Consider the following 57,671-nt stretch of genomic DNA (forward strand, 5'->3'; position numbering starts at 1 on the left):
CGGCTGTGCGCCGGACGGCGACCAGTAGCTCGTTGTAGCTGATTTCGGTATCCGCGGTGACCACCGCTGGGTGCCCTGCGCTCGCACGGCGGCCTCGCTCCAACACTGCGATGATGCTCATCCGTCCGATACTCCTTTCGCGATGACCTCAGCGACACGACGCTGCTCCTCGGCGCGTCCCACCGGGGTGTTTCCCGCGGTCAGGCCGCCATCGACGACGAGGTCCTGGCCGGTGATGTAGGTGCTGTCGTCGCTTGCGAGGAAGACCACAGCCTTGGCGATGTCGGTAGGCGTCCCGCAGCGGCCGCTAGGATTGATGCTCGCCAGTGCTTCGGCGATCAGCGCCATCGCTTGTTCGCCGGGCAGGGCGTTCAGGCCGAAGGTTTCCTGAAATATCGGGGTCACGATCGCGCCGGGTGAGATGGTGTTGACGCGGATGCGATCTCCCGACAGCTCCAGGGCGAGGCACCGGCTCAGATGCGAGACAGCGGCTTTGAGACTGCTGTAGATCGGTGGCGAGGAGTTGGCCCGGCGCCCGGCGGTGCTGCCGATGTTGACGATCGATCCACCGCCGGTCGACCGCATCGTCGTAGCAACCGCCTTCGTCATCAGCACGACACTGCCGAAGACCGACCACATGCAGGTATCGAGCAGTTCGGGGGTCATCTCGTGCAATGGACTCGTCTCGGCGGCTGCCGCGTTGTTGACCAGGCAATCGATGGGACCGTCGGTGAGCACCGTTTCGATGAGGCGGTCGACGTCACTGGGCACCGTGACGTCGGCTTCGACGAACCGGACATTTCCATTCCCGTTGGCGGCCAGGGCATTTCCCCGCTCGACGGAGCGGCCGCAGAATGTCACCACAGCCCCTTCGGCCACGAAAGCCTCGACGACGGCGCGGCCTATTCCACTGGTCCCGCCGGTGATGAGGGCACGTTTGCCGTGCAATCGCATGTCGTGACACCTCACTTGTAGAGTGACGGGCGTCCGGCGCCCGGAACGTCGACTCGGGCTTCGTAGAGGACTCCGGTCCGGCTGGCGTGCAGGACCGTGCGATCGATCGATGCCGCTGCCGTGACCAACAAGGTCCTGCCGTCGGCGCCGCCGAGAGCGCATGCGGTGACGTGACCTTCGTCGAGGACGATCTCGTCGGTGATCTCACCGCCCTCACGGACCCGGATGACGTGATTGTTCGACGCGATCCACAGGGCGCCTTCGGCATCGAGACAGATTCCGTCCGGCGATTCGTCACCGAATTCAGCCCATACCGTCTGTTCACCGAGCGTGCCGTCCGGATCCATCGACCATGAGCTGATGCGCTGTTCGTAGGTGTCGGCCATGAGAACCCGGTCCCCACTGGGCGGGATGACGATCCCGTTCGGGAAGGTGACCTGTCCGGAGACATCCTCGACCCGCCCATCGGGCCAGACGCGCACGAACGTGCCCGGCCGCAACGGCAGCGTCGGGTCCTTGAAGCGTTCGAGCGCGTCGAAATTGAACCCGCCGACGTACAGCTCCCCGCGGAATCCTCGGGTCATGTCGTTCATTCCGGCGGCGAACCGGTCGGAGAGATCGACGAACTCGGTGGATTTCCCCTCGCGGTCGAGCACACCAGTGAGGTGGAGAATCTTCCGCTTCAGCCCGGATACGACGAAGAATCCGTCGGTGTCGTCGAAGCTCATACCTGAGACGAAATCATCGACGGCGTATAGCTTCCGGGCGGTGCGGTCTTTCAGTTCGAAGAGCTCACCCTCGTCGATATCGACAAAATAGAATGCCTGCCGGGTAGAGTGCCATCGGGGTGTTTCTGGGAAGGTGAAGCCGGTGGCGACAATTCGAGCCTCGTAGCTCATGATCGGAAATCCTGTTCTAATGTAGGTCTTATTCGGCGGTGAGGATCGTGACGACCGCGGCGGCCTCTTCGACGCCCAGGAAGGCGCCGCCGTTTTCTTGGATGGCGACGCGGGCGCGATCCACCTGCCGTGCTCCGGCCTCGCCGCGAAGTTGGGTGGTCAGTTCGTGGATCTGCGCCAGTCCGGTCGCGCCGATCGGGTGGCCGCGCGATACCAATCCGCCGGAAGGGTTGATCGGGATCGATCCGCCGATGCTCGTCGCCCCGGACTCGGCCAGGCGTCCGCCTTCGCCGATCGGGCAGAAGCCCAGCAGTTCACTGGCGAACAGCTCACCGAACGCCGCTGCGTCGTGCACCTCGGCGACGTCGACATCGCCCGGGCCCACGCCGGCGGCCTCGTACGCGGCGTAGGCGGCACGGCGGATCACGTGCCGGTCGAACTCGTCCCACGCGCGGTCGGTAGCCGACCGCAATTCACAGGCGCGCACTCGCACCGCCCGGCGCTGCGTCTCCAGCGACAACCGTCGCAGCCCTTGGCGATTGGTGACGATCGCCGCCGCAGCACCATCACTCAACGGAGAACACATCGGCACGGTCAGCGGGTAAGCCAACGGCCGACCTGCCAGGATCTCCTCGGCGGTCATGGGCTTGTTGTAGTGGCACTTGTCGTTCATCGACGCGTATGTGTGATTCTTCGACGCGATCGCTGCCAATTGCTCGCGCGTAGTCCCGAAACGAGCCATGTGCGCTCGACACAATCCCGCGTAGACATCCATCATCATCGTGCGATGCCCATCGCCGAAGTCACCGGCAATGTCGGCGCCGAGTGACCGCAACGAAGCAACGGTCTCGGTGGCCCGTTCCCGATCGAGCCCGCCGGCGAACGCTTCCATGACCAGAGCCCGGCGGTCCGGGTCGCGGAAGGCCATTTTCTCGGCACCGATCGCCAGCGCGTAATCAGCAGCGCCGGAACGAACCTGAGCCGCCGCCAACCACAATGCGCTCGAACCCGACGCGCAACCGTTTTCCACATTGACCACAGGCAATCCCGCCAGCCCGGCACTGTGTAGCGCGAATTGACCCGGAGTGGAGGTCTGCCCCTCGATGACATCCTGGGATGCGTTCGAGAAGAACGCGACCTGCAATCGATCGAGGGATATTCCGGCATCGGCCACGACGTCGGTTACAGCGGTTGCCGTCAGCGACTTCACCGATTCGTCGGGAAACGGCCCGAAACGTGTCATGGACGTGCCGACAACGAATACATCACTCATGAACCACCTCTTCGCCGAGCTGAGAAACAGCTCTAGATCCGTTCCCAGGAGGCGCATGGAATCCGCGCGGTTTTGCGCGGCCACGCCTGGGTCACACCATCGACGTCGAGCGCACATGCACCGAGTGCCTGACGAAGGCAGCGAGGTCTCGCAGCCAGTCTCGGCCGACATGCAGCGAGGTGTGATATTTCAGAATGTAGTTCTGAAATATCACGTCGTCAAGTGTTGCCCTTCGAACGCTGGCGGCGGCGTTCGGCGCTCCGGGAGGGGCGGAAAGGTCTCGAGCGGACCTACCTCGACGGGAAAGGGACTACTTCGGAGTTGATCACCGACGGCCAACGCGCGAGTGTGCGCAGTACGCGGTCGTGTGACAGCTCGATGTCCTGACGTGCGATCTCGGCCACCGCGTCGGCGTCTCGTCGCGCCAACGCATCGACGGCATCCTCGAGTACAGTGGCCCTCCGGCCGGTCTCGGGCATCTTCGAGCCCAGCACCAGCGTCCAGATGCGCAGGACCTCGCCGCTGAGCCGATGATGAACGGCCTGCATGTACTCGTTATCCGCCGCTTCGGCCAGGATGTCGAACAGGTGACCTGCGAGCTCGACTCCGCGCAGCGTGGTGGTCCCCGTGGCGGTGCCGCTATCGGTGATCGCGGCGAGTTCCCGCAGCGTGACGACCGCTTCGGCAAGTTGCTCGTCACTGGCGGCGATCGCACCGCGCCGCGCCAACTCCGGCCCGATCAACGCCCAGAACTCGAACAATGCGTCCACCGACTTGATCGTCAAGGGTGTGACTTGATACCCCTTGCGCGGAATCGTCCGCACCAATCCTTCATGATCCAGCCTGGTCAGCGCGTCACGCACCGGCGACACCCCCAACCCCAGCTCAGCTGCCAGACCACGTTCGGTCAACCGCTGTCCCGGAGCGAGCCGGCACGCAACGATATCGGCACGAATCCGATGGTAGGCAAGCTCACCGAGTGGCACATCATCGATCTCAACTCCGGTCACGACCATCCCCTTCTGCACGTCGAGTCGCGCCATTCTATCCAGTGACACCTTCGATCATGTCCAGTGAAACATCACCGATCGTCTTCGTGTGCAGTCTGCGGCGGCCGGATCAAGGGGATCGCTCCTCGGCTGCTGTCCGGCGCGGATCCGGCTGGGGCTCTGTCCGGCGTGCCGGCGGAACCATCGCGAGAAGGCGCTGAGTTCGGAGAAGCCGAGTTCGGCGGCGATGTCACTGAGGGTGCGGTCGTGGCGGGTGAGACAGCGGTGGGCCAGGTCGAGGCGTGTCGCGTTGAGGAGGGTCGTGAAGGTCTCCCCACTACGTGCCAGGCGTCTGTGCAGGGTGCGGCGGTCCATGCCGAGGCGGGCGGCGACGGTGGCGGCCGAGCACTGTTGGGTGGGAAGCAAGGTTTCGATAATGGCGCGTGCTTGCTCGGCAACGGATTCACCAGAAGGCGCGAGAGAGCGCAAGTACTCACGGGCGTAGGGGCGCAGCAGCGGGTCGGCAAAGGGGTTCGAGGCCTCGAGGTCGTGGCTGTAGCAAAAGATCCCGTCGAAGCTCTGCTCGAATTCGACTGCGGAACCGAGAATTTGGCATCCGCTGCCCCGCTGCGACGGCTCGTTGTGGCGGAAGGAGACCGACAGCGGATCCCAGCCGGGGCCGCGCAACTCCCGCAGTATCCGACACATGACGCCGACGGTGAGCTCGATCGATTGTCGGCCGAGCGGGGTGGCGGGGGCGGCTTGGATGTGGATGGTGGTCAGGGCGCCTATCTGGATCATTCGGGTGCGCAGCGCCTCGTTGTGCAGGGAGATGTACCGCAGTACGACGTTCACCGCGCTGCGCACGTCGGGTTCTTCGCGGGCAACGAGCGCGACCGGCCCGAGATTGGTCAGCCCGCGTCGCGAAGCCAACCTCAGTCCGAAATCTTCGCAGTTCGTTTCGTGCGCAGTCCGCTCCAGTAACCGATCCACACGGGCGGCGGGCAGCCAAGCATCGGTGGCGGTGAGCGTGGCCGTGGCGATGCCGACCGACCGCAACAGCAGCATCGGATCCACATCGAGCGACAGCGTGAGATCGATATAGCCGGCCAGCGCGGCGCTGCGGACCATCGGAGTCACTGAAATCCCCTCGTTGTGTCCCAGATTGTCAAAGTATGTGTCTTATTCAGACAAGCAGGATGTCACACGCCTCCGTATCGTGACGGCCATCACGTTTTAAGCCACGCAGCGGCCTCCGGTGACCACCGAGCCCCGAACCCCCACATCCGTAGTCGATTCCATACGCAGGCACTGCGCATGAAATTTGTTGTGGGACAAGCTGTACCGCTGTGATCCGAAATTCACGTCCATCGTTCGCCGCTGGTCCGGTGTGTCGTACCGGGCCTTCGTCATCAAAGCTGGGCGCTCACCCGGATCGGCGTGACCGCAGGCAGCCCCCGGCCCGTTGAACTGGCCTCGCCCACAAGGCATTCCACCTCCACCACCGATGAATCAAGGAATCAACCGATGAGGAAATCCACCACCGCCGTGCTCGCCGCGACCGCGCTCGCGCTCGCCGCCGCGACTGCCAATGCCACCCCACAACCCAGCCACGACAACACCGCGGTGCGCTACGAGGTCACCCGGCAAGGCGACGCCGCTGTCGTGACCATCAGCGGTGGCGAACTTCGGCTGGCCACAGATCAACTCGTTCTCATCGACCGCGACCAGCAACCCGTGGCCGCCATTCCACTCACTTACCGCATCGACAACACCGCCTATCCCATCGCCGTACGGATCGACGGCGCCACAGCCACACTCATCCCGGACAAGGCAGGCGGACAGCCCGTTCAGGCCGTCACGAGAGACCAGATCATCACCACCGATCAAGCCGCCACCCAGATAGCAGAATCCTTCACCCCACGCGACGCCCAAGCCTTGGGCGTCTTCGCCCAACGCGCAGCCATCGCCGCCGCCGTCAGCGCCGTACTAGGCGCCGTCCTCGGAGCCGGAGTCGGCTGCCTCGTCGGAGCAGCCGCCGGTGCCGCGATCAGCAGCCCCGTCCTGGCCCTCCTCGTGCCCTTCGTCGGCGCGACCATCGCAGGCTGTGTACTCGGCGCGGCCACCCTCGGCGCCGTCGGCTCCATGATCGGACTCGTCGTCGCGGGCGGCCCGATCACCCTGTTCTCCGCGATCCAGTACTTCTCGACGATCCTGGCCCCCTGCCCGCCCGACACCGCCTACTGCAAAGACCCCGCCCAAGCCGCAACCCCGAGCAGGTGACACGTGGCGACCACCGAAGTCAGGGCTCGCTCGGCGCGTTTGCGGCACTGGAGCACCCAAGCCGGAAAATACGAGCCCGACAGTGAACCTCTTTCACCCCAAACTGTTTGGTTCGCTATCTGCCCTCGACCGAACACAAGGCCGGCGCCCAGCTACGTACTCGAGGCGAGGCTGCCTGTGAGACCGCCCGTCGGCTCGGTCGTAGCCCGTCGACGAACTCGCGGGAGTTGCATCGCAACGCCTCGACCCGCTCGTACCGGCTGGACCCACCATAAGAGCTCGAGCGCAGTGGCATGCCGAACATCGTGCCGAGCGCCCCAAGACCGCCAAGCTTGTCAACAACGATCAGCTACTTGAATATGAGCGGAACGGAGCTGCTGGGTGGTTGACGACCAGGATTGTGATCGATGGGGCCACACCCCAGCGATCGCAATCCCAACCATCCCATCCGGTTTCAACAAGGCCGTCGGTAACCACGGGTTCTACCGTGTAACGCCCGAAACCCCAGCGGACGCGGAATCACAACGTTTTTCGTGATGCCAAATCCACTGCCAAGAACCTCGGCAAAAGTTGAGGGCGGCCCTGAACCTGCTGGTCAGGACCGCCCTCGTAGTAGCGGGGACAGGATTTGAACCTGCGACCTCTGGGTTATGAGCCCAGCGAGCTACCGAGCTGCTCCACCCCGCGTCGGGTAGGGACAACCCTACGCAACCGCACGGGAAACACCAAAACGGCTGGTGACAGAGGTCGGAGACTACGCGTGAGCCGCTTCAGCGGCCTGCCCACTTGCGAAACAGCCGACGCGACGAGCCGTCCTGGGCGGATGCCGGATGGCCAGCGCACCATTGGTCGGCCGGAACGGCGGCCCGGACCCGAGCGACGTGCCGACCGCAACCGGACCACGTCGTCTTGCCGCACACCCTGCATCGAACGGGACTACACATACCGAGGACCTTTTCCGTTCGTGATCACGCCGGGCCGTCGCCGGCATCGACGGCATCGGCGAACTCGCAGAACGCTTCATAGGCGCGAGCACCGTAGATCGTTGCCGGGCCGCCGTGCATGAGGAAGGTAACGCCGATGGCCTCCGCGGCCTCCTGACGCGTGGCCCCGGCGCGCGCGGCGGCTTGCCCGTGCGAGGCGATGCAACCGTCACAGCCCTCGACCACGCCGATGGCGAGCGCGATCAGTTCCTTCGTCTTGCGATCGATGGCTCCCGGCGCGAACGCGGCTTTGCTGAGTTCGCCGAAACCCTTGTACACCTCGGGGATCGCGTGACGTAGCGCGCGATGCTGCGGCGAGAGCTCTTGGAGCACGGCGGCGCCGTGGCGGGACGGGCGCTCACTGAGTACGGACATCCGGCATTCCTTTCATCAGCTGTGGTCTGTCGCGGGTGGGGCGGGGAGAACCACGTACGGGCTATCCCCCCGGGGGGATATGGGACAACCATAGCATCCCCCCGGGGGGATATGATTCCTGGGTACGGTCCGCGACGGGCCGGACGAGACGCTGGAGGAACAGATGCAATTCGAACCGGACGAGGTGAAGGCCGTGATCACTCGCATGAAGCGCGCACACGGCCACCTGGCGACCGTCATCCGCATGATGGAAGACGGCGCGGAGTGCGAGGATGTGCTCACTCAGCTCGCTGCGGTCAACAAAGCGCTGAGCCGCAGCGGTTACGCCCTGGTGGCGACCGGTCTCCAGCACTGCCTGACCAACGGCAGCGCGGACGGCGCCGACATGAAGAAGATGGAGAAGCTGTTCCTCTCGCTGGCGTGACGTCACGGCACCTCCCAGGCGAATCCGTTGCGAGCGCGGCGAATTCGGAGGCGACGCAGTCGGTGTAGGCTTTCGGCCCGTGGGTAATAGCTGGCTGCGTCGTCTGTCCCCCGCTCCGGAGAACGGAGCGCATACGGTGGTCTGCTTTCCTCATGCCGGCGGATCCGCCATCTCGTACGGGCCGCTGGCCAAATAGCGAATCGAGGCGCGACCAGGCCCCCGGCGGCATGACAGAAACAAAAAAGGTCCCGGAACCTTCTGGTTCCGGGACCTTTTCACTAGTAGCGGGGACAGGATTTGAACCTGCGACCTCTGGGTTATGAGCCCAGCGAGCTACCGAGCTGCTCCACCCCGCGTCGGTGAACACAACATTACACACGAGTCGACAGGCGTAGCAAATCCTGTGGTCAGAGCGGTTTTCGAGAAGCGCAGACGCGATTTCGGCGCCGACCGCCGCGACCTCCATGAGCGGGTTCCACATCGCGGAATACGGTCGGCGACCCGGCTCTCACGGATCACGGGGGACCATCGACCCGCCGAACAACGCGGGATCGCCACACGGATACGCCGAACCATTCGAACCGGCGACTCGATGCGGAAGCATCGCTTCACCCCGAATGACGGAGAACGTCTTGGGAAACGCGCGCGTTTCCAAAAAGCAGCCCGAAAAAACGTGACCCAGCCCACTATTTGCGCGTGATTCATCGCACATAACGACCACATAACGAACGACCGGATTGTCCGACCACTGCATAGCCAACCTGCATCAACGCTGGAATCCGGTTATTCGCTTCATGCAATTGTGTCTGTTATCAAGACGTGATCTGTCGAGATCTCTTCGTTATGGTCGGACGCGGCCCGGAGCGAACCCGTGATGGGCATCCAGACCCGAACCGTTGCACACCGGCAACCCTGCCCCGCGGTTCGGGGATCCCCGACCTCCTGGGGGCAGGGACGCGGCGGACCATCGCCGAGCCGGCGGGCGCAGGGAGGGACACCACCATGAACAAGAACCGGAAGATCAGCAGTCGCGCCCTCGGCTTCGCCGCCGTCGCCGGCGCCCTTGTTGCCGTCCCGTTCGCAGCTTCCACCACTGCTTCGGCTGCGCCCGCCCACGACTGGGACGGTGTCGCGCAGTGCGAGAGCGGCGGCAACTGGAATATCAACACCGGCAACGGCTACTACGGCGGCCTGCAGTTCACGCAGTCCACCTGGAGCGCCAACGGTGGCAGCGGCTCGCCGCAGAACGCGAGCAAGGAAGAGCAGATCCGCGTCGCGGAGAACGTGCTGCAGACCCAGGGCTCCGGCGCCTGGCCGGTGTGCGGCCAGTACCTGCGCTACGCGCCCGCCGAGGAGACCCGGCCGGCCCCGCAGCCCGAGCCGACCGCTCCGGTCCAGCTACCTGACGATCGCCAGGACCTGATCAACAAGGCCACCGACGCCGGCAAGCAGGCCGCGCAGCAGTTCGGTGTGGGCGAGCAGTTCCGGCAGATCCTCGACCAGAACAGCGGTCTGATCGACTCTCTCGGCCGCTGAGCCCGAGCGCGGTAGTACCGCGCACGCTTCTCATGCATTCGGCGCCGCCATCCGTGCGATGGCGGCGCCGAATGCCGTTTGTGGGGCAGGCCCGTCGTCGAGGCCGCCCGGCCAGGCACGGGCGCAGAACGCGAACGGCGCCCCGGGTGATCCCGGGGCGCCGTTGTCGTCGATCACCGGCCGGCCGTTAACCGCCGGCCTTGTTGTAATCGTCGATGGCCTTCTGGAGCCCTTCCAGCGCCTTGCCCAGCTGGCCGAGGTCACCCGACTTCTGGGCGTCCTCGACCCCCTTCAGGGCGTCGTTGAGCTCCTTCACCGCCGCGTCCTTCCCGGCCGACCCGGTGGTCGGCGGCGGCGCTGTCGTGGACGGCGGTGGCGTGTTCTGATTCGACGGCGGTGGTGAGGTACTGCCCTGCTGGCCGGGCGGGTTGATCGCCGCCTGCCCCGGCTGCTGGGTGGTCGCGGCGCCCAGCCCGTCTTGCACGTCGTTGAGCGCATCACCCAGCGTGGACTGGTAGCCGACCTTGTCCCCATAGGAGGCGAGCACCTTCACCAGCTGTGGGAAGGACGCCGTGGTCGGTCCACTGTTGCGTTCCAGGTACCACGGTTCGACGTAGAGGATGCCGCCTTCGCCGATCGGCAGGGTGAGCAGGTTGCCGTATTTGATCTTGTTGGTGTTACCACCGGTCAGCAATGTCCGATCGTTCGAGACGCGGGCATCGGTGGTCATCGACGTCTGGACCTGTTGCGGCCCCGGCGTCTGCGAATCCGTCGGCAACTTGAGCACCGTGAACTTGCCGTAGTTCTCCGGATCGGAGGCGACCTGGATGTACGCCGCGAGGAACTGGCGTTTGAAGCCGACCATCGCACTGGTCAGATTGAACTGCGGCCGACCGGTTTTCGGATCACCGATGAGCACGTAGTACGGCGGCTGATGGGCGTTGGTCGGGGTGTCGGAGGTCGGATCGTTGGGCACCGACCAGAACGCGTTGTTGGTGAAGAACTCGCGCGGATCGTTGACGTGGTAGCGCGCCAGCATCTCGCGCTGCACCTTGAACAGATCCTCCGGATACCGGAAGTGGGCACGCAGCTCCGGCGAGATCTCGCTCTGCGGCTTCACCGAGTTCGGGAACACCCCGCGCCACGCGTTGAGCACCGGATCGGTGGGATCCACGTCGTAGAGGTTGACCGTGCCGTCGTAGGCGTCGACCGTGGCCTTGACGGAGTTGCGGATGTAGCTGACTTCCTTGCGCGGCAGCGTGCGACCGGTGTTCTGATCGATGCTGTCCTCGGTGACTCCCTCCAGCGAGGTCCGCTGCGCGTACGGGAAGTTGTCGAGCGTGGTGTAGGCGTCGACGATCCAGAGGATGCGTCCGTTCACCACGGCTGGGTACATATCGCCGTCGGTGGTCAGCCACGGCGCCACCTGCTGTACGCGGCTGCGCGGATCACGGTTGTAGATGATCTTCGAATCCGAGCCGATGGCGCCGGAGAACAGGATGTTGCGTTCGGCGTACTTGGCGGCGAAGGCGAGCCGGTTGAACCAGTTGCCGATCGGGACACCGCCCTGGCCGGTGTAGGTGTACTGCTCGGTGCCGGTGTCGTATTCGCGCGGCGGCTGGTTGTTCCCGCCCACGATGGCGTAGTCGGCATCCGATTTCGAGATCATCTCGCCGTAGTAGATGCGCGGCTGATCGACCGGGATGGCCTGCCTGTCCTTCGGTGTGAACAGATCGCTGACCGTCGACTTGTCGCCGACGTTGAAGACCGGATATCCGTACCCGCCGCTGGAGCTGCTGGTGCCGGCGCCGGTGGCCGCCTGCTGGGTTTCCTTGGGCGGGGCCACGTTCACCCGGTTGGCCGGAGAGGCGACGAAGCCGTCACCGTGGGTGTAGACGGTGTGCTTGTTGATCCAGTCGGTCTGGTTACCCGACAGGTTCTGCGGCACCAGTTCGCGAGCCGCGACGATGTAGTCCTGCTTCTCGCCGTTGATGGTGTAGCGGTCGATGTCCAGCGGGTCCGGGAAGCCGTAGAAGTTCTGCAGCTGCTGGCGCTGGATGAAGGTCTGGGTCAGCAGATTCGGATCCAGCAGCCGGATGTTGCCGATGGTCTGCTGATCGGCCGGAATCGAACCCGGGTCCTTCGTCTGCGAACCCTTGTAGTCGACGTAGGAGACCTTGTCGTCGGTGAGCCCGTAGGCCTGCCGCGTCGCCGTGATGTTGCGTTCGATGTACGTCGCTTCCTTGGTCGCGGCGTTCGGGCGTACCTCGAACTGCTCGACCACCAGCGGCCACACCGCGCCGACCAGGATCGACGACAGCAACAGCAGGGCGGCCGCCATCGCGGGCACGCGCAAATCGCGCAGCACCACGCCGGCGAAGAACGCGACGGCGCAGATGATCGCGATCGACATCAGGATCAGCTTGGCCGGCAGGACGGCGTTGATATCGGTGTAGGAACCGCCGGTGAAGGTGGGTTCCTTGCGGGTGCTCGACAGCAGCGAATACCGGTCGAACCAGTAGGCGACCGCCTTCAGCACCACGAACGTGCCCGCGATCAGCGCCAGCTGGATGCGCGCCGGGCGGGTCAGCGTGCCCTCCCGCCCGGACAGCCGCAGCCCGCCGAAGATGTAGTGGGTGACGAGGTTGGCGAAGAACGCGATCACCACCGCCACGAACAGCCAGTTCAGCAGCAGCTTGTAGAACGGCAGATCGAAGGCGTAGAAACCGACGTCGATGTTGAACTGCGGATCCTTGATCCCGAACGAGCCGCCGTGCAGGAACAGCTGCACCGTGACCCAGCTCGACTGTGCGACCAGCCCCGACAGCAGGCCGACCAGGACCGGGATGCCGATGCCGAACAGCCGCAACCGGCCCATCACGGTGGTGCGGTAGCGGGCGATCGGATCGCTGGGACCGGACACCGGGACGAAGACCGGGCGCGTTCGATAGGCGGCCAGCAACGCCAGCCAGACCAGGGCCCCGACCACGATCGCGACGATGAGGAACAACAGGAGCCGGGTGACGAGCACCGTGGTGAACACCTGGCGGAAGCCGACCTCGCCGAACCACAACCAGTTGGTGTACGCGTCGGTCAACCGGGGGCCGACCAGCAGTAACGCCGCAATCACGAGCGCGGTGATCAGCAATATCCGGCTGCGGCGAGACAGCGAAGGTAAGCCTGTCGGGGGGCGCATGCCCACGATGCCACTCTCCCAGGTCCGGCGGCGTACCGAAGCGATTGTCGCCGATACACCGCAGTCCGATGATGCGTATGGTCCCTGCGGACCGTCTCTCGCGCCCCACTCTACGTAAAACGGGTCGGCTTGGATCGGGATGGCTCCGGTATGCCGTGGCGGGGACGCGGGCGCTCGCGCTGGACGTACAGTGTCGGCCGTGACTGTGGACAATCCCTCCTCCGCCCTGTACCGCTGCATCCGGGACGTGGCCGAGTTCGCCGACACCGAGGGCTGGGATCAGCCGCCGCAGTTGTTCGCGCTGGTGCCGACCGCCGACCTGGTGGCCGCCGAGCCGACGCTCGAGGATCAGCTCGACGACGGGGCCGCGTTGACTCCCATCGCCCAGGAACCGCTTCCGGACGATCTGAGCGGCGATTCGATGGCGCTCGACGAATTCCTCGCCACCACCAGCTGGCCGCCCGCCGTCGAGGGGGTGGTGCTGGTGCAGCAGATCGTGGTGCTGCCGCCGACCGCCGAACGCACGCTCGACGAGGCCATCGCACCGCTGCTGGCCGACCGCGACGCCGCCGACGCCGCCGGCCGCGACGCCGCGCAGACGCATCCCGAACGCCGCGACGCCCGGCTCTACGCGGGCGTGCTCCGCGACGGAGTCTCGTTGTGCCTGTTGCAGTTACGCCCCGAGGAGGACGAGGCCTTCCCCGAGCTGGATCTGCGCACCGCGCCGAACCTGGCCCCCAACCTGGTCGACGCGCTGCGCCACACGCTCGAGAACGAGCCGGATTAACCGCAGCTGGGGGCCGGGCGTCCGGCGTTGATGTCGTCCAGCGACTGCACCGCGGCGGTCAACGTGTCGACCTTCACGAGCTTCAGGCCCTCCGGGGTGCGCTGGCGGGCCTCGTTGCAATTGTCGGCGGGGACCAGGAAGGTCTCCGCGCCGGCGTCGCGGGCCGCGATCATCTTGTACTGGATACCGCCGATCGGGCCGACCTTGCCCTGCGGATCGATGGTCCCGGTGCCGGCGACGAAGCGTCCGCCGTTGAGTTCACCGAGGCTGAGCTTGTCGACCAGGGCCAGGCTGAACATCAGGCCGGCCGAGGGGCCGCCGATATCGGCGAGGTTGAAATCGACCTGCAGCGGACCGGCCGGCACCTGCTGCGGAGTGACGCCGAGGTAGGCCTTGTTCGAATCGTCCGGGCGCGCACCGAGTTTCACCTCGACCGTCTGTTCGGCGCCGCCGCGGCGGATCACCATCGGGATCGTCGTCCCCGGGGCGGCGCCCTGCACCGCGTCGATCACGTCCTTGGAGGTCGCGATCGGTTTCCCGTTCACGCTCACAAGTTCGTCGCCCTTCTGCAGCACCGCTTTGGCAGGGCCGTCGTCGGCCACCACGCGCACCTGAACCTTGGTCGGATACTTCAGAAAGTTCAGCGCCGCCAGTTCGGCGTTGTCCTCGGACTCCTTGAAATCGGCCTGGTTGGACTTGTCCACCTGGTCGCGGGGAACGCCGGGCGGGTAGACCTCGGCGCGCGGCACCAAGCCGTAGCGGCCGTCCACCCACAAGCCCATCGCCTCGAATATATTCAGCCCGTCGCGAACGGAGACCGTCGTCATGTTCAGGTGTCCCGAGGTCGGATCCACCGCGGCGCCCTGCACCGCGACGACCTGCTTGCCCTCCACCTCGCCGAGGGTATTGAAGGTGGGACCAGGGCCGAGAGCGACGAACGGCACCGTCACCGCACTGCCCACCACACCGAGGACGAGCACGGGCACCAGAGCCGCTATCAAGGTGATGATCCGACGATTCACCCGGCCCACAGTAGCGGCTCCACGATCACCATCCGCGTAGCCTTGGGGGCATGAGCGACGTGCCCTTCGGATTCTCGAACCGCGACGACGATCCCGACCGCGACAAGCGTGACGATCAGGCCGGTTCCGGAGCGAACAACCCCTTCGCCTTCGGCATGGGGTCTTCGGGCGCGGCCGGATTCGATCCCGCGGCCTTCGGGCAGATGCTGACCTCGCTCGGGCAGATGTTCTCCACCATGAGCCAGCCGGGCGGCCAGGCGAGTCCGGTCAACTACGACGTCGCCAAGCGGCTGGCTCGCCAGCAACTCGGATCGACGGTCGCGCCGATCACCGACGGTGCGCAGCGCGCCGTCAGCGATGCCGCGCATCTGGCCGAACTGTGGTTGGACGCGGCGACCACCCTGCCCGCCGGGGCCACCAGGACGGTCGCGTGGTCGCCCAACGATTGGATCGAGCAGACACTGCCGACCTGGAAGCGGCTGTGCGATCCGGTCGCCGAGCAGGTCTCGGGTATGTGGAGTTCGACACTGCCGGAGGAGGCCAAGCAGTTCGCCGGGCCGATGCTCGGCATGCTCGGGCAGATGGGTGGTCTGGCCTTCGGCTCGCAGCTGGGGCAGGCGCTGGGACAGCTCGCCCAGGAGGTGCTGACCTCCACAGATATCGGGCTGCCGCTGGGTCCGGCCGGAACCGCGGCGCTGTTGCCCAGCGCGATCAGCGAATTCAGCAAGGGCCTGGAACGTCCCGAAAGCGAGATCCTGGTCTATCTGGCCGCCCGCGAGGCCGCTCACCAGCGGCTGTTCGCCCATGTGCCGTGGCTGCGGCAGCAGGTGCTGGGCGCGGTCGCGGATTACGCGCGGGGCATCCGCATGGACTTCTCCGCGATCGAGGAGGCCGCGCAGAACATCGATCCGATGTCGCTGACCGATCCGTCGAAACTCGAGGAACTGCTGTCGCAGGGCACCTTCGAACCGCAGACCACCCCGGAGCAGAAGGCCGCGCTGGAGCGGCTGGAAACGCTGCTGGCACTGATCGAGGGCTGGGTTCAGGTCGTGGTGGCCGAGGCGGTCGGCGACCGGCTGCCCGGTGCGGGTGCGCTGGCCGAGACGCTGCGCCGCCGCCGCGCCACCGGCGGTCCGGCCGAGCAGACCTTCGCCACGCTGGTCGGCTTGGAGTTGCGTCCGCGCAAGCTGCGGGAGGCGGCCACGCTGTGGCAGCGGCTGACCACCGACGCGGGAATGTCGGCGCGCGACGCGGTGTGGGCGCATCCGGATCTGCTGCCCAGCTCCGAGGATCTCGACAAGCCGAGCGGCTTCATCGACGGTGTGATCGGCGGCGGCGCCGATGTTTTCGACGATCCGCTGGCGCAGCTGGCCGAGACCGAGGCCCGCGAACGCCGCGAAGGCGCTGCGGCGCAACAGGAGCGGCCGAACGAGAACGCGGCAGGCGACAAGAGCCCGGAAGGCACTGCCGCCCAGGACGATTCCGGTTCGGGCACGAATCCGCCGGACGCCGGTGACGAGCGCGGCGAGAACGAGGATCGCTGACCGGCGGCGTCACCGAGGCCGGTCGGCCCGGCCTCAGCCCAGTCGAGCTTCGGCGGTCGCGTAGCCGAACAGCTTGCGCCCCTTGGACAATGCGTCGACCACGACGGTCACCATCCGGCGGCGCGAACTGAGCCAGCCGACCTGTCCGCCGAACAGGATCGACGCCGGAGCATCGGAGTCGACGGGCAGATAGTGCATCTTGGGCGCGTACTGCACCCGCAGTTTCGTCAGCGCGGTCGGATCGCCGAGCCAGCGACCGAGATATCCCGCGACCAGGCCGAACGTCAGCATGCCGGGCACCGTTCCCGTCGTGGTGCCGCAACGGTGCGGATCGACGACACCGGCGTGCCGCACCACATCGTCGGCCGCGACCGTGACGGTGTCGGCGGGCAGATCCGCGCCCACCGCCAGCGGGCCGAGATCCACGAGAGGGCGCGGCAGCGACGGTTGGATCCGGTCGCGCTGCGGCGTGCGCAGGCGCCGTTGCGCCGAAACCGGTTCGAGATCGTGCGGCCGGCCGGACGTCCCCGTTCGCGCACAGGTTCCGGGCTGGGTGTGCACCAGCAGCGTAGAGGAGCCGCTGGTCACGACCTGGCCGTCGTCGTCGCGCAGCAGGGTGGTCACCGAGACCACGTCGTAGTCGCGGTAGTGGCGGAAGGATTCGAATCCGATTTCACAGCTGATGCGGTCGCCGGCCAGCAGTGGGCGCACGATTTCCAGCGTGCGGTCGGCGTGCACGACGCGCCCGTTGTGGAAGCCCGGCACGAGTGCCTCGAGCGTGCTTTCCTCGGCGCGCATCCATACGGTGGTGGCGAAGGTCGGCGGGGCCACCAGGGCATCGAATCCCCGAGCGGCGGCGGCACGTTCGTCGCAGTGGATGGGGTCGGTGGCGCCTATCGCCCGGGCGTACTCGCGAATCGCGTCCGCCGCGATCGGACGATCGCCGCGGGTCCGAAACCGATGTTCGCCGTGCAGCGATGCCACCGGTGGCACGTCGAGGGATGCGCTGACCATGTTGCTCCTTTAACCGACCCGAATCGACCCGATTGTCGGCCGCCGGTGGCCGGGCGTTAGCACTCTCGGCGCCGGTCTGGAAAATTCACGGCGAGTCGTCGGCGAGTTTTGTGAAACGGTGCGTTCGGAGCGGGGCCGCGACTCGAGTCGAAGCACCCTGTGGACAACGTCGAACCTGTGGATAACCAGGGGTTTTCCACCCGCTGCGAGCAGGGCCGGCGACAATACTGAGGCCCATGACGTTGTCACACACACGTGGACCGATGTTGCATCCGCGGGTGGCGGTTCTGCGCCGGCCCTCGGGCGCGGTGCAATTGGGATGGGATCCCGAACGCGCGGTACTCCTGCACCCGCCCGCCGTCGAGACCGATGCGGTCGTCGCCTTCGTCCGGCTGCTCGACGGTCTGCACAGCCATCCTCAGCTTCTGTGGGAGGCCAGGCAACTCGGTCTCGGTGGCGTGGCCCTGGAGCTGTTACGCGATATCGACGCGGCCGGACTGCTGGTGTGGCCGCGGGCGCGCCGCACTCGCGTGCGGACCGTGCACGTACACGGCCGCGGGCCCCTGGCGGATTCGCTACACGACGGTATTCGGCGACTGGGCATCACTCCGACGCGTTCGAGCGAGTACCGCGGCGGTACTTCGGATTTCCTACTGTCCACCGATCTGGTGATACTCACAGATGCGCTGGTGCCGGTGCCGGAACTGGTCAGCATGCTGCTGGTGCGCCGGATCCCGCACCTGCAGGTTCGCATCCGCGACGGGCACGGTGTGATCGGGCCGCTGGTGCTGCCCGGCGGTACCAGCTGTCTGCGCTGCGCCGACCTGACCCGCACCGAATTCGACGCCGAATGGCCGCATCTGGCGGCGCAACTGCTCGGCCGGACCGGCTACGCCTCCCCCGCGACCATTGCCGCCACCGCCGCCCTGACACTGCGCGAGATCGAATCGATCATCGAGGATGCCGCCGACGACCCGCCCCGAACCCTGGACACCACACTGGAGTTCGATCCACACACCCGGCGCGTCGCCCGGCGCCGCTGGACCCCGCACGCGGACTGCGCCTGCCGCCGAATCGCAGCCACGGTAACCGAAGCGGCGGCCGACGATCGCGCGGCATCCGTCGCCGGAGGATCGGTATGAGCGCGACGAAGGTGGCCCGCGCCGCAGCTCGGGCGGTGACAGAGTCTCGCCTCAGGGCCGCCGTGATCTCGATCGCGAGGTGGGCGGGTTCGGTCGGATCAGTGCTCGCTGGTGGCCGAGTCGGTGAAGGACCAGACGGCCGCAGGCCGTCCGGTGGCCTTGGTTCGCATTCGTTCCCCGGTGCGGGTGAGACCGGGGATCGCGGCCAGGGTGCGGTTGAGGTTGCCGGGGTCGGGGCGAGTGCCGGCCAGCGCCGTCGCAAGGGCAACCGCGCGCGTGGCCGGGAAGTGTTCGCCGATCAGGGGACGGGTGAAAGTGAGGTCCTTCCAAAGCATCTCGGCGAGCCGTTCCCGGGCGACCTCGACGATCATGTTGTGGTCGAAGGCCAGCGGCGGGACCGCATCGAACGAAACCCATCGAGCACCGGTGGGTGTTGCGGGGCCCCCGAGTACCGCCCACATCGCGATCGAGAGCGTCGGCCCGCGCGGATCGCGGTGCGGTTCGTCGAACGTGACCAGCTGACCGACGGCGAGAATCGCATCCTCGGGCACGCCCAGTTTGCTGTGTACCGCGCGGCGGGCCGCCGTCACGAGTCGCTCACCGCGACCGAGCAGCACACCGGGCAGCGCGAGTTCGCCCGCGAACGGCTCCCACTGCCTCGGCGCCACCCCGAAGGTGACGGCCGGGTCGTCGGCGCCGAATCGCAGGGCGAGGACATCGAGCGATACGGCGGATTGCTGCTCCACGGCCAACCATCATGCCGCAGCCGCGACCCGGGCCACGCGATCGGCGCGATCGGGGCCGTGCCCGGTCAGCACCACCGGCGCGCCGAGCCGGCGTGCCAGGAATTCCGGAACGTCCGCCGGCAGCGGAACGAGATCCGGGGTGCTCTGCGCGAGGAGACCTGTCAGCCACCGCTGATGACCCAGATCCCGCCAGGCGCCACAATCGATCCGGTTCCGATATCCGTCCGGGGCGAAATATCCTGCGGCAGTGCGGAAGTCGTCACGACCGGCCACGAGATCCAGGTGGTTGACGGCGAGGGCGTCGACTCCCCCGCACGCCTCCACGGCATAGCGCAGCAGGACCGGATCCAGATGGCCGACGCGAAAGACGCCCTGATACGGACCGGTGGCATTGTGCGGCTCCGGGACCGCCAATGCCGTGTCCTCGGTCGGAAAGGGGCCCGCGCCGTGGCGAGTCTGGTACGCACGTGTCACTCCCAGCACCGTGCCCGGTGCGCCGATGCGTGCCAGCATGGCGCGGGCATGGCGGGGTTCCACCGTCGACCAGGTGGTGTAGGGGTGCAGGCCCCGCCATTCGTCGAGCAGCACGCCCTGGGCGCCCTCGAAGACCAGCCGGCCCGCGGCGGCGAAGACCGCGAGCTGCTCGCCCGGCACCAGTGCGACCGTCCGCGCGAATTCCGTATACACCTCGACGAGGGCGTCGATCGGCTCCCAGCCGTGCCGCCCGCGCGCCAGCAGCGGCGCGTAGTGCCGCTCCAGCGCGATCAGCTTGCGGCGCAGGACATCCGGGCTCCGGCAGTCCCGGACCCGAGGCGCATCGTGCTCGAGTGCGTAGCGCACGGTCTCCCCGATGCCCATACCGCAGGAACCGTGCCGTGCGGCACCGCGCGCATCCTCACGGCAGCGGTTGGCGGCTCCGTGGATCGGAGTGGTCAGCAGTGCGCGCTCGTCGACGACGATCGATCCCAGCGGATCCGCGACCCCCAACGCGGCCAACGCTTCGGCCTCGGCCGCCAGAGCGATCGGATCCACCAGCACATGCCGCGACAGCACCGTCGGCACGCCCGACAGCGTGCCCGATCCGAACTGCCGGAAGGTGTGGCGCCGGCCGTCGACGATCACGGTGTGCGCGGCCTGCGCGCCGCCGTTGAAGCGCACGACGGCCGCCACCTCCAAGCCGGCCTGTGGCGAGCACAGCCAATCCACGGTGGCGCCCTTCCCGGCGTCGCCGAATCCCAGATCGACCACGATCACATGCCGGTCGCCGAACATGATGTGTTCCCTTCGCTTGTCGGATCGGGCTCGCGATCAGAACCGGACGTCGTCGTCGCCCGGGGTCGCCGTCGGCAGTGCGCCCGCACCGCGGGAGCGGACGGGAGTACCGATCGGGGCCAGCGCCTTACCGACGACCTCGGCGGCGTCGGATCCGATGTCCCGCAGATCGGCCAGGCCGGCACCCAGATCGACGCGGTCCTCCCCGATCCCGATGGTCAGCGCGATGAGTTCGCACACTGCCGCCGGATCGTCCAACCGCAGCACCCGCTCTCCGAGCACTCCCCGCCAGTGCTCGAGAATCTCCGGGTCGGTGTAGTAATGGGACTGATTCGGCAGGATGTAGTACACATGCCACCGATCGGCCAGCTCGCGGTAGATCGAGGGAACCGAAATGTCCTGTGGCACATCGTCGCCGATCACCCGGCGTACATGCGCCGCCGCGAGTCGCGACTTGTTCAGCTCGTCACCCACGATGAACAGATAGCCCTTGCGTCCGCGCCTGTCCCACGCGTCCGTCGCCGTGTGCCGGGCCATGAAATACGCTGCGAGTTCGTAACTTTCGGATTTCTGTCCGCCACCGCCCCCCTCGAGCAGAATCAGGCGCAGCTGTTCGTCCATCCGATTGTCGGACTCGAACTGCCCGATCTGCAGCGGCACCCGATCACAGTCCGCATCGCCGATTCCGCCGAACAGAATCTGCGGATCCTCCGCATATCCCTTGCGCTGCAACAGCCCGTGCAGGGTGGCCAGCTTCTCCTGCATGATGCGCGGGACCCGCCCCATCGACCCGGTGACGTCGAACAGCACCGCGATCGGCAGCGAGGCCCCGTGCTCGTCGGAATCGCGGGATTCGCGCACCCCGACGCCGAAGGGGTCGAGCAGCGGATGCGCGACCCACTCCGGATAGGGCTTGGCCCGCATGTCGGCGGTATAGCCGAAGTCGTCGAGTCCGCGGGCGGCGCGGAAGGTGCGCGCGGCGTCGTAGGCACTGTCGTCCCACTGCCCGTATCCCATCGTGATCACTGTCCTTTCGGTAGTTCGAACGGCCGGAATCGGCGGGCGCCGTACAGCCGGTCGAGCAGGTCGTCGAATTCGTCGAGCAGGGTGCGAGCGTCGGGCCGCAGCCGGGGCGCGGATTGCAGGCAGCCCTCGGCGAAGGCGCGCATCGGTGCGGGCGCGCGGTCGCCGAGCATGGTGAGCAGCAGCCGGTGGGCCAAATACACATCGGTGCGGGGGCAGACCCCGCTGCCCGTTTCGGGCGGATAGTCGATCGAGGCCGGCGTGGCCGTCGGCACCCGCCCGGGCCGGGTCGCGAACGACCAGCCGACCAGCACCACCCCGTGCAGACGGGGATGGATGAGCACGTTCTCCGCGGATACCGCGGTGTGCACCCAGTGCGCGGTCGCGGCACCGGCGAGGCAGCGCAGCAGCCGGCGGTGCATCCAGGCGTAGTCGCGTGGGTCGAGTCCGCGCGGATACGCGGCGCGAACTCGAGCCAGCGTCACGAACCCGTCGGTCAGCGCGTCGAGCACGTTGATCGCGCGCACCTCGCCGGATTCGGTATCGGTGTGGTCGACGGTGTCGATCAGGCGCGGGTAGTACGGCGTCAGCCATTCGTGCTCGCCGGTGAGCGCGGCGATATCCGTCAGCGCGTTTCGCTCGTTCGCCAGCAGCGAATTCGCGGCCTGCCGCCGTGCGATCTTCACCACGGCGGCCGCCGAGTCGGTGCGGTACAGGTCCGCGACGGAACCGGCGGCGTGCAATGCGCCGAGGCGATACCGCCCCCGCATGCCACACACCTCGAAGGTCTGCTCGGCCGCCAGCCAGCTCCGATACAACTCGCCGAGGCGGACGAATGCCGCGGTGGCCCGCTCGGCGTCGGCCGCGGCCACCCGGTCCGGATGCAGCGCGGCGGCCAGCCGCAGATACGTCCGATGCGCGATGCGGCGAGCGGTGGAATCCGTTGTCGCCACGCCGAACAGGTCTTCCGGACGCCGCACCTTCCGGAGGGTCGCCGCGGCTGCTCGCAGTGTCGTCATAGTTTTAGTCTAACCGACTAAAACACTCGGACACAGAGATTTGCGCCAACTTTTTGTCGTTGTGACCAAAACAGGCGACGAACACCCGCCGACCACCACCGATAAGCCGTTTCTCAGGGATTCGCACACGCAGACCACGGCCCCGACCGGCCCGACTGTGACCGATGACACGTCTCGCTCCAGGGGTGGAGTTCACGCAATTCACATGGCACGCGACATGGTGGGTCAGCCATGATGGGGGTGTGTCTGAGATTGTGCGCCGTAGCTCATCCCGCAACGCCAAGTTGGCGAAGATTCCACTCGGTATCGCGGGACGGGCCGCTGTGGGGTTCGGCCGCAAACTCGCCGGCGGCGACAAGGGCGAGATCAATGCCGAGTTGAATCAGAAGGCCGCCGAGCAGATCTTCTCCGTTCTCGGCGAGCTCAAGGGCGGCGCAATGAAATTCGGCCAGGCGCTGTCGGTGATGGAGGCCGCCGTACCTGAGGAGTTCGGCGAGCACTATCGCGAGGCGCTGACCAAGCTGCAGGCCGCCGCGCCGCCGCTGCCGGCCGCCGCGGTGCACCGGGTGCTGGACCAGCAACTGGGCACGGCCTGGCGCAAGCGCTTCCGTTCCTTCGACGACGCCCCTACCGCCTCGGCCAGTATCGGACAGGTACACAAGGCCGAGTGGTCCGACGGCCGCACGGTGGCGGTGAAGGTCCAGTACCCCGGCGCCGACGAGGCGCTGCGCGCTGACCTCAAGACACTCAATCGGATGGCCGGCATGATCGCCGCCGTCGTCCCCGGCGCCGACGTCAAACCCATCCTCGCCGAGATCACCGAGCGCACCGAGGAAGAGCTCGACTACCGCACCGAGGCCGCCAACCAGCGCCGCTTCGCCAAAGCCTTCGACGGGCACCCGAGGTTCCTGGTACCCAAGGTGGTGGCCGGGGCACCGAAGGTGATCGTCACCGAGTGGCTCGACGGCACCCCGGTCTCCCAAATCATCAAGCGCGGCCACCAGGATCCGGCGGGCACGGTCGAGCTGCGCAACCGCGTCGCAACCCTGATGGGTGAATTCCACTTCTCCTCCCCCGCCCTGGCCGGCCTGCTGCACGCCGATCCACACCCCGGCAATTTCATGATGCTCGACGACGGCCGGTTGGCGGTGCTCGATTTCGGCGCCTGCGCCCCGCTGCCCGACGGCTTCCCGCCCGTGCTGGGCCAGATGGTGGCGATGGCGGTCGAGGATCGGTTCGAGGAACTGACCGAGCTGATGTACAGCAACGGCTGGGTGATTCCCGGCCGCACCGTCACGCACGCCGAGATCGCCGACTATCTGCGCCCGTTCACCGATCCCATCCGCGAGGATTCGTTCCACTTCACCCGCAAGTGGATGCAGCGCGTGGCGGGCAAGGCGACCGACGTGAGCCGCCCGGAGATGAAAACGGGTATGTCGCTGCAACTTCCGGCCGAACACATCATGGTGTTCCGGGTGCTGATGGGTTCGATCGGCATCTGCGCGCAGCTCGACGCCGAGGTTCCGTTCATGAAGCTGATGCACGACTGGGTACCCGGCTACGCCGAATACCGAAGCGCCAGCTGATCGTTCACCTACCCCGAATATGGGACGAGCCCCGCATCCGACAAAGATGCGGGGCTCGTTCGTGCTCCCAGAGGTGGCCGAGGCGGATCCGCGCTCGGCCCGAACCGGCGCCGATCACGCCAGTGCGACCTTACGCGGGCGGCCGCGCGGCCGCTTGCGGGCGATCACGACGCCCTGTTCGAAGATCTCGCCGCCCCAGACACCCCAGGGCTCGGCGCGATCCAGGGCAGCCGCGAGGCACCCCTTGCGGATCGGGCAGGAAGCGCACAGTGCCTTGGCCTCTTCCAGCTGGGTCGGGCTTTCGGCGAACCACAGGTCCGGGTCACCGACTCGGCAGGGCAGGGTCAGCGCGACACCGCGGGTGCGGGCCGGCCTCGAGGCCTGGGTCGATCGGCATGTCGCGCGAGTAACGGTCGCGGTGGACACGTCTTGCTCCTTCAGCTCGTGCAGCGGTGGTTTCGTTGTCTTCCGCGAAACCGGTGCCGGTGGCTGGAGGCCGAAAAGAACTATGGCCACGGTTTCGCTTCGGGCGATCCGTGGCCAGGAGGCTGTGGTAGTGGGTTCTACCTGAACCGACTTCGGTGTCGGTTACTGATCACGGTCGCTGGGTGTGCGTTGCGGAGGCGGGCTGCCTGCAGATTCGCCGTCATACGATCGGCTTCGACTGCGAAGGCGTGGGCTGCGTCGGTGTGGAAACCGACGTGTGCCGGGTGCCAACCCCACTCGGACTTGTCTGCGGCAATTGCATATGCGGGCGCTTGCGGTCGAGCACCGATAATGCTTGCGACAGACAGACCGGTCCCCTGCAAGGCGAGGACCCCCCGGGAGGCGGACACGACAGAAACCACCGGTGCCACAACGCTTCTCGAAGCGAGAGTCACGATGTTGTTCATTTTGTCTACCTCCCTCCTACTCGTTATCCGACTGATCACTGTGCGCGCCGGAATGCCCTCCCAGCGCGTGATCACCACCCTACGGGTGTGATACACAACCGCACAACCTATTTTTCACCTGCGGTTTTGTCACTCGCGCAGCGCTCACCGAATCACCGGTTGCGCACCCGGGATCGCACGATCGCCAGCAGCTCCGGGCCGAACTGCTGCGACTTCTGCTGTCCGATACCCGGAATCGCGGCGAGCGCGTCCTCGTCCATCGGCACCTGTTCGGCGATCGCGGTCAGCGTTTTGACGCTCACCACCGCGAACGGTTTGATCTGCAACTCCTCGGCCCGCTGCCGTCGCCACTCCTGCAGCGCGCCGAGCAGTTCGGTATCCACCTCGGCCGGGCAGCCCGAGCAGCGGCCGAGCAGCGTGTCGGTCGAATTGAGCAGGGAACGCCCGCAGACCCGGCAGACCGGCAGCCGGCGGCCGCGACCACCCCGCGCACCGGCCTGCTGGGCGACCATCGACGCCGGAGAATCCTCCGGCACCAGCCCGGTGAGGAATCGGCTGCGCCGCCGGTTGCGGCGCCGGCCGTCGGCACGCGCCAGCGCCCACGACAACCGCAGATGTTCGCGCGCCCGGGTCACGCCCACGTAGAGCAACCGCCGTTCCTCCTCCAGCGCGGCCTCGTCGGTCACCGCGCCGCCCTCGCCCAGAACGTGGGCGATGGGCAGGGTGCCGTCGGTGAGCCCGACCAGGAAGACCGCATCCCATTCCAGCCCCTTCGCCGCGTGCAGCGAGGCCAGCGTCACACCCTGCACGGTCGGTGGGTGGCGCGCCTCGGCGCGGGCGGCCAGTTCCCGCAGCAGTCCGGCGAATTCGAGGCCGGGATCGTGGGCGGCGAGCTCCTCGGTGAGCTGTACCAGCGCGACCAGCGACGACCAGCGCTCGCGGGCCTGCGCACCGGCCGGCTCCTCGGCCGTGAGCCCGAGCCGGGCCAGGACCGCGCGCACGAGCGTCACCACCTCGGGGCCACGCGCCGCGGGCAGGTCGTCGCGGGCTCCGGCCTGCCGCAGCGCCTGCACCGCCTGCCGGACCTCGGCCCGCTGGAAGAATCCCTCACCGCCGCGGACCTGGTACGGGATGCCCGCCTCGGTCAGCGCCTGCTCGTACACCTCGGACTGGGCGTTGATGCGATACAGCACGGCGATCTCGGCGGCCGGGACACCACGCCCGAGCAGACCGGCGATGCCCTTGGCGACGGCGGTGGCCTCGGCGACCTCGTCGTCGTATTCGGCGAACGACGGTTCCGGCCCGTCGGCGCGCTGGCCGACCAATTGCAGCCGGGTCCCCGCGATGCGTCCGCGCGCGGCGCCGATCACGCGATTGGCCAGCGACACCACCTGCGGCGTGGATCGGTAGTCCCGTTCCAGCCGGACCACGGTGGCATCCGGGAACCGGCGAGAGAAATCGAGCAGATAGGCGGGACTGGCGCCGGTGAACGAGTAGATCGTCTGATTGGCGTCGCCGACCACGGTCAGATCGTCGCGATCGCCGAGCCACGCGTCGAGTACCCGCTGCTGCAGCGGGGTCACGTCCTGATATTCGTCGACGACGAAGCACCGGTAGCGGCCACGGAATTCCTCGGCCACGGCCGGGTAGTCCTCGAGCGCGGCGGCGGTGTGCAGCAGCAGATCGTCGAAATCGAGCAGCAGACCGTCCGCAGTGTTCTTCAGCGTCTCGTAGCCGGTGTAGACGGCCGCGACCTTGTCCGCCTGATACGGGATGTCGCGGTGGTGGCGCTGGGCGGCGCCGGGGTAGTCCTCCGGCGCGATGAGCGAGGCCTTCGCCCATTCGATCTCGCCCGCCAGATCACGCACGTTCTCCGTCGCGGTCGGCAGGCCGACGCGCTGGGCGGCCTGGGCGACGACCGCGAATTTGGAGTCGATGAGTTTCCACGGCACGTCGCCGACGATCTGCGGCCAGAAATACTTCAGTTGCCGCAGCGCCGCGGCGTGGAAGGTACGCGCCTGGACGGTCTGCGCATCGCCACCCAGGCCGAGCGCACGCAACCGGGACCGCAGCTCACCGGCCGCCCGCGCCGTGAAGGTCACCGCCAGCACCTGGTCGGCACGCACATGCCCGGCCGAGACCAGATGGGCGATGCGGTGGGTGATGGTCCGGGTCTTGCCGGTGCCGGCGCCCGCGATCACACACACCGGCCCACGCGGCGCCCGCACCGCGGCTGCCTGCTCGGGATCGAGCCCGTCGAGCCGCAGGCTGGTCGATGAGGTCGGGACAGGCACGCGCTCCATCATGACAGGCACCACCGACATCCGTGCCGCCGCGACGACGCCCCCGGTTGCCCCGCCACGGGGGTCCGGCCGCGGCTCCCCCGGCCGGCGCGCCCGTCGCTCAACTCCGCGCGTCCCGCAGCGTCCGCAACGATGCGGCGAAGTCGGCGGTACGGGCGTGCAACGGACCGAAGAACTCCCGGTCGCAGTCCTCCACCGCGACGATCGCGCGATTGACCAGTGCCACACCGGCTTTCGTCGGAACCAGGGATTTCGCGCGCCGATCGTGCGGATGATCCCGCCGCTCGATCAGGCCCTTCTGTTCCAGGGCGCGCAACACCTGGGAGGTCATCATCGGGTCGGTGGCGGCATGGGCGGCGAGATCGCGCTGCGTGATCGGGGTGCCGGCGTCCGACCCGCCGAACCAGGTCAGCGCGGCCAGCAGAACGAACTGCACGTGAGTGAGATCGAACGGGGCCAGCGCCGCGCGCACCGCTGCCTGCCACCGGTTGGTCACCTGCCACAACAACAGGCCGGGGCTTTCGTCGGCGCTGCCGAATTCGGTTCGCAGGGCACGATTTTCGTCACTCACCGAGCGACCGCCGACATCTCGCCCGCGTCCTCGCCCAGCATGGCCCGGGAGATGACCTCGAAGTCGTGCGCGCTCAGTTCCACCACGCCGCGCCGGAGCACGATGCCCCAATGGGGGACGCTGGTGAGATCGAGGTCACCGCGCACGGAATCGATCGCGACATCGCGCGCGTCCGGGCGGTAGGTCACCGCGCGCCGCCACGGCCGGAAGCAGCCGCCCTGATCGTCGGCCTGCCACACGGGCCGATCGTCGATCATGCCGATCGCGGTGAACGACTTCACCGCGTCCCCCTCGCGCATACCGGTTCTGGGCGAGTAGTAGACGAGCCCGTCACCCGGCCGCATCCGTTCGACCGCGGTTCGCTTGCCGTGATTGGCCTGCGCGATGCCGAGCGCCACCCCGCGACGCACGTGATCGCGGGAGACGACGGCCAGCCAGTACTTGCTCATGATGTCCTCCTCGAACGATTCAGCGGATGCCCGGAACGGCCCGGCGCGCCTCGGCCGTCTCGACCAGCGCCGCGAGGTCACGGTGGACGGAATCGGCCAGTCCGCCGCCCATCAACGCCGACCACAGCCGGCGCAGCGGGCCGGTCATCGAAATGGTCACCGACACCTCGGTGCCCGCGGCCGTCTCCGCCACGTGGTGCGCGAAGATCAGCCGGGCGCCGAACAACCGGGAGACGTCGACGAACTCCTCGCCGGTCAGCTTCTCGATCACGAACGCGACCTTCGGGCCTCCCTTCGGCTTCAAGGTGCCCGTCGCCCCCTCGGCGAAGGGGCCGTCGAGCCGGACCCACTCGGTGTCGGCATTCCATTCCGGCCAGGTGGCCATATCGGCCCAGACCGCGAAGAAGTCGGCGGGTGGGGCGGTGGATACGGCGTGAGCTGCGGCAATCTGCGTCATGGGAAATAGTATGCGCGCTTACTATCTGTTTGGCAAGTCCCTCCGGCGGACATCACAGCCAGCCGTGGGAACACGGAAAACCGATTCGATGTTCAATCAGGCGTGACTGCTACTGACCTGACCATGTACTCGACGACCTGGTGCGGCTACTGCCGCCGCCTGAAGAAGCAACTCGATGAGGCGGGCATCACCTACACCGTCGTCGACATCGAACAGGATCCCGACGCGGCCGAGTTCGTCGGCAGCGTGAACGGCGGCAACCACGTGGTGCCGACCGTCAAGTACTCCGACGGGTCCACCGCGACCAACCCGAGCCTCGCCCAGGTGAAGAGCGCCCTCGCCGCGATCGGCTGACCGACGGCGAGCGAGGGCGAATCAGCCTGCCGCAGCCCAGGATTCGACGATGGTGCGGGCGATCGAGATGGAGCCCGGCAGCAGGAGCCGTTGCTGCTCGGCATTTCCGGTGTCGCCGGTGACCGAACCCCACGCGCCCGCGGCCAGTGCCGTGCGCACCTCGTCGCGGGTGAACCAGTGGGCCTCGGCGATCTCACCGTCGGAGAAGACCAGCGGTGCATCGGGATCGGCGACCGCGGCGAACCCCAGCATGAGCGAACGCGGCAGCGGCCACGGCTGACTGCCGAGGTAGCGGATGTCGCGCACCGCGACGCCGACCTCCTCGCGAATCTCGCGTTCGACGCAGCGTTCCAGCGACTCCCCCGCCTCCACGAAGCCGGCCAGCAGCGAGAACATCTTCTCCGGCCAGTTCTGCTGCCGGCCGAGCAGGACCCGGTCGCTACCGTCGTGCACCAGGCAGATGATGGCCGGATCGATACGCGGGAATTCCTCGTGTCCGGAGGCGTTGACGCGCGACCAGCCGGCATTCGACACGGTGGTCGGGCTGCCGTCGACAGCGCTGTAGCGGGCGCGGTCGTGCCAGTTCAGCAGCGCCAGTGCGGTGGACAGAATGCCGAGAATCACGTCGTCGAGGTGCAGCGAGGTGCTCACCACCCGCAGGTCCATCAACTGACCCTCGAGCTCGTTGTCCCGAACCCCCCAGATGTGCGCGCCGTCGACCACACCGAGCAGGACCGCCTCGGGCACCGGCTCGGACGCATAGTCCAACGCCGCCTCCAGCACCAGCTGATCACCGTCGATCCGAACCTGCCCCCGCCGGTTCATCCGCACCAGTTTGGCCTCGGCCCACCCTTGCTTCAACGCCTGCTCGTCCGAGCGCAACGTCTCCGCACGATCGAGGGCGGAACGAGACAGCAGTGGAAGACCATTCAGTTCGAATAACGACACGCTTCGAGGGTATCGCGGTGGTTGCGACCTGCGCGGAGCAGGCTTCCCCGGTCCGGGCTATTTGTGCACGCGGCGGATGTAGAGGAGTTTGTCGCCGGTTTCCAGGGCGTCCACCTCGGGCTCGTCGACCCGGATCAGCGTGCCCTCCCGGACCACGCCGAGCACGATATCCCGCAGATGCCGCGGCGAACCGCCGACCTCGTCGGATTCCACGTCGCGTTCGGCGATCGCGAACCCGGCCTCCGGGGTGAGCAGGTCCTCGATCATGTCGACGACGCTGGGCGTGGTGGTCGCGATACCGAGCAGCCGGCCCGCGGTCTCCGAGGAGACCACGACCGAATCCGCGCCCGATTGCCGCACCAGATGGGTGTTCTCGGCCTCCCGGATCGACGCGACGATCTTGGCCTTGGCATTGAGTTCCCGCGCGGTGAGCGTGACCAGCACCGCGGTGTCGTCCCGGTTCGCGGCGATGACCAGCGAGGCCGCGTGCTGAGCTCCGGCCAGCCGCAGCACATCCGATTGCGTCGCCGAGCCGTGCACCGTCACCAGGCCGGCATTGGCCGCGGCCTCCAAGACGGTCGCATCGGTGTCGACCACCACGATCTCGGCAGGTTGCACCCCGTCGCCGAGCATCGCGTCGACCGCGGTCCGGCCCTTCGTCCCGTATCCGACGACCACGGTGTGATTACGCACCTTCTGCCTCCATCGCTGAATTTTGAACGCCTGCCGGGACCGCTCGGTGAGGACCTGCAGGGTGGTGCCGACCAAGACGATCAGGAACAACACGCGCAGCGGGGTGATGACGATCGTGTTGATCAGGCGCGCCTGCTCCGTGATCGGGGTGATGTCGCCGTAGCCGGTCGTCGACAGTGAGACCGTCGAGTAGTAGGCGGCGTCGAGGAGAGTCAGTTCCTCGCCGCGGTTGTCGTGATAACCCGCGCGGCCGAAATAGACCACCAGCGTCGCCGCCACCAGCAGCAGCACCGCGAACGCGACCCGGCGGGTCAGCGAGACCCACGGGCTGGTCCGGATTTCGGGAATGCGGAGTATGCCGACCAGCGCGTAATCGGGACGATCCGTCAAACGGCCCAGACCTCGTGAGCTGTCACCGAACACGGTATCCCCCGGATATGTCGTTGCTCACCTGTGCCACAGATCGGCAGCGTACCGGCCGGAAGCCGGGTCGAGGGACTGGGCACGCGAGTAGGCGGGAGCGTAGCGTCACCACGGAGCGACCCCACTCGCGGCGGAGAGAGCGCGGAGCCGGGGCGGAGAAAGGAATACCGCATGAGTGACGCCGGTCGAGGCTCGCAGCGGCGAGCGGTGCTGATGAGCGCCGCCCTGTTCGGCATGGGCACGCTGCATTTCGTGGCGCCCAAGCCCTTCGATTCGATCGTGCCGCCGGCTCTGCCAGGGCGGGCGCGCACCTACACCTACGCGTCGGGTGTGGCCGAAATCGGCGTGGCGGCCGCCTTGGCCGCCCCGCGGACCCGGCGGCTCGGGGGCCGGCTCGCGGTGCTGTTGTTCCTCGCCGTCTTCCCGGCCAACATCCAGTTCGCCGCCGATTCGGTGCGAAATCCGAAGGCGGCCAAGGCGATCAAGTGGGTGTCGGTGCTGCGGCTGCCGTTCCAGGTGCCGATGATCACCCAGGCCCTGCGCATCAGCCGCGAAGCCGCCTGAGGCGCAACGGGTTTCACTCGGGCGGATAGTCGGGGGCGAAATCGGCTTCGGACACCAGGTCCGGGTCCGGCGGGGGTTCGGCACCCGGGTCGGCGCCGAACTCTTCGTCGGGCGGAAGGTCGGCGGCGGGTTCCTGGCCGTCCTGCGAGCCGGCGGGTGGCGCCCAGGCGGGCGCGACCTCGGCGATGAGTTCGGCCAGCTCGGCCGACCCCGGCAGTTCGGCGGGCGCGACCGTCCTGCCGCTGCGGACGTAATGGAATGCGGCACCGACCTTCTCCAGCACGAGCTCTTCGGCCTCCCCCGTCTGCGCGGCCATCATGCGAGCCCACGCGACCCGGTAGACGGCCAGCTGCATCGCGACCGAGCGTTCCTCCGCGCGTGTCGGTTCCGCGCCGGTCTTCCAGTCGACGACCAGCCAGCGGCCGCCGGGTTCGCTGAACACCGCGTCCATCCGGCCGCGAATGAGCGTGCCGCCGATGCTGGTCTCGAATCCCACCTCGACATCGACGGGGTTGCGGTCGGCCCACGGCGACGCCAGGAACGCCTCCTGCAGCCGGATCAGATCGGCGTCACCCGCACCACTGTCGGCGGCGCCGGGCAGTTCGTCGAAATCGAGCAGCCCGACCGCGCCGAACCAGCGTTGCAACCACGCGTGAAATGCGGTGCCGCGCCGGGCGAGTGGGCTCGGCGGATACGGCAGCGGCCGCCGCAGCCGGGCCGCCAGCTTGGCCGGATCGGCCCGCATATCCACCAGCGCGGTGGCGGGCAGCTGCGCGGGCAACTCCACTTCGTGAATGCCCTCGGCCGTCGTGAAGTGCTCGGTGAGCAGGGCGTCCACATCGGCCGCCCAACCTTCGGGATCCGGGTCGGGCTCGGCGGGCGCCGCGCCTTTCTCCTCGCCCGCTCCGTTGCCGCCGTTCGTGCCGGAGGTCGACGGGTCGTTGGTCAGGTCGACGAAAAGGTCCAACTGGCGCGGAGTTTCGAGTGCGCCCGGGTCGTCCTGGGCCCGGCGGGACGGAACCGAGGGGGCATCGTTCCGGGCGGGAGCGGTGTGGCCGTTCGACGTCTGCTTGCGATGATCACGAGGGTCGGGCTCGGGCGGAAGGTGCGCGAGCGCGGTACGGACCAGGGCCGCCCCCGCTTCGACCGCCTGCCGCCGCACGCCGAGCGGGTCGCGGGGCCAGTCGGCCACGGCGGGATTGTCGGTGAAGGGGTTGGGCGCGTCGGGGGGTGGCGGGTCGGCCCAGATATCGACGCGCACGGTGCCGTGTCCGGGTGACTCCGGATGGTCGGTCCACCGCTTCAGTTCGAGCAGGAAATCCGAGGGGCCCTTCGGCGTCGAGCCGGTCTCGGCCCAGTGGTGGGCCGAAACGAACAGCGCGCGTTCGGTTCTGGTGAGGGCCACGTAGAACAGGCGGCGTTCCTCGTCGAGGCGGCGGCGGGCCAGCGCCTCCTTGTGCTGTTTGATCGCCCGTTCCAGATCCGTGCGGTCGTACAGTTCGGTGAGATCGAGGACCGGAACGCCGTCGCGCACCGGCGCGGAATCCGTCGCGTCGCCGTCGCTGTCGCGTTGCCGGTCACCACGCAGGGAGGTGGGGAGTTCGGCGAGCGCGCCGAGCCAGGTCGCGGCGGCGTTCCCGGAGGGAAACAGGCTCCGCGATACGTGCGGTACGGCCACCACCTCCCATTCCAGCCCCTTCGCCGCGTGCACGGTGAGTACCTGGACGCGGTCGTGCGCCACCTCCACTTCGCCGGGCTCCAAACCGTTTTCGACCTCTTCGGCGGCGGCGAGAAAGCTCAGCAGGCCGGGCAGGGTGGCACGGTGGTCACCGGCGTAGCCCGCGACCACGTCGGCGAAGGCGTCCAGATGTTCACGCCCGGCGCCGGCGCCCGCGGCCGCGCGGCGGGTCTGGGTTTCCACCCCGACCCCGATCGTGCGTTCCACATCGGCGACCAGTTCGGGCAGCGACTGCCCGCTGCGCTCGCGCAGGGCTGCCAGCTCGCGCCCCAGGGCGACGATGCGCGCATAGCCGAGCTCCGAATACCGTTGCGCCGGACCGGGATCGGCGATGGCGTCCGCGATGCCCGCCTGTTCGGCGGGTTCGGGCGCCACGGCCCGCAACGCCTCCGACAACCCGGCCGCATCCGTGATGGCTTCCGCGCGACCCGGCGCCCCGACGATCGACAGTTCCCGCGCCCGCGCCGACAACGCCTTCAGATCGCTCACACCCACCCGCCAGCGCGCGCCGGTGAGGATGCGCATCGCGGCGCTGCCGGCCGCCGGATCGGCGATCAACCGCAGCGTGGCCACGATATCGGCCACTTCCGGAGTGGCGAGCAGACCACCCAGGCCGACGATCTCCACCGGCAGCCCCCGCGCGCGCAGCGCCTCGGCCAGCGGCGCCGCGTCGGCGTTGCGGCGTACCAGGACGGCGGAGGTCGGCGGTGGCCGTCCGGCGTCGGCACACCGCTCCCATTCCGCGGCGATCCGCTCGGCGACCCAGTTCCGTTCCTCGGCAACGGTTTCGGTGAGAGCCAGCGCGACGGTTCCGGCCGTGGCCTGCGGGCGGGGGCGCAGGGCGTCGACCGTGACCCCGCCCTCGGCGCCGCGCAGCGGTTCGGCGACCAGATTCGCCAGATCCAGCGCCTCCGGCGGATTGCGCCAGCTCGTCAGCAGCGGCAGTACCGGCGCGGCGACGTTCGGCGCGGCCGGGAAATCGGTGGTGAAGCGGGGCAGATTGGCCGCCGACGCACCGCGCCAGCCGTAGATGGACTGCATCGGATCACCGACCGCGGTCACCGCCGGGCGGTTGGCGAATTCCGTCGCCGGCACCTCGTCGCCGAGACCGACCGCGCCGCGATCCCCGAACAATGCCGCGAGCAGAATGCGCTGCGCGTGCCCGGTGTCCTGATATTCGTCCAGCAGCACCAGGCGGAACCGCTCGCATTCCGCCGCCCCGACCTCGGCGTGGGTGGCGGCCAGCCGCGCGGCCAGCGACATCTGCGAGCCGAAATCCAGTGCGCCGCGGCGTCGCAACTCCTCGCCGAGCCGCGCGACCAGCGGCAGCAGCGCCACCCGATCCTGCTGTGCCTTGACGATCGCGCGCAGCTCCTGATTCGGGCCGCCGCGCTGTCGCGGGCCGGGCGGCAACGTCTCCACCAGCCGCTCCAGCTCCCGATGCGCTACCGCCAGCTGCTCGGGCGCCACCAGATGTTCGGCGAGCTGACCGGACAGCGCCAGCACCGCCTCGGTGACCGATACCGGCGTGCGCTCGGTATCGAGATCGCCGTCCCAGCCGGTGACCACGCGATGCGCGAGCTGCCACAACTGCGTTTCGGTGAGCAGGGTGGCCGAGGGCTCCACGGGCAGGAGCAGGCCGTGCTCGGACAGCAGCCGGCCGGCGTAGGAGTGATAGGTGCTGATCTCCGGTTCGGAGCCGACCAGTGTCGCGCGCAGACGACCGGTGCTGTCGATCTCGCGCAGCAGCGGCGATCCGGCCAGCCGCGCCAGACGGGTGCGAATACGAGTCGTCAACTGCTGCGCGGCTTTTCGGGTGAACGTCAGCCCCAGCACCGCGTCCGGGGCGACCAGCCGATTGGCGACCATCCAGACCACCCGCGCGGCCATCGTCTCGGTCTTGCCCGCGCCCGCACCGGCGACGACGAGCGTCGGGCCGAGCGGTGCCGCGATGACGGCGGACTGTTCGTCGGTGGGTGGCGGCAGGCCGAGTGCCTGCGCCAACTGCTCCGGCGTGATCGTCATCGATCCGTCACCTGGCGGCCGGTGTCCTGCACCGGGCAACTCCCGGCCACCTGGCAGTGCCGGCAGCCGTCGTTGCGCATGGCCAGGAAGCCGGGCCCGCGGGTGGCGGCCGCCGCATCGTGAATCGCCTTGCGCCACTGGGCGATACCGTCGGAATCCAGCGCGGTCTGCAACCGCTCGGTGGCCCCGTCGCGACTGGGTTTGGCGACGTAGACGAGGCGGGCGCCGCCCGGTTCGACACTGCCGCCGTCCACCTCGGCGGCGAATCCGCCCGCGCCCGCGGCCACCTGGTAGGTCGCGAGCTGGGCGTGATCCTGAGCGGCCTGTTTGGAGATCGGGGTCTTACCGGTCTTGACGTCGACGATGACGAAGCGCCCCAGCGCATCACGCTCCACCCGGTCTACCCGGCCGCGGATCCGCACCGGCACCTCGTCCGGATCGCGGGCCGGCAGCACACAGTCCACCGGCACCTCGACACCGACCTCGGCCAGCTCGGCGCGTGTGTTGCGCAACCAGGCGAGGAAGGTGTCGACCATGGATTCGGTGCGCCGCAACTCCAGCCGCGAGTGCCAGCTGTGCGGGCCGTCCTCGCCGGAAGCCGGGTCGACGGCCTTCCACGCCTTGACCAGCGCCGCCTTCACCTGATCCTCGGTCACCCGCCCGGCCAGCGCCTGGACCAGCGTGTGCACGAGATTGCCCTTGACGGCATGCGGATTGTCCCCGTCGCTGCCACCGTGCCGCTCCAGTGCCCAGCGCAGCGGACAGGTCTGCAACAGCTCGACCGTCGACGGCGACAGGGCGACCGGGCCGTCACCGTCGTCCCACAGCGCCAATTCCGAACTCGGGTCCGCGATGCCGTACCACTCGTCCGGATGCGCGCCGCGCACACCGGCCGCGGCCAGCCGGGCCAGCTGGGTGGCGGCCCGGTCCCGGCGGGCGGGATCGGCGCCGTCGTCACAGACCACACCACGCAGCTCGGCGATCAGGGCCTGCGCGACCAGCGCGCGCCCCGGATCGACCGGTGGCGGAATGCGTCCCGGCTCCCCCGGTTCGGCCTCCGGATCGAGTTCGGCCAGGAATCGGGAGGGCACCAGATCGCGGTCGCCGGTGACGGATTCGACCGCGGTCACCAGCAGGCTGTGCCGGGCCCGGCTGCACGCCAGCAGCAGCAGCCGGCGCTCCTCGGCGAGGATCGGCGCGGCCCGGCTGACCTGTTCGCCGGGATCGGCCACGCCCCCGACGAGGTCGACCAGTTCCTCGATGCCGAGCAGGGTCCCGCGCGGACGCAGGTTGGGCCAGATCCCCTCCTGCACCCCGGCGACGGCCACCACATCCCATTCCCGGCCGGCCGCGGCGTGCGCGCTCACGATCGCCACCGCGTCACCGGGTTCGGTCAGCGGAGCCGAATCCTGGTTGATCTCCTGCTGTTCCAGATATTCGACGAACCCCTCGACCGAGGCGCCGGGCAGCCGGTCGACATAGGCGGCGGCGGCGTCGAACAACCCGACCGCGGCATCCAGGTCGCGATCGGCCTGGACCGCACCGGCCCCGCCGCGCTCGGACTGCGCCACCCAGCGCTTCTCCAGCCGCGACGCGGTCCACAACGCCCACAGCGCATCCTCGACCCCGGCCCCGCGGCGCAACGCCCGTCGCGCCCGGTCGACCGCCCGCAGCACCCGCACCAGCGGCGCCACCTCGACCTCGGTGAGCCGATCGAGCAGGGTGCGATCACCGACGCCGGTGATGAGGTCGCGCAGCACGACCGCCGAAGACCGGTCGAGTTCGGAGTAGGGGGCGAGGGCCTCCGGCGACTCCTCGACTGTCGACGAGCCGCGCGCCGTTGGTGCGGAATCGGCATCACCGGGCAGACTCGGCTCGGATTCGCCTGTTCGCGTATGAGATTCGACTCCCGGCTCGCCGGCGCCCAGCTCCGCGTCGTCGTGGCCCGCCGTGCCAGGCTCGGTCCGGGGATACCCGCGGTCGATCAGCGCGCGGCGAACGCCTCGGCGCAGGCGGCGCAGACTGATCTGATCCGCGCCGCCGAGCGGGCCCAGCAACAGATCGAGCGCGTCGTCCTCGGAGAACATCTCCGGGCGCCCGCGTTCGACCACCAGCAGGGCGCGCAGCGATTGCAGCATCCACGCCGCGCCGCGCCGCCGGGCCAGCGGGGTATCCGGTTTCGGTTGCAGCACCGGCACTCCCGCCGCGGTGAGCGCGCGGCGCAGCGGGCCCAGCGACAGCGGCACCGAACGCACCACGACCGCCATCCGCGACCACGGCACCTCCGCGGTGAGGTGGGCTCGCCGCAGGTGATCGGCGATCAGCGCCGCCTCTTTGGCCGGGGTCGTGAGTACCCGCACCAGCGCCTGCCCGTCGACGGACGGATCGCCGAGCAGATGGGGTCCACCGGTCCGCGCATCGAAGCGGTGCTCGGTTCGCCCCGGCATGCGGGCGGCGATCCGGGCGACCGCGTCGTGGACCGCCGGCGCGCAGCGATGATCGTCGTGCAGGATGATCCGGCGTTCGGGCGGGGCGTCGGGTTCGGTGACGAAGCGGGTGTCCGCGCCCCGGAAACTGAACACCGCCTGATCCGGGTCGCCGGCCACGACGGTGGTCGCCGGGCCCGACCCGATCGCGCGAATCAGTTGTGCGGCAAGCGGATCCACATGCTGAGCGTCGTCGACCAAGAGGGTGCGGAGGCGTTCGCGCTCGGCGGCGAGCAGTTCGTCGTCCTCGATCAGCACGTCCAGTGCGGCGCCGACCAGTTCGGCGGCGTCCAGGGCGGGCGCACTGGCCTCGGGGGCTTGGACGCCGACCGACCAGCGCAACAGCATCGACTGTTCGTAGCGCTGCGCGAACGATCCGGCGGCCTCCCATTCCTCGCGTTCGTGCAGGCGCCCCAGCTCGATCAGATCCTCGGGTCCCAGATCGCGCTCGGTGGCGCGCAACATCAGATCGCGCAGTTGCTCGGCGAAACCGTTGGTGCCGAGTGCGGCGTGCAGGCGCGGCGGCCACAGCACCTCACCGCCTGCCGACATGTCGGCGAGTTCGCCGCGCACCATCTCGCGCAGGACCACGTCCTGTTCGGCGCCGGTCAGCAGCCGCGGCGGCGGATTGCCCCGGGCGGCCGCGTGCGTACGCAGGATCGCGAAGGCATAGGAGTGCACCGTGCGCACCATCGGCTCGCGACTGGCGCCCGGCACCCCGCCGAGTTCCGGCGCGAGGGCGGTCAACTGCCGGGTGAGGGCGTTGCGAACCCGCAGCGCGGCCTGTTTGGAATGGGTGAGCACCAGCACTGATTCCGGATCCGCACCCGCGACGATGCGATCGACGGCGAGATCGGTGAGCAGCGCGGTCTTCCCGGTACCGGGACCACCCAGCACCTGCCAGGGCCGCCAGCCCGGGTCGGCACCCGACCCACCCGCGAACAGCGTTCGGACATCGGCACCCCATTCGCGTGGCCGGGGTGCGGTCTCACTGCGGCGCACCAGTCGCACCGAGCTATCCGATCGCATCACACGCGCTATTTCAACAGACACCCCCGACAGAATTGAATTCCGTGACAGCAAACGCACCCCGTACATCCGATGTGTCCGAGCTGTGATCGGCGCCACGCCCCTCCGGGCGGTATTCACGAATTCTCGACCGTCTCCGTCTGCGACCGATAATGCCTGGTAGAAGGCTTGTGCGTGAGGCCGCACGGCTGTGCCTCGGGGCCGCTGCGAATATCGGACCGAAAATCTCACCGCCGCAGTCCTTCCCCGGCAGTTCACCGGCGCGGCCAGCCCCCGGCTATCCCCCTGGCCGATTCGCGCGAACATTCGCCTGCGCACGAACACTTTCCGGGCCTCGGGTGTGCACCGGTCGCACCGCTGTGTCGTCGGCGGCACAATGATCGGGTGTCCGACGCCCATATTCATCGATTCGGCCCCGCCGACGGTCCGCTCGTCCTCGCCCTGCACGGGTTGACCGGACACGGGCGGCGGTGGGGCGCGCTGGCCGACGGGCACCTGCCCGAGGTGCGCGTCGTCGCTCCCGACCTGCGTGGGCACGGGCGGGCGAGTTCGCTCCCGCCGTGGACCTTCGAGCAGATCGTCGACGACCTGGTTCCGCTGCTCACCGAACCGGCGGTCGTGGTGGCTCATTCGTTCGGGGCGGCGGTCGCGATCCATCTGTCCCGTCACCGCCCCGACCTGGTCCGCGCGCTGGTCTTGCTGGATCCCGCGATCGGCCTCGATCCGGTACTGCTGCACGACATCGCCGAAGCGGGATTGGCCCGGCCCGACTACGGCGACATCGCCGAGGCACGCCGCGACAAGCTCGAGACGGCCTGGGCCGATGTGGACCCCGGACTCCTCGAGGCCGAACTCGCCGAACACCTGGTCGGCACTCCCGAGGGCCGGGTGACGTGGCGGATGAGCCTGCCCGCCGTCACCTCCTATTGGGGCCAGCTGGCGCGCGAGCTGGTTCTGCCGCCGCCGCGGATTCCGACCGTGCTGGTCCGGGCCGGCAAATCCCCGTTCGTCACCCCCGCGACCGTCGCGGCGTTCGCCACGCTGCCGCATTTCACGCTGCACGAATTCGACTGCGATCACATGGTCGCGCAGGCCCGGCCCGCCGAGACCGCCGACGTCGTGCGGTCGGTGCTCTGATGCCGACCACCGACGCCGAGATCGAGCGGGTGCGGGAGCTGGTCGCGGCCATTCCGCCCGGACGAGTCGCCACCTACGGGGATATCGCGGCGGCCGCCGGGCTGTCGACCCCGCGGACCGTCGGCTGGATCATGCGCACCGACTCCGCCGATCTGCCCTGGCATCGGGTACTGCGCGCCGATGGCACTCCGGCGGCTCATCTGGTGCAGCGCCAGTTGCGCCGGCTGGCCGAGGAGGGCTGCCCGATCCGCGGCGATCGCGTCGACCTGGCCGCCGCCCGGCATCGATTCGGCGACTGACGACATCGCGAATCCGGCCGTCGACCTCGGTGTCGGCCCACGGATATCCGAATTCGCCCATTACTCCTGTTCCGCGGTTACCGTGGAGACATGACCACCCGTCTGGCGTGCGTGGTGTTCGATGCGATCCGGCCACGGAACGTGGCGCGGTTCTGGGCGGAGTTGCTCGACTGGCAGATCACCGTGGACCGTCCGCACGCGGTCGAGGTGGCTGCTTCCGACCCGGATTCCGCTGATGTGTCGTTGATGTTCCTGCCGGCGGCCGGACCCAAGTCCGCGAAGAACCGCATCCATCTCGATGTGGTGGGTCGTTCGCTGGATCATCAACGCGTGCAGGTGGATCGGGCGCTGGCACTGGGCGCGCGGCCGATCGACATCGGGCAGGGCGCGGTGCCCTGGACGGTGCTCGCGGATCCCGAGGGCAACGAATTCTGTGTGCTCGAACCGCGCGAGGAATACGTGGATACCGGCGCGGTTGCCGCGATCGTCGTCGACACTCCCCATCCCACCCGGCTGGCCCGGTTCTGGGAGACCGCGGCCGGCTGGCCGCTGACCCACGACGAATCCCGCATGTCCGGCATTCGCTCGGCCACCGGCCAGGGTCCGTGGCTGGAATTCCTGCGCACCCAGGTCGCGGCCCGCGAAAGCGATCGCGTCCACCTCGATGTCGTCACCTACTCCACCGGCGATCCCGCGGACGAGGTCGCCCGGCTCACCGCCGCCGGCGCGGTTCCCTGCCAGGGCGCCGCGGTGCATCCGCCGGCTCAGGCGATGCTGACCGATCCGGAGACGAACCGGTTCCGGTTGCTGCGTGCGCCCTGCGATTGACGTGCGGCGGCGGCAGACGACGGACGTGCGCCCGTCCGCGCCCTTCGCCGTCCGATGTGGGCGGATTACCATCGGTCCATGATCAACCTGCCGGGTGAGCCGCTGTGACGACTGTCGACGCGATCGTGCTGGCCGGTGGGCGGGCGACCCGGATGGGCGGGGTGGACAAGCCCGCGATCGCGGTCGGCGGGCGGGCGATGCTCACCGTGGCGCTGGACGCGGTCGCCGACTGCGTGCGCACGGTGGTGGTCGGCCCGCATCGGCCCGAACTGGCGCCCGAGATCCGGCAGGTGCAGGAGGTACCGGCCGGAGCGGGCCCGGTCGCGGCCGTCGCCTGCGCGGTGCGCGCCCTCGAGGAATGTGATTTCCCGGCCGATCTGGTCGTGGTCCTGGCCGCCGACCTGCCGTTCCTCACCGCCGCCGCGATCGGCGAATTGATCAGGCACGCAACGACTTCCGAGGCCGACGCGGTTTTCGCGACCGACGAATCCGGCCGACCGCAATATCTGGTCGGGGTGTGGCGGCGGGCGGCGCTGCTCTCGGCACTGCGGCAACTGGATTCGGTGACCAATCAGCCGATGAAGGCGCTGGTTCCGGTCGACACCCTGATGGTGCCGCTGTCCGGTATCGCCGATTGCGACACGCCCGAACAGGTGCGCGCGGCCCAGGCCGCCGCACCGGCGTTGCCGTTGGCGCAGGCACGCGACATCCTGCGCACCGGTATCACGCGGCTGCCGGTGCACGAGGCCCGGCCGCCTGCGGTGCGGGGTGCGGCGCTGGCGGCCCCGCTGCGTGCCGCCTCGGCGCTGCCCCGCTTCGATGTGTCGGCCATGGACGGCTACGCGGTGGCCGGCGCGGAACCGTGGCGGCTGCGTCACGACGTCGGCTTCGCCGGCGGTGAGCGACCGGTGGGCCTGCTCGCCGGTGAGGCGGTCCGCATCGCCACCGGCGCCCATGTCCCGGAGGGCACCGACACCGTGGTGCGTGACGAATTCGTCCGGCTCGACGACGGGCTGCTGCGGCGACTGCCCGAGGCGCCGATCCGCGACGATGTGCGCCACCGCGGCGAGGACTGGCACACCGGCGATATCGTTGCCGCCGAGGGCACCCCCGTCGACGCGGCACTGATTTCCGTCGCGACCGCCGCCGAGGTAATCACCGCCCAGGTCCGCGGTCCGGTCCGCGCGCGAATCGTCATGACCGGCGACGAGATTCGCAGCGAAGGTCCGCTGCGCAGCGGCCAGACCCGCGATTCGGTCGGCCCCGTCTTCCCGGAGTTGTTGTCCTGGCACGGAATCGAATCGTCGGACCGGGTGCATCTGCGCGATACGCCCAACGGCTTCGACGATGTGCTCTCCGATACGACCGACGACCATCTTCTGGTCGTGGTCGGCGCGACCGGCGGCGGCGCGGCCGACCAGCTGCGCGGCGCACTGGATCGGGCCGGGGCGCGAATCCTGGTGCACCGCTTGCGGATGCGGCCGGGAGGATCGACCGTGGTCGCGCAGATGCCCGCGGGCCCTGTGGTTCTCGGTCTGCCGGGCAACCCGTACGCGGCGGTGGCGACGCTGTGGGCGCTCGCCCCGGCCATCGTCTCCGGTCTCACCGGGCGCACACCGGCGCGGGTGCGCACCGGAGTTCTCCTGAATGCGGGACAGGTTTCCGGCCCGGTGCCGCGGGTCCTGCCGGCGCGCGCGGCCGACGAGGGTGGCTGGGTCGCCGACGGACATGTCCGCACCGCCCACCTGGCCGGGCTGCTCGATCGTGACGCACTGGTCGTCGTCCCCGCCGACGCCACCGACGGCGAGCTGGTCGAATATCTGCCGCTGCCGGGCTGAGGGAGACGCGCGGCAACTACCGCGTCGATCCGGCCGGCACGCCGTGGCCCCGGGCTATGCCGGGTAGTCGGTGGCCGGCCCGAAGGTGCCGTCCCCGTTGCCGTCACGCAGTGTGATGTTGCCCGTGAGGGTGTTGCCGATGACCACGTCGAGTTTCCCGTCACCGTTGAAGTCGGCGAGTGCCGGAGTGGACAGCGGGACCAGACCACCGGACGGATAGACCGCTGCCGGCGGGTCGAACGTGCCGTCGCCGTGACCGTGCAGGACCGCGATGTTCGAGGTGCCGCCGTTGGCCACCACCAGGTCCGGTTTCCCGTCACCGTCGACGTCGGCGACGTCGAAGCACTGCGGCAGCAGCCCACCGGTCGGATACGCGACGGCCGGTGAGAACGTGCCGTCGCCCCGGTTCGACAGGACCGAGACGGTCCCGTTGACGAGGTTGGAGAACAAGATGTCGGGTGTGCCGTCCCCGTCGACATCGCGCGCCATCCCGTACCACGCGGTCGCCGCCCCCGAATCGAAAGTGACCGGCGCATCGAAGGTTCCGTCACCGTGGCCTCGATAGATCTGGATCGTGCTGTTGACGTAGTTGCCGCGGAGCAGGTCGAGGTTGCCGTCACCATCGAAATCGGCGACATCGGCCGAACCGGATCCGACGCCGCCGGCGGTGGATATCGTCACCGCGGGCTGAAAGGTGCCGTCGCCGCGGCCGCGCAGCAGCGACCACGACGGCGCCTGGTTCGAGGTCGCGATATCGAGGTTTCCGTCGTGATCGAAATCGGCGGCGACCAAGGCGCCCGGCGCGAAGTCGGTGGCGTAGTCGACCGCGGCGGCGAAGGTGCCGTCACCGTGGCCCAGCAGGATCGAGACGTCGCTCGAGGCGAAGTTCGTGACGGCCAGGTCCAGCGTGCCGTCATGGTCGAAGTCGGCGATGGCGACGTAGTCGGCTTGGCCGCCGGTGGCATAGTGCACGGCCGGCCGCAGGCCACCTCCGGGCTTACCCAGGAAGACCGAGACGCCGCCGCCGAGAAGGTAGTCACTGAAGACGACATCGGGCACGCCGTCACCGTTGATATCGGCGATCGCCGGTACCGCCGGCCCCATGAGATCGGGCGGCACCGGATCCGCTTGCGCCACGGTGCTTGCGACCACCGCGTGAGCGGCGAGTGCCAGCGGCGCGAGAACGCCGGCAACGGTGATAGAGCGCGACATCGCTTCTCCTGCTGTTGGATTCGGGGGCAGCCTATGGCCTTCCCGCCGGTGGCGGCATCGCTGCGGCTATCCCCATCCGGTAGCGGTAATCGCCGTCACTTTCGCGTGCGCGCCGCTATCCCTTCGACTCGATCCGACGCCTCGACAACGTGTTAACAAATGTAAAACGCCCGCGAAGCGCCGGTTTCCAAAGCATCACCGGGGACGTGGACAGCGGCTCTCCACCGGTGGGCCGGCGCCGTGAGAATCGGTATCGCCGCAGGTCGGACCCGAATCACCCGGTGCGACCGGCAATTGCCCAGTGACCGGGACGTTTCCCCCACCTCACAGCTCACCGGTGACCCGCGCGCGGTGTGAGCGGATCGTTTTGCCGCCCCCGCGAGCGTCCTTACTCTCGGTCTGGTCAGCCCGGTTCATTTGTCTCGATGGGGGCGTTGTGGTCATTTCGCACAAGAAGGGTTCGGCCCCCTCGTCAGAGTCGAACGGCGTACCCGCAGCCTCGCGCGGCGCATCTACCGCGTCGAACGGCGTCCCCGAGTCGGCGGCCGACGCGCTGCTGAAGGTCGGGCGCTACTTCCAGCGCGGGGAGGTGTCGGATGACCTCCGCACCGTGCACAAGGTCGGCGGGCGCGAGGCCGACGAGTTCTATCGCGACCGCTGGGCCCACGACAAGGTGGTCCGTTCCACCCACGGCGTCAACTGCACCGGCTCCTGCTCGTGGAAGATCTACGTCTCCGACGGCGTGATCACCTGGGAGTCGCAACAGACCGATTATCCGTCGGTCGGCGCCGACAAACCGGAATACGAACCCCGCGGCTGCCCGCGCGGCGCCTCGTTCTCCTGGTACACGTATTCCCCTGCGCGCGTGCGGTATCCGTATGTGCGCGGGGTGCTGCTCGAGATGTACCGCGAGGCGAAGGCCCGGTTGAAGGATCCCGTACTGGCCTGGGAATCCATCGTCGAGGACCCGGAGCGGGCGACGACGTACAAGGCCGCACGCGGCAAGGGCGGATTCGTGCGGGCGGAATGGTGGGAAGCCGCCGAAATCGCCGCCGCCGCACACGTTTACACGATCAAACAGTACGGGCCGGACCGGATCGCCGGCTTCTCGCCGATCCCCGCGATGTCGATGGTGTCGCACGCGGTCGGCGCTCGGTTCATCTCCCTGCTCGGCGGATCGATGCTGTCGTTCTACGACTGGTACGCCGATCTGCCCGTCGCCTCGCCGCAGGTGTTCGGCGACCAGACCGACGTCCCGGAGTCCGCGGACTGGTTCGATGCCGGCTATCTGATCATGTGGGGTTCGAACGTCCCGGTCACCCGGACCCCGGACGCGCACTACATGACCGAGGCCCGCTACCGCGGTCAGAAGGTGGTGGTGGTCTCCCCCGACTACGCCGACAACACCAAATTCGCCGACGAATGGGTGCCGGCTCGCCCGGGCACCGACGCCGCCCTGGCGATGGCGATGGGCCATGTGGTGCTGCGCGAATTCTTCGTCGACCGGTCCACCGCCCGGTTCGACGACTACATCAAGCGCTACACCGACCTCCCGTTCCTCATCACGCTGGACGAACGCGACGGCGGCTGGAACGGCGAGGGCGAATACCGCGGCCACACCTGGCTGCCCAGAAAATTCCTCACCGCCGCCGACCTCGCCGCGGCCGGCGTCGCGGGCTTCGACGTGGACAACGCCGAGCACAAAACCGTGCTCCTGGACGCCGACGGACATCCCGTCGTGCCCAACGGAACCCTCGGCGACCGATTCTCCGAATCCGGCGCCGGGCGTTGGAATCTGGACCTCGGCGGCGTCGATCCGCTGCTGACTCTGTACGGCCGCACCGACGATGCTGCGGCCGTACAGTTCCCCCGCTTCGACGGTGAGACCGGCGTCGTCACCCGCTCGGTGCCGACCACCGTCGTGGCCGGACGCCGCGTCACGACCGTCTTCGACCTCCTGCTCGCGCAGTACGGCGTCGGGCGCCCGGATCTGCCGGGCGACTGGCCCACCGGTTACGACGACCCGAGCGCGCCCTACACTCCCGCGTGGCAGGAGTCGATCACGGGAGTGCCTGCCGCACAAGCGATTCGCATCGCCCGCGAATTCGCCGACAACGCCGATCGCTCCGGCGGCCGGTCGATGATCCTGATGGGCGCCGGGACCAACCACTGGTTCCACTCCGATCAGATCTATCGCGCCTTCTTCACGCTCACGCTGCTCACCGGATGCCAGGGCGTCAACGGTGGCGGTTGGGCGCATTACGTGGGCCAGGAGAAGTGCCGCCCGGTCACCGGCTGGTCCACCCTGGCGTTCGGCCTGGACTGGCAGCGGCCGCCACGCCAGATGCAGGGCACGGTGTTCTGGTATCTGACCAACGACCAGTGGCGCTACGACCCCTTCACCTCCGAATCCTTCGCGTCCCCACTGAGTTCGGGCGCTTTCGCCGGGCGCACGGCCGCCGACAATATCGCCCTGGCGTCGCGGCTCGGCTGGATGCCGACGTATCCCACGTTCGATCGCAATCCGCTGGACCTGGTCGATGCCGCCGAGGCCGCGGGGCAGACGCCGCAGGACTATGTGGTCGGCAACCTGAAATCCGGTGATCTCGAGTTCGCCTGCGAGGATCCCGACGCACCGCGGAACTTCCCCCGTGTTCTCACCGTGTGGCGGGCCAATCTGCTCGGCTCCTCGGGCAAGGGCAACGAGTACTTCCACCGCCATCTTCTCGGCGCGGATTCCAACCTGCAGGCCGACGATTCGGCCGGGGTCCCACCGCAGGAGGTGCGCCGGCCGGACCAGGCGCCCACGGGCAAACTGGATCTGCTGGTCTCCCTGGATTTCCGGATGACGTCGACGACGCTGTTCTCCGATATCGTCTTCCCGGCCGCCACCTGGTACGAGAAACACGACCTGTCCTCGACGGATATGCATCCGTTCGTGCACGCCTTCTCCCCCGCGATCTCCCCGCCGTGGGAGGCGAAAACCGATTTCGAGGCGTTCCACCGCATCGCGCGCGGATTCTCCTGGCTGGCCGAGAAACATCTCGGCGTCCGCAAGGATCTGGTCGCCGTTCCGTTGCAGCACGATTCGGCCGACGCCCTGGCCCAGGCGCGCGGGCGGGTGCTGGACTGGAAAGCCGGTGAATGCGAACCGATTCCGGGAAAGACCATGCCGAAGCTGGTGGTGGTGGAACGCGACTACCCGAAGCTGGCGGAGAAGATGGCGGCGCTGGGCCCGCTGATCGAAACGCTCGGGGTCACCACCAAGGGCGTCACCACCGTTCCCGACGCCGAGGTCGAGTACCTGCGCGGAGTCAACGGCACCGTGGTCTCCGGCGCCGCGCAGGGCCGCCCGTCACTGGCCAAGGATGTGCACGCCGCGGAGGCCATTCTGGCGTTGTCCGGCACCACCAACGGCCGGTTGGCGGTGGAGGGTTTCCACGCGCTGGAGCGCCGCACCGGTACCCGGCTGGCGGATCTGGCGGCCGAGCACGAGGGCAAGCGGATCACCTTCGCCGATACGCAGGCGCGGCCGGTGCCGGTGATCACCTCACCGGAATGGTCCGGCTCCGAAACCGGTGGCCGGCGGTACTCCCCGTTCACCATCAATACCGAACGGCTCAAGCCCTGGCACACGCTCACCGGGCGTCAGCACTTCTACCTCGACCACGACTGGATGATCGAACTGGGCGAACAACTTCCGATCTTCCGGCCGCCGCTCGACATGTCGGCCCTGTTCCGCGAACCCGATGTGGGCGCGGTCGGCGAACGAGGGGTCACCGTGCGCTACCTCACCCCGCATTCGAAGTGGTCGATCCACTCCGCGTATCAGGACAACCTGCATATGCTCACCCTCTCCCGGGGCGGGCAGGCGATCTGGATGTCCGATCGCGACGCGGCGAAAATCGGTGTGGCCGACAACGATTGGATCGAGGCGGTCAACCGCAACGGGGTGGTGGTGGCCAGGGCGATCGTCAGCCACCGCATGCCCGAGGGCACCGTGTTCATGTACCACGCGCAGGATCGCGCGGTCGACGTGCCGCGCATAGAAGGCGGCCCGGAGCTTCGGGCCGGCCGGGGCAAACGCGGCGGCATCCACAACGCGCTCACCCGGATCATGATCAAGCCCACGCATCTGATCGGCGGGTACGCCCAGCAGTCGTTCGCCCTGAACTACCACGGGCCCACCGGAAATCAGCGTGACGAGGTCACCACGATCCGGAGACGCTCACAGGAAGTGGAGTACTGATATGCGTGTCATGGCACAGCTGGCCATGGTGATGAACCTGGACAAATGCATCGGCTGTCACACCTGCAGCGTCACCTGCAAACAGGCCTGGACCAACCGGGGCGGCACCGAGTACGTCTGGTTCAACAACGTGGAAACTCGTCCGGGACAGGGATATCCGCGGCAGTACCAGGATCAGGAGAAGTGGAAGGGCGGCTGGACGCTGGACCGCCGCGGCCGCCTCACCCTGAAGTCCGGTTCGCGCATGAAGCGGCTGCTCAACATCTTCGCCAATCCGGATCTGCCGACGGTGTCGGACTACTACGACCCGTGGAGCTACGACTACGACAATCTGCTGTCCGCACCGGCCATGGACACCACGCCGGTGGCGCGGCCGAAATCGCTGATCACCGGTGAGGATACGAAGGTCACCTGGGGCGCGAACTGGGACGACGACCTCGGCTCCGGACCGGATCAGGTCGGCCGTGATCCGTTGCTGGCGCGGCTGTCGGAACAGGTCAAACTCGAATTCGAGCAGACCTTCATGTTCTATCTGCCGCGCATCTGCGAGCACTGCCTCAACCCGTCCTGCGGCGCCTCCTGTCCCTCGGGTGCGATCTACAAGCGCGCCGAGGACGGCATCGTGCTGGTCGACCAGGACAAATGCCGCGGCTGGCGGCAGTGCGTCACCGGCTGCCCGTACAAGAAGATCTATTTCAACCACAAGACCGGCAAGGCCGAGAAATGCACGTTCTGCTATCCGCGCGTGGAGGTCGGTATTCCGACCGTCTGCTCGGAGACGTGTGTGGGGCGACTGCGCTACATCGGCGTGATGCTCTACGACGCCGACGCGGTCCTCGAGGCGGCGTCGGTCACCGATCCGGAGCAGTTGTACCCGTCGCAGCTGGGCGTCTTCCTCAACCCGCACGATCCGCGCGTGATCACCGAGGCCGAACGCGCTGGGATCTCTCCGGAATGGATTGCGGCGGCGCAGGATTCGCCGGTGTACAAACTGATCGTCGACTACAAGATCGCGCTGCCGCTGCATCCGGAATACCGGACCATGCCGATGGTCTGGTACGTGCCGCCGCTGTCGCCCGTCGTGGATGTGCTGGCGGAGACCGGGCACGACGGTGAGGATGCCGGAAATCTGTTCGGCGCCATCGATTCACTGCGGATCCCGGTGGAATATCTCGCCGAGCTGTTCACCGCCGGGGATATCGGACCGGTGCGCGCGGCGCTGCAGCGGCTGGCCGGGATGCGGTCGTTCATGCGCTCGATCAACCTCGGCCAGGAACCCGAACCGGCGATCCCGGGCGCCGTGGGCCTGGAGCCCGAAGAGATCGAGGCGATGTACCGGCTGCTGGCCATCGCCAAATACGAACACCGGTACGTGATTCCGTCGGGCGCAACATCCCGGGCGCACGAATTGGATTCGCTGGCGACGGGGTGCAGCCTGGAGGGTGACGGCGGGCCCGGGATGACGGCGTTCGATGTGACGTCGGAGAAGTTCGCTCTCGTCGACGCCAATACCGCTGCACCGGAGCGGAAGTCGTCGCGCATCAATCTGCTGAACTGGGACGGTGGGTCGACCGAGGGACTGGTGCCCGAACGCGACGGCAGTGACAACGGCAACGGCAACGGCAACGGCGCCGCGCACACCAGTCCGGAAGCGAACGGGAACGCGGGCGATTCCGGACCCGGAGTAGCCGACGACACGCTGCCCGAGCCGACCGGAGCGACCCGATGAGGCCGTTTCGCCGCCCCCTGCCGAGCCCGGCCGGCCGCTCGACCGGCACCGCGCCCGCCGAGATCCATCGCCGCACGCTGCGCAGCTACGCATGTCCGGGCGGGCGACCCGGCCGACGAGGGATGTGACCGTGGGACTACTGACTCTCCGACGCCGGCCCGCACCCGTGGTCGAGATGTCCGAACGCGATCGCCGGCTGGTCTGGCGTATCGCCGCTCTCGTGCTGGACTACCCCGGTCCGGACACGCTGGCGATACTCGACGATCTGTCCGAGGCGGCAGCCGCCCTCCCGGAACCGGTGCGCACCGATCTCCTTCGGCCGCTCACCCATCTGTCCGGCACCGCACCGCTCACCCTGGCGCGCGACTATGTCGAAACGTTCGACCTGCGCCGGCGCGCCAGCCTGCATCTGACCTATTACGCCTACGGCGACACCCGCAAGCGCGGTATGGCGCTGCTCCGGTTCAAGCACGCCTACCGGCATGCCGGTGCGGAGTTGTCGGATCGCGAACTGCCCGATCATCTCCCGGTGCTGCTGGAGTTCGCGGCCACCGTCGACCCCATCGGCGGTGAACGCCTGCTCGGCGAACACGTCCCGGTACTGGAGATGCTGCGACTGTCGCTCACCGACAGCGAATCGCCGTATGCCGGCGCCCTGGCCGCCGTTCTCGCGACCTTGCCTCCGCCCACCACGGCAGACCGCCGCCGGATCGCCGAACTGGCGGCGCAGGGACCGCCGGACGAGGACGTCGGGCTGGAGCCGTATTCGATGAACGGCGAGTCGATGCATCCCGCCATGAACCCCGACCTGTACTCCCCGCCCGCAGCCGGAACCTCGGCCACCGCAGGGCTTTTCGCCGGATCCGGAGACCGACGATGACATCCACCGTCTGGGCGACCCTGCCCTACATCGCCTTCACCTCGTTCGTGCTGGGCCACCTTTGGCGCTATCGCAACGACCAATTCGGCTGGACCACAAGGTCTTCGCAGATCTACGAATCACGGCTGCTGCGGCTGGGCAGTCCGCTGTTCCACTTCGGCATGCTCGGTGTGATCGGCGGACACGTTCTGGGCGTGCTGATTCCGGAGTCCTGGACCGATGCCGTGGGCATCTCCGAGCACCTCTATCACCTGGTCGCCGTCGCCGCGGGTACGGTGGCCGGCGTCGCGGTGATCGCCGGCATCGCGATCCTCGCCTATCGTCGCGTGCGTGTCCCGGCCGTCCGCCAGGCCACCACCACCAACGACACGTTCATGTACGTATTGCTCGCGGCCGCGCTGATCACCGGGCTGCTCAATACCGTCGGCAGCAATCTGCTGTGGGGCACCTACAACTATCGCGAAACCGTATCTCCATGGTTCCGAAGCCTTTTCACGGCGCATCCGCAGCCGGATCTGATGGTCGGCACGCCCTGGACCTTTCAGGCGCACGGGCTCATCGTGCTGACGCTCATCGCCGTCTGGCCCTATACCCGGCTGGTCCACATGTTCAGCGCACCCGTCGGCTATCTGATCCGCCCGTACGTGGTGTACCGCAGCAAACCCGCCGATGTGGCGAACAAGAAGAAGTATGCGAGCGCCTGGCAGAGCCCGGTCCTGCCGCCCTCGCGCTGACGAGGAGCCTTGACCTGGAGAGCACTCCACGGTCTAGCGTCGCCGGTATGAGCGATTCGGGCAGGCCCGCGCCGAGTTTCGGCATCAAGACGACACCCGCGCACGTCGCCTATGCGGAGATCCTGCGAGTGTGGCTGGAGGCCGACGGCATACCCGAGATCGAGCACGCCTGGTTGTACGACCATCTGCTGCCACGGGCGGCGGTCGGGCTGCCGGGTCACGACGGTGGCGCTCCGGAAGGACGTCGGTCGGCGGGGCCGGTCCTCGAGGGCTGGACGGTGCTGGCGGCGCTGGCAGCGCAGACGCGCCGACTCCGGCTCGGATTGCTGGTGTCCAACAACCGGATTCGCCACCCCGCGCTCTCGGCGAAGATGGCGGCCACCGTCGACGTGATCTCGGGCGGCCGGCTGGATTTCGGAATCGGCGTCGGCGGGTTCCCGCGCAACGATCCCCGCTTCGAGACGATGGTGGCGCCCGAATACGAGGCGTACGGAATTCCGGTCGGCACCTGGCGCGAGGCGGTGCGCAGATTGGACGAGGCCTGTGTCCTGATCCGGCGATTGTGGACCGAGGACGTCTTCGATTTCCCCGGCGACCATTTTCCTCTCACCGGCGCGCAATGCGATCCGAAACCCGTCCAGCGGCCGCATCCACCGATTCTGCTCGCCGGTGCGGGCGCATCGACGCTGCCGATCGTCGCCGCCCACGCCGATCTCTGGAATGTGATCGGCCCACCGCTCACCACCGTCGACGCGCTCCGCGAGCGCAGCCGGGCACTGGACGAACACTGCGCGGCGATCGGCCGCGACCCCACCCACATCACACGCTCGGCGCAGCTACCCATCTCCTACGACGCCCCCGGCCGGGTACGCGAGACGCTGCTCGAACTGATCGACGCCGGTTTCACCCACCTGGTACTGAACCCGCCCGCCCCCTATCCGGACGGAGTGGCACATTGGATCGCCGACGACATCATCCGCCCCACGCTGAACGCCCTCGCCCGCTGAGCCGGGCAGGCAGGAATGCCGGTGGCGCTGACCGCGTTGTCTTCCATTTCGAGGGCCGAGTTGTCGAATCGGAAGGAAACGTGCCGCATGTCACAGGATTTGATCGATGGGCCGGGGATCCACCTGGACGAATTGTTTTCCGAATTTCGCGCGGGGTCGCTGACCCTGCGGAACCGATTCGCGATGGCTCCGATGACGCGGGCGAAATCGCCCGACGGCATTCCGAATGCGGAGAATATCGAGTATTACCGCGAGCATGCGGCCGGAGGTGTCGGTCTGATCGTCACCGAGGGGACCTATGTGCGGGGACCGGCGGCTGGGCCGATCGCGAAGGTGCCGCGGTTCTACGGTGACGAGAGTGCCGCCGGCTGGCGTGCGGTGGTCGAGGCGGTGCACGCCGAAGGGGCGTCGATTGTCCCGCAGCTGTGGCATACCGGTGTGGATCGCGGGAACGAGCCCCGCTTCGAGCCGGACACGCCCACCGTGAGTCCTTCCGGTGTCGACTTCACCGGAGCGCCGGTGGGGCGGGCGTTGACGACCGCGGACCTGGACACCCTCGTCGACTCGTACGTGGAATCGGCGCTGCTGGCCCGGGAGCTGGGATTCGACGGCATCGAACTGCACGGCGCACACGGTTATCTGCTGGATCAATTCTTCTGGGCCGCAACCAATCACCGCGAGGACGAATACGGCGGCACCATCCGCCGGCGCGCCGCGTTCCCCGCCCGGGTGGTCGCCGCCGTCCGCGCGGCCGTCGGCCCGGATTTCCCGATCATCTACCGCTTCTCGCAGTGGAAGGGCGTCGACTACAGCGCGCGCATCGCCGAGAGCCCGTCGGACCTCGAAGAATTGCTGACTCCGCTCGTGGAAGCCGGGGTCGACATCTTCCACACCTCGCTGCGGCGGCATTGGCTGCCCGAATTCACCGACCACGCCGACGATCTCAGCCTGGCCGGCTGGACCAAGAAGATCACCGGCCTGCCGGTGATCACCGTCGGTTCGGTCGGCGTGGACAGCGTCTTCCGCGGCGACAGCATCGACGAGACCCAGGCGCAGCGCTTCGCTCTGCTGCGCGAGCAGTTCGAGCGCGGCGAATTCGATGTCGTCGCACTGGGCAGAGCGCTGCTCGCCGACCCGGAATGGGTGAACAAGATGCGCGGCGGGCGACTCGCGGAGATCACACCGTTCCGCTGACCCGGATCGGTGGAGCCGTGGACGCTCGCGTATGGGAGCGAGCGTCACGACCATGGGAACGCTCACCGCTTCCCGGTGTACTGAGTGCATGACAGCGACCACCGCCACCGCCACCTCGACCACCTCCGGCTTCGCGACCGGTTCCCTGATCGGCGCGACCGTCACCACCGGCCTGCTGGCCGGCGTCTTCTACGCCTACGCCAGCTCGGTGATGCTCGCGCTGCGTCAGCTCGACGACCGCACCTTCGTGGACGTGATGAACCGGATCAACACCGTCATCGTCAATCCGGTCTTCATGCTGAGCTTCCTCGGATCGGTCGCCTTCACCGGCCTCGCCGCCGTCCTGTACTGGCGCACCGACCAGCGCACCGTGCTGTGGTGGGTTCTCCTCGCCCTGGCGCTCAACGTGATCAGTTTCCTCATCACCTCGGGCGGCAACGTGCCGCTGAACAACCAGCTCGCCGACACCTCGTCCGGCGATTTCGCCGCCCTGCGCCACCAGTTCGAAGGCCCCTGGATCACCCTCAACATCCTGCGCGCCCTCGCCAACACCGCAGCCCTCGGCGTCCTCGCCTGGGCCCTGCGCACCACGAACAAGGGGTGAGGGCCTTGGTGACCTGCGATAATGCGGCCGGAAAAATCTTTCGGAAAATTTCGGCTGCCGTGTCGATCCATAGTGGGTGCCGTTCGACCTAGGGGTGAGAGGGTCCGGAGGGGATCCGCCAGACGAAGGAGACACACCATGAAGTACATGCTGATCATGCGCGCCACGGACGAGGCCTACGCAAGCATGGGCGAGGTCGATTTCGACACCGTGCTGGAGACGATGGGCAAGTTCAACGACGAGTTGATCCGGGCGGGCGTGCTGCTCGCGGCGGAGGGGCTCGACCCCGCGGACAGTGTGGTGGTCGATTACGACGCGGAGACCCCGGTCGTCACCGACGGTCCCTACGGCGAGACCAAGGAACTGTTCGGCGGGTTCTATCTTCTCAACGTCGCCTCGAAGGAGGAGGCGATCGAGTGGGCGAAGCGGATGCCGGTCATCGTCAAGGGGTGCAAGACCGAGATCCGGCGGGTGCCCACGATCGACGAATTCCCGCAGGACAACGTGTGGATCCAGAAGGAGCGGGCGTGGCGCGAGGCCACCGGGCAGCTCTGAGCGGAACCTGCGGATGACGGCCGATCCCACCGGACGCGAGGCGGTCGCCGCGGTGTGGCGGATCGAATCCGCGCGCATCGTCGGCGCCCTCGCCCGCTACACCGGCGATTTCGCCCTCGCCGAGGATCTGGCGCAGGAGGCACTGGCCGAGGCGCTGGTCACCTGGCCGCGGGAGGGGACACCGCGCAATCCGGCCGGCTGGCTGCTCACCGTGGGGCGGCGGCGCGCGATCGACACCTTCCGCCGCCGCTCCACCCTCGACGATCGCTACGCCGCCCTCGCCCACGATCTGGGTGAGGGCGGTGCGCTGACCGGCGGGCCCGGTTCGGATCCGATGCGTGCGGCAGCCGAACCGCTGTGGGATCCCGATCGCATCGACGACGACGTGCTGGCCCTGATCTTCACGGCGTGCCATCCGGTGCTCTCCCGCGAGGCGCGGGTGGCCCTGACGCTGCGGGTGGTCGGCGGTCTCACCAGCGACGAGATCGCCAGAGCGTTCCTCGTTCCGGCCGCGACGGTTCAGGCGCGGATCACCCGGGCGAAGAAAACGCTTGCCGCCGAAAACATTCCGTTCGCCGTGCCGGAGGCGAGTGAGCGCGCTGCCCGCCTGAGCTCGGTGCTCAGCGTGATCTACCTGATCTTCACCGAAGGTTCGTCGGCGAGCTCGGGCACCGAACTGATCCGCTTCGATCTGGCCGGGGAAGCACAGCGGCTGGCGCGGGTGCTGTCCCACCTGATGCCGGACGAGCCGGAGGTGTACGGACTGCTGGCTCTGCTCGAGCTGACCGCGGCCCGCTTCCCCGCGCGGACGGGCCCGGACGGTGAGCCGGTGCTGCTGGAGGATCAGGACCGGCGGCGCTGGGACCGTGCGGCGATCCGGCGTGGCCGCGCCGCCCTCACCCGCGCCGGACAGGCCGGCCGCGGACTGGGCTACTACGGCGTGCAGGCCGCGATCGCCGAATGCCACGCCGTCGCCGGCTCGGTCGCCGACACCGACTGGGACCGGGTGGTGAGCCTCTACGAAGCGCTGGGCCGCCTCGCCCCGTCACCGGTGGTCGAGCTGAACCGGGCGGTCGCGGTCGCGATGGCGAAGGGCCCCGACGCCGGACTCGCGATCGTGGACGGTCTGCGCGCCCAGGGCGCACTGCCGAATTCCCAACTGCTGCCCACGGTTCGGGGTGAGCTGCTCGCCCGCCTCGGCCGCACGAGTGAGGCCCGCGAGGAATGGGAGCTGGCGGTGCGCCTGTGCGGCAACGACCGCGAGCGTGCGGTATTGCACCGCAAGCTCGACGACCTCGGCTGAGGCCCACACGAGCCCGACAGCCCCGTCACGCGGCGGTGAGAAAGCGTCCCGTGCGCTGCGAACCCAGCACCGGCGCGGCCCTACCGTTGCCGAAAACGTAACGGCCGCCGACGAATACGGCATTCACCGTGTCGTCGTTGCGGTTGACCATGCGCGACAGATTGCCGAAGTACGGCATCGTCTGTTCGGTGTAGCGTTCGAGTCCCCCGTCCAGCCGGGTCGGGTCGATCACCACCGCATCGGCGCGGTCCCCGACGCGCAGATGTCCCGCGTCGAGCCCGTACCAATCGGCCAGTTCCCCGGTGAGCCGGTGCACCGCATGTTCCACCGACATGAACGGGCGGCCCGCCAGCTCGGCCTCGCGCACCCGGCGCAGCAGCCGCAGCCCGAAGTTGTAGAAGGCCATATTGCGCAGATGCGCGCCGGCGTCGGAGAAGCCGAGCTGCATCCCGGGGTCGGCGGCGAAGCGATCCAGCACGCCCGGCCGATGATTGGAGATCGTGGTGCGCCAGCGCACCTTCGGCCCGTACTCCACCACCAGATCGAGAAACGCGTCGACCGGATGCACTCCCCCACGTTCCACGCCGACCTGACCGAAGGTCTTGCCGACGACCGAGCTGTCCGGGCATTCCACGATCTCGGCGTCGAAGAAGTCGCGATGCCAGACCCGCGGGCCGAACTTGCGGTCGTAATCCTTGCGGAACTGGCGGCGGTAACTCTCGCTCTGCAGCATCCGGTGGCGCTCGTCCAGCTGATTCGACAGGTGCAATGCCGCTGCGCCGGAACCGAATTCCTCGAACACCACCAGATCGATACCGTCGGCGTACACCTCGAACGGCACCGGCAGATGCTGGAAGCGGAAGTCCCCGCCGCATGCGTTGATCGCCCGCGCCAATGCCGGAAATACGTGCGCCACCAGGGGAATCGCCTTGATGTCGGCCGCCGAGAGCAGACTCACCTTGAGATGCGGCTGCCCGATTCCCAGACTCGACAGCGCCATCGCCAGCAGGCTGTGCGGCCGCGCCACATCGGGACCGCCCTGCAGTGCCCGCCGGCGAGCCCGCAGGATCGAATTGAGCTGGTGCCGTTCGCGCATCGTCGC

The 57,671-nt window shown here is 68.2% G+C and carries 48 protein-coding genes, 2 tRNA genes and 1 pseudogene (2 of these 51 running past the window's edge); 23 read left to right on the plus strand and 28 right to left on the minus strand.

Going from position 1 to position 57,671, the window contains the following annotated elements:
• The 6 genes from A5780_RS37945 to A5780_RS37970 form a co-directional block, all read right to left on the minus strand.
• Nucleotides 1-121, minus strand: the start of a protein-coding gene (locus tag A5780_RS37945) for a class I adenylate-forming enzyme family protein (protein ID WP_064911439.1). The gene continues 1,478 nt to the left of window position 1, outside the view; 121 of the gene's 1,599 nt are visible here — the first part of the coding sequence; it begins with the start codon at nucleotides 119-121; the stop codon falls past the left edge of the window.
• On the minus strand, nucleotides 118-954 hold the full coding sequence (locus A5780_RS37950) for an SDR family NAD(P)-dependent oxidoreductase (RefSeq protein WP_064911440.1): 837 nt from the start codon (nucleotides 952-954) through the stop codon (nucleotides 118-120). The genes A5780_RS37945 and A5780_RS37950 overlap by 4 nt, the downstream gene beginning before the upstream one ends.
• An 11-nt stretch (nucleotides 955-965) precedes the next feature.
• A complete protein-coding gene (locus A5780_RS37955; protein WP_064911441.1) occupies nucleotides 966-1,853 on the minus strand; it encodes an SMP-30/gluconolactonase/LRE family protein in 888 nt (295 codons plus the stop codon).
• 28 nt (nucleotides 1,854-1,881) lie between these two features.
• Entirely contained in the window at nucleotides 1,882-3,297 is a 1,416-nt protein-coding gene (locus A5780_RS37960; protein ID WP_231983225.1) for a thiolase family protein, read from the minus strand.
• Between the two features lie 119 nt (nucleotides 3,298-3,416).
• Complete coding sequence (locus tag A5780_RS37965; RefSeq protein WP_197521964.1) at nucleotides 3,417-4,136, minus strand: GntR family transcriptional regulator; 720 nt, start codon at nucleotides 4,134-4,136, stop codon at nucleotides 3,417-3,419.
• 54 nt (nucleotides 4,137-4,190) lie between these two features.
• Nucleotides 4,191-5,246, minus strand: a complete 1,056-nt coding sequence (locus A5780_RS37970; protein ID WP_082976953.1) for an AraC family transcriptional regulator — start codon at nucleotides 5,244-5,246, stop codon at nucleotides 4,191-4,193.
• Between the two features lie 396 nt (nucleotides 5,247-5,642).
• On the opposite strand from A5780_RS37970, the gene A5780_RS37975 reads away from it, so the two are divergent.
• Complete coding sequence (locus A5780_RS37975; RefSeq protein ID WP_064911444.1) at nucleotides 5,643-6,398, plus strand: hypothetical protein; 756 nt, start codon at nucleotides 5,643-5,645, stop codon at nucleotides 6,396-6,398.
• On the opposite strand, the pseudogene A5780_RS42385 reads toward A5780_RS37975, so the two are convergent.
• Nucleotides 6,380-6,475: pseudogene (locus A5780_RS42385) on the minus strand (hypothetical protein); the annotation flags it as partial. The gene A5780_RS37975 and the pseudogene A5780_RS42385 overlap by 19 nt on opposite strands.
• A gap of 30 nt (nucleotides 6,476-6,505) precedes the next feature.
• Between A5780_RS42385 and A5780_RS43340 the strand changes: the two are divergent.
• Nucleotides 6,506-6,673 carry a helix-turn-helix domain-containing protein gene (locus tag A5780_RS43340; RefSeq protein WP_082976955.1) on the plus strand — a complete coding sequence of 56 codons (168 nt, stop codon included), beginning with the start codon at nucleotides 6,506-6,508 and terminating at the stop codon, nucleotides 6,671-6,673.
• Nucleotides 6,674-7,011: 338 nt separating this feature from the next.
• Here A5780_RS43340 and A5780_RS37980 read toward each other — a convergent pair.
• A tRNA-Met gene (locus A5780_RS37980) sits at nucleotides 7,012-7,085 on the minus strand.
• Between the two features lie 281 nt (nucleotides 7,086-7,366).
• A complete protein-coding gene (locus A5780_RS37985; RefSeq protein WP_030517992.1) occupies nucleotides 7,367-7,756 on the minus strand; it encodes a carboxymuconolactone decarboxylase family protein in 390 nt (129 codons plus the stop codon).
• Between the two features lie 163 nt (nucleotides 7,757-7,919).
• On the opposite strand from A5780_RS37985, the gene A5780_RS37990 reads away from it, so the two are divergent.
• Complete coding sequence (locus A5780_RS37990; RefSeq protein WP_063010353.1) at nucleotides 7,920-8,180, plus strand: metal-sensitive transcriptional regulator; 261 nt, start codon at nucleotides 7,920-7,922, stop codon at nucleotides 8,178-8,180.
• Between the two features lie 282 nt (nucleotides 8,181-8,462).
• Here A5780_RS37990 and A5780_RS37995 read toward each other — a convergent pair.
• Nucleotides 8,463-8,536 (minus strand) — tRNA-Met (locus tag A5780_RS37995).
• Nucleotides 8,537-9,182: 646 nt separating this feature from the next.
• Here A5780_RS37995 and A5780_RS38000 point away from each other — a divergent pair.
• The gene (locus tag A5780_RS38000) at nucleotides 9,183-9,716 is read left to right on the plus strand and encodes a transglycosylase family protein (protein ID WP_063010341.1); all 534 of its coding nucleotides are present in this window, start codon (nucleotides 9,183-9,185) and stop codon (nucleotides 9,714-9,716) included.
• Between the two features lie 187 nt (nucleotides 9,717-9,903).
• On the opposite strand, the gene A5780_RS38005 is transcribed toward A5780_RS38000, so the two are convergent.
• The gene (locus A5780_RS38005) at nucleotides 9,904-12,918 is read right to left on the minus strand and encodes a UPF0182 family protein (protein WP_082856692.1); all 3,015 of its coding nucleotides are present in this window, start codon (nucleotides 12,916-12,918) and stop codon (nucleotides 9,904-9,906) included.
• Nucleotides 12,919-13,051: 133 nt separating this feature from the next.
• Here A5780_RS38005 and A5780_RS38010 point away from each other — a divergent pair, with 133 nt between their 5' ends.
• Nucleotides 13,052-13,699: a PPA1309 family protein gene (locus tag A5780_RS38010; RefSeq protein WP_228795381.1), complete on the plus strand. Its 648-nt coding sequence runs from the start codon at nucleotides 13,052-13,054 to the stop codon at nucleotides 13,697-13,699.
• Here the strand turns inward: A5780_RS38010 and A5780_RS38015 are convergent.
• On the minus strand, nucleotides 13,696-14,721 hold the full coding sequence (locus A5780_RS38015) for a PDZ domain-containing protein (RefSeq protein WP_197521965.1): 1,026 nt from the start codon (nucleotides 14,719-14,721) through the stop codon (nucleotides 13,696-13,698). The two genes, A5780_RS38010 and A5780_RS38015, sit on opposite strands and share 4 nt — an antisense overlap.
• Nucleotides 14,722-14,771: 50 nt before the next feature.
• On the opposite strand from A5780_RS38015, the gene A5780_RS38020 reads away from it, so the two are divergent.
• Nucleotides 14,772-16,265, plus strand: coding sequence for a zinc-dependent metalloprotease (locus tag A5780_RS38020; protein ID WP_082976956.1), 1,494 nt, complete (start codon nucleotides 14,772-14,774; stop codon nucleotides 16,263-16,265).
• A gap of 33 nt (nucleotides 16,266-16,298) precedes the next feature.
• On the opposite strand, the gene A5780_RS38025 is transcribed toward A5780_RS38020, so the two are convergent.
• The gene (locus A5780_RS38025) at nucleotides 16,299-17,279 is read right to left on the minus strand and encodes a MaoC family dehydratase N-terminal domain-containing protein (RefSeq protein ID WP_064904097.1); all 981 of its coding nucleotides are present in this window, start codon (nucleotides 17,277-17,279) and stop codon (nucleotides 16,299-16,301) included.
• A gap of 236 nt (nucleotides 17,280-17,515) precedes the next feature.
• Here A5780_RS38025 and A5780_RS38030 point away from each other — a divergent pair, with 236 nt between their 5' ends.
• Complete coding sequence (locus tag A5780_RS38030; protein WP_064911446.1) at nucleotides 17,516-18,421, plus strand: TOMM precursor leader peptide-binding protein; 906 nt, start codon at nucleotides 17,516-17,518, stop codon at nucleotides 18,419-18,421.
• Between the two features lie 98 nt (nucleotides 18,422-18,519).
• On the opposite strand, the gene A5780_RS38035 is transcribed toward A5780_RS38030, so the two are convergent.
• The 4 genes from A5780_RS38035 to A5780_RS38050 are packed head-to-tail and all read right to left on the minus strand — an operon-like array spanning nucleotide 18,520 to nucleotide 22,481.
• Nucleotides 18,520-19,167 (minus strand): NUDIX hydrolase, encoded by a 648-nt coding sequence (locus tag A5780_RS38035; RefSeq protein ID WP_064911483.1) that lies wholly within the window; start codon nucleotides 19,165-19,167, stop codon nucleotides 18,520-18,522.
• A gap of 9 nt (nucleotides 19,168-19,176) precedes the next feature.
• Nucleotides 19,177-20,439, minus strand: coding sequence for an adenylosuccinate synthetase (locus A5780_RS38040; RefSeq protein ID WP_064911447.1), 1,263 nt, complete (start codon nucleotides 20,437-20,439; stop codon nucleotides 19,177-19,179).
• A gap of 36 nt (nucleotides 20,440-20,475) precedes the next feature.
• Complete coding sequence (locus A5780_RS38045) at nucleotides 20,476-21,456, minus strand: hypothetical protein (protein WP_064911484.1); 981 nt, start codon at nucleotides 21,454-21,456, stop codon at nucleotides 20,476-20,478.
• 5 nt (nucleotides 21,457-21,461) lie between these two features.
• Nucleotides 21,462-22,481 carry a hypothetical protein gene (locus A5780_RS38050; RefSeq protein WP_064911448.1) on the minus strand — a complete coding sequence of 340 codons (1,020 nt, stop codon included), beginning with the start codon at nucleotides 22,479-22,481 and terminating at the stop codon, nucleotides 21,462-21,464.
• Between the two features lie 242 nt (nucleotides 22,482-22,723).
• On the opposite strand from A5780_RS38050, the gene A5780_RS38055 reads away from it, so the two are divergent.
• A complete protein-coding gene (locus tag A5780_RS38055; RefSeq protein ID WP_064904141.1) occupies nucleotides 22,724-24,067 on the plus strand; it encodes an AarF/ABC1/UbiB kinase family protein in 1,344 nt (447 codons plus the stop codon).
• 114 nt (nucleotides 24,068-24,181) lie between these two features.
• On the opposite strand, the gene A5780_RS38060 is transcribed toward A5780_RS38055, so the two are convergent.
• The 5 genes from A5780_RS38060 to A5780_RS38085 form a co-directional block, all read right to left on the minus strand.
• On the minus strand, nucleotides 24,182-24,493 hold the full coding sequence (locus tag A5780_RS38060; RefSeq protein ID WP_081879546.1) for a WhiB family transcriptional regulator: 312 nt from the start codon (nucleotides 24,491-24,493) through the stop codon (nucleotides 24,182-24,184).
• A 619-nt stretch (nucleotides 24,494-25,112) separates the two neighbouring features.
• Nucleotides 25,113-27,266, minus strand: a complete 2,154-nt coding sequence (locus A5780_RS38070; RefSeq protein ID WP_064911485.1) for an ATP-dependent DNA helicase UvrD2 — start codon at nucleotides 27,264-27,266, stop codon at nucleotides 25,113-25,115.
• A 97-nt stretch (nucleotides 27,267-27,363) separates the two neighbouring features.
• Nucleotides 27,364-27,834 carry a MarR family winged helix-turn-helix transcriptional regulator gene (locus A5780_RS38075; protein WP_063010329.1) on the minus strand — a complete coding sequence of 157 codons (471 nt, stop codon included), beginning with the start codon at nucleotides 27,832-27,834 and terminating at the stop codon, nucleotides 27,364-27,366.
• Entirely contained in the window at nucleotides 27,831-28,283 is a 453-nt protein-coding gene (locus tag A5780_RS38080; RefSeq protein WP_064911450.1) for an EVE domain-containing protein, read from the minus strand. Before A5780_RS38080 ends, A5780_RS38075 begins: the two co-directional genes overlap by 4 nt.
• A gap of 19 nt (nucleotides 28,284-28,302) precedes the next feature.
• Entirely contained in the window at nucleotides 28,303-28,740 is a 438-nt protein-coding gene (locus tag A5780_RS38085) for an SRPBCC family protein (RefSeq protein WP_063010325.1), read from the minus strand.
• A 102-nt stretch (nucleotides 28,741-28,842) separates the two neighbouring features.
• Between A5780_RS38085 and A5780_RS38090 the strand changes: the two genes are divergently transcribed.
• Nucleotides 28,843-29,094 (plus strand): mycoredoxin, encoded by a 252-nt coding sequence (locus A5780_RS38090; RefSeq protein ID WP_281207748.1) that lies wholly within the window; start codon nucleotides 28,843-28,845, stop codon nucleotides 29,092-29,094.
• A gap of 21 nt (nucleotides 29,095-29,115) precedes the next feature.
• On the opposite strand, the gene nudC is transcribed toward A5780_RS38090, so the two are convergent.
• Nucleotides 29,116-30,042 (minus strand): NAD(+) diphosphatase, encoded by a 927-nt coding sequence (nudC, locus tag A5780_RS38095; RefSeq protein WP_064911451.1) that lies wholly within the window; start codon nucleotides 30,040-30,042, stop codon nucleotides 29,116-29,118.
• Nucleotides 30,043-30,099: 57 nt separating this feature from the next.
• Nucleotides 30,100-31,158 (minus strand): TrkA family potassium uptake protein, encoded by a 1,059-nt coding sequence (locus A5780_RS38100; RefSeq protein ID WP_063010321.1) that lies wholly within the window; start codon nucleotides 31,156-31,158, stop codon nucleotides 30,100-30,102.
• Nucleotides 31,159-31,329: 171 nt separating this feature from the next.
• Between A5780_RS38100 and A5780_RS38105 the strand changes: the two genes are divergently transcribed.
• Complete coding sequence (locus tag A5780_RS38105; protein WP_063010319.1) at nucleotides 31,330-31,722, plus strand: hypothetical protein; 393 nt, start codon at nucleotides 31,330-31,332, stop codon at nucleotides 31,720-31,722.
• A 13-nt stretch (nucleotides 31,723-31,735) separates the two neighbouring features.
• Here A5780_RS38105 and A5780_RS38110 read toward each other — a convergent pair whose 3' ends face one another.
• Nucleotides 31,736-35,485, minus strand: a complete 3,750-nt coding sequence (locus tag A5780_RS38110; protein ID WP_082976958.1) for an ATP-dependent DNA helicase — start codon at nucleotides 35,483-35,485, stop codon at nucleotides 31,736-31,738.
• The gene (locus A5780_RS38115) at nucleotides 35,482-39,000 is read right to left on the minus strand and encodes an ATP-dependent DNA helicase (protein WP_064911452.1); all 3,519 of its coding nucleotides are present in this window, start codon (nucleotides 38,998-39,000) and stop codon (nucleotides 35,482-35,484) included. Before A5780_RS38115 ends, A5780_RS38110 begins: the two co-directional genes overlap by 4 nt.
• Nucleotides 39,001-39,384: 384 nt before the next feature.
• Here A5780_RS38115 and A5780_RS38120 point away from each other — a divergent pair, with 384 nt between their 5' ends.
• From A5780_RS38120 to A5780_RS38135, 4 genes are all read left to right on the plus strand, one after another.
• On the plus strand, nucleotides 39,385-40,137 hold the full coding sequence (locus A5780_RS38120) for an alpha/beta fold hydrolase (RefSeq protein WP_063010315.1): 753 nt from the start codon (nucleotides 39,385-39,387) through the stop codon (nucleotides 40,135-40,137).
• Nucleotides 40,137-40,436 carry an MGMT family protein gene (locus A5780_RS38125; protein WP_030515956.1) on the plus strand — a complete coding sequence of 100 codons (300 nt, stop codon included), beginning with the start codon at nucleotides 40,137-40,139 and terminating at the stop codon, nucleotides 40,434-40,436. Before A5780_RS38120 ends, A5780_RS38125 begins: the two co-directional genes overlap by 1 nt.
• Before the next feature lie 90 nt (nucleotides 40,437-40,526).
• On the plus strand, nucleotides 40,527-41,264 hold the full coding sequence (locus tag A5780_RS38130; protein ID WP_063010313.1) for a VOC family protein: 738 nt from the start codon (nucleotides 40,527-40,529) through the stop codon (nucleotides 41,262-41,264).
• Between the two features lie 104 nt (nucleotides 41,265-41,368).
• Nucleotides 41,369-43,102 (plus strand): NTP transferase domain-containing protein, encoded by a 1,734-nt coding sequence (locus A5780_RS38135; RefSeq protein ID WP_082976959.1) that lies wholly within the window; start codon nucleotides 41,369-41,371, stop codon nucleotides 43,100-43,102.
• 54 nt (nucleotides 43,103-43,156) lie between these two features.
• Here the strand turns inward: A5780_RS38135 and A5780_RS38140 are convergent, their stop codons facing one another.
• Nucleotides 43,157-44,314, minus strand: a complete 1,158-nt coding sequence (locus tag A5780_RS38140; protein WP_064911453.1) for a VCBS repeat-containing protein — start codon at nucleotides 44,312-44,314, stop codon at nucleotides 43,157-43,159.
• 553 nt (nucleotides 44,315-44,867) lie between these two features.
• Between A5780_RS38140 and A5780_RS38145 the strand changes: the two genes are divergently transcribed.
• From A5780_RS38145 to A5780_RS38185, 9 genes are all read left to right on the plus strand, one after another.
• Entirely contained in the window at nucleotides 44,868-48,563 is a 3,696-nt protein-coding gene (locus tag A5780_RS38145; protein WP_064911487.1) for a nitrate reductase subunit alpha, read from the plus strand.
• A gap of 10 nt (nucleotides 48,564-48,573) precedes the next feature.
• Nucleotides 48,574-50,292 carry a nitrate reductase subunit beta gene (gene narH, locus A5780_RS38150; protein WP_082976966.1) on the plus strand — a complete coding sequence of 573 codons (1,719 nt, stop codon included), beginning with the start codon at nucleotides 48,574-48,576 and terminating at the stop codon, nucleotides 50,290-50,292.
• Between the two features lie 130 nt (nucleotides 50,293-50,422).
• On the plus strand, nucleotides 50,423-51,172 hold the full coding sequence (gene narJ / locus A5780_RS38155; protein ID WP_063010470.1) for a nitrate reductase molybdenum cofactor assembly chaperone: 750 nt from the start codon (nucleotides 50,423-50,425) through the stop codon (nucleotides 51,170-51,172).
• Nucleotides 51,169-51,906 (plus strand): respiratory nitrate reductase subunit gamma, encoded by a 738-nt coding sequence (gene narI, locus A5780_RS38160; RefSeq protein ID WP_063010307.1) that lies wholly within the window; start codon nucleotides 51,169-51,171, stop codon nucleotides 51,904-51,906. The genes narJ and narI overlap by 4 nt, the downstream gene beginning before the upstream one ends.
• 47 nt (nucleotides 51,907-51,953) lie before the next feature.
• Nucleotides 51,954-52,913, plus strand: a complete 960-nt coding sequence (locus A5780_RS38165) for an LLM class flavin-dependent oxidoreductase (protein ID WP_064911455.1) — start codon at nucleotides 51,954-51,956, stop codon at nucleotides 52,911-52,913.
• An 87-nt stretch (nucleotides 52,914-53,000) separates the two neighbouring features.
• The gene (locus A5780_RS38170) at nucleotides 53,001-54,107 is read left to right on the plus strand and encodes an NADH:flavin oxidoreductase (protein ID WP_063010303.1); all 1,107 of its coding nucleotides are present in this window, start codon (nucleotides 53,001-53,003) and stop codon (nucleotides 54,105-54,107) included.
• Nucleotides 54,108-54,195: 88 nt separating this feature from the next.
• Nucleotides 54,196-54,711, plus strand: a complete 516-nt coding sequence (locus tag A5780_RS38175; protein ID WP_063010301.1) for a DUF1772 domain-containing protein — start codon at nucleotides 54,196-54,198, stop codon at nucleotides 54,709-54,711.
• 138 nt (nucleotides 54,712-54,849) lie between these two features.
• Nucleotides 54,850-55,266 carry a YciI family protein gene (locus A5780_RS38180; protein ID WP_030515967.1) on the plus strand — a complete coding sequence of 139 codons (417 nt, stop codon included), beginning with the start codon at nucleotides 54,850-54,852 and terminating at the stop codon, nucleotides 55,264-55,266.
• Nucleotides 55,267-55,279: 13 nt separating this feature from the next.
• Nucleotides 55,280-56,569, plus strand: a complete 1,290-nt coding sequence (locus A5780_RS38185) for an RNA polymerase sigma factor (RefSeq protein ID WP_064911456.1) — start codon at nucleotides 55,280-55,282, stop codon at nucleotides 56,567-56,569.
• Nucleotides 56,570-56,594: 25 nt separating this feature from the next.
• On the opposite strand, the gene A5780_RS38190 is transcribed toward A5780_RS38185, so the two are convergent.
• Nucleotides 56,595-57,671, minus strand: the 3' portion of a protein-coding gene (locus A5780_RS38190) for an amidohydrolase family protein (RefSeq protein ID WP_064911457.1). Its footprint extends 663 nt past the window's final position; 1,077 of the gene's 1,740 nt are visible here — the last part of the coding sequence; its start codon lies beyond the right edge, outside the window; its stop codon occupies nucleotides 56,595-56,597.

Origin of the sequence: Nocardia sp. 852002-20019_SCH5090214 (genome assembly GCF_001665865.1) — a bacterium.
GTDB lineage: Bacteria > Actinomycetota > Actinomycetes > Mycobacteriales > Mycobacteriaceae > Nocardia > Nocardia nova.

Bases quoted from the DNA above. Each gene is read 5' to 3' on its own strand.
- A5780_RS37955 (WP_064911441.1), bottom strand. From the start codon at position 1,853: ATGAGCTACGAGGCTCGAATTGTCGCCACCGGCTTCACCTTCCCAGAA.
- A5780_RS37970 (WP_082976953.1), bottom strand. From the start codon at position 5,246: ATGGTCCGCAGCGCCGCGCTGGCCGGCTATATCGATCTCACGCTGTCG.
- A5780_RS38020 (WP_082976956.1), top strand. From the start codon at position 14,772: ATGAGCGACGTGCCCTTCGGATTCTCGAACCGCGACGACGATCCCGAC.
- narH (WP_082976966.1), top strand. From the start codon at position 48,574: ATGGCACAGCTGGCCATGGTGATGAACCTGGACAAATGCATCGGCTGT.
- A5780_RS38050 (WP_064911448.1), bottom strand. From the start codon at position 22,481: ATGACGACACTGCGAGCAGCCGCGGCGACCCTCCGGAAGGTGCGGCGT.
- A5780_RS37950 (WP_064911440.1), bottom strand. From the start codon at position 954: ATGCGATTGCACGGCAAACGTGCCCTCATCACCGGCGGGACCAGTGGA.
- A5780_RS38110 (WP_082976958.1), bottom strand. From the start codon at position 35,485: ATGACGATCACGCCGGAGCAGTTGGCGCAGGCACTCGGCCTGCCGCCA.
- A5780_RS38010 (WP_228795381.1), top strand. From the start codon at position 13,052: ATGGCTCCGGTATGCCGTGGCGGGGACGCGGGCGCTCGCGCTGGACGT.
- A5780_RS37975 (WP_064911444.1), top strand. From the start codon at position 5,643: ATGAGGAAATCCACCACCGCCGTGCTCGCCGCGACCGCGCTCGCGCTC.
- A5780_RS38180 (WP_030515967.1), top strand. From the start codon at position 54,850: ATGAAGTACATGCTGATCATGCGCGCCACGGACGAGGCCTACGCAAGC.
- narI (WP_063010307.1), top strand. From the start codon at position 51,169: ATGACATCCACCGTCTGGGCGACCCTGCCCTACATCGCCTTCACCTCG.
- A5780_RS37960 (WP_231983225.1), bottom strand. From the start codon at position 3,297: ATGTCGGCCGAGACTGGCTGCGAGACCTCGCTGCCTTCGTCAGGCACT.
- A5780_RS37985 (WP_030517992.1), bottom strand. From the start codon at position 7,756: ATGTCCGTACTCAGTGAGCGCCCGTCCCGCCACGGCGCCGCCGTGCTC.
- A5780_RS38130 (WP_063010313.1), top strand. From the start codon at position 40,527: ATGACCACCCGTCTGGCGTGCGTGGTGTTCGATGCGATCCGGCCACGG.
- A5780_RS38070 (WP_064911485.1), bottom strand. From the start codon at position 27,266: ATGATGGAGCGCGTGCCTGTCCCGACCTCATCGACCAGCCTGCGGCTC.
- A5780_RS38000 (WP_063010341.1), top strand. From the start codon at position 9,183: ATGAACAAGAACCGGAAGATCAGCAGTCGCGCCCTCGGCTTCGCCGCC.
- A5780_RS38080 (WP_064911450.1), bottom strand. From the start codon at position 28,283: ATGAGCAAGTACTGGCTGGCCGTCGTCTCCCGCGATCACGTGCGTCGC.
- A5780_RS38185 (WP_064911456.1), top strand. From the start codon at position 55,280: ATGACGGCCGATCCCACCGGACGCGAGGCGGTCGCCGCGGTGTGGCGG.
- A5780_RS38175 (WP_063010301.1), top strand. From the start codon at position 54,196: ATGACAGCGACCACCGCCACCGCCACCTCGACCACCTCCGGCTTCGCG.
- A5780_RS38085 (WP_063010325.1), bottom strand. From the start codon at position 28,740: ATGACGCAGATTGCCGCAGCTCACGCCGTATCCACCGCCCCACCCGCC.
- A5780_RS38025 (WP_064904097.1), bottom strand. From the start codon at position 17,279: ATGGTCAGCGCATCCCTCGACGTGCCACCGGTGGCATCGCTGCACGGC.
- A5780_RS38140 (WP_064911453.1), bottom strand. From the start codon at position 44,314: ATGTCGCGCTCTATCACCGTTGCCGGCGTTCTCGCGCCGCTGGCACTC.
- A5780_RS38170 (WP_063010303.1), top strand. From the start codon at position 53,001: ATGTCACAGGATTTGATCGATGGGCCGGGGATCCACCTGGACGAATTG.
- A5780_RS38115 (WP_064911452.1), bottom strand. From the start codon at position 39,000: ATGCGATCGGATAGCTCGGTGCGACTGGTGCGCCGCAGTGAGACCGCA.
- A5780_RS38105 (WP_063010319.1), top strand. From the start codon at position 31,330: ATGAGTGACGCCGGTCGAGGCTCGCAGCGGCGAGCGGTGCTGATGAGC.
- A5780_RS38030 (WP_064911446.1), top strand. From the start codon at position 17,516: ATGACGTTGTCACACACACGTGGACCGATGTTGCATCCGCGGGTGGCG.
- A5780_RS38040 (WP_064911447.1), bottom strand. From the start codon at position 20,439: ATGTTCGGCGACCGGCATGTGATCGTGGTCGATCTGGGATTCGGCGAC.
- A5780_RS37990 (WP_063010353.1), top strand. From the start codon at position 7,920: ATGCAATTCGAACCGGACGAGGTGAAGGCCGTGATCACTCGCATGAAG.
- A5780_RS38165 (WP_064911455.1), top strand. From the start codon at position 51,954: ATGAGCGATTCGGGCAGGCCCGCGCCGAGTTTCGGCATCAAGACGACA.
- A5780_RS38125 (WP_030515956.1), top strand. From the start codon at position 40,137: ATGCCGACCACCGACGCCGAGATCGAGCGGGTGCGGGAGCTGGTCGCG.
- A5780_RS38045 (WP_064911484.1), bottom strand. From the start codon at position 21,456: ATGGGATACGGGCAGTGGGACGACAGTGCCTACGACGCCGCGCGCACC.